Annotated in this window: 54 protein-coding genes and 1 riboswitch (1 of these 55 cut by a window edge); of the genes, 26 read left to right on the top strand and 28 right to left on the bottom strand. The window is 70.1% G+C overall.

Features of this window, described 5'->3' with window-relative positions; translation table 11 throughout:
• Positions 1 to 105: 105 nt before the first annotated feature.
• The gene (locus ACFHVL_RS12060) at positions 106 to 2,310 is read right to left on the bottom strand and encodes an ATP-dependent RecD-like DNA helicase (RefSeq protein WP_416627727.1); all 2,205 of its coding nucleotides are present in this window, start codon (positions 2,308 to 2,310) and stop codon (positions 106 to 108) included.
• Between the two features lie 244 nt (positions 2,311 to 2,554).
• On the opposite strand from ACFHVL_RS12060, the gene ACFHVL_RS12055 reads away from it, so the two are divergent.
• Both ACFHVL_RS12055 and ACFHVL_RS12050 read left to right on the top strand, forming a co-directional pair.
• Positions 2,555 to 3,133: a hypothetical protein gene (locus ACFHVL_RS12055; protein WP_416627715.1), complete on the top strand. Its 579-nt coding sequence runs from the start codon at positions 2,555 to 2,557 to the stop codon at positions 3,131 to 3,133.
• Between the two features lie 130 nt (positions 3,134 to 3,263).
• The gene (locus ACFHVL_RS12050; protein ID WP_416627714.1) at positions 3,264 to 5,300 is read left to right on the top strand and encodes an AAA family ATPase; all 2,037 of its coding nucleotides are present in this window, start codon (positions 3,264 to 3,266) and stop codon (positions 5,298 to 5,300) included.
• 94 nt (positions 5,301 to 5,394) lie between these two features.
• Here ACFHVL_RS12050 and ACFHVL_RS12045 read toward each other — a convergent pair whose 3' ends face one another.
• Together ACFHVL_RS12045 and ACFHVL_RS12040 are read right to left on the bottom strand one after the other, a co-directional pair.
• Positions 5,395 to 7,431 (bottom strand): AAA family ATPase, encoded by a 2,037-nt coding sequence (locus tag ACFHVL_RS12045; protein ID WP_416627713.1) that lies wholly within the window; start codon positions 7,429 to 7,431, stop codon positions 5,395 to 5,397.
• 224 nt (positions 7,432 to 7,655) lie between these two features.
• Entirely contained in the window at positions 7,656 to 8,126 is a 471-nt protein-coding gene (locus ACFHVL_RS12040; RefSeq protein ID WP_416627712.1) for a GNAT family N-acetyltransferase, read from the bottom strand.
• 279 nt (positions 8,127 to 8,405) lie between these two features.
• Here ACFHVL_RS12040 and ACFHVL_RS12035 point away from each other — a divergent pair, with 279 nt between their 5' ends.
• Positions 8,406 to 9,050 (top strand): class I SAM-dependent methyltransferase, encoded by a 645-nt coding sequence (locus ACFHVL_RS12035; protein ID WP_416627711.1) that lies wholly within the window; start codon positions 8,406 to 8,408, stop codon positions 9,048 to 9,050.
• 78 nt (positions 9,051 to 9,128) lie between these two features.
• On the opposite strand, the gene ACFHVL_RS12030 is transcribed toward ACFHVL_RS12035, so the two are convergent.
• The 4 genes from ACFHVL_RS12030 to ACFHVL_RS12015 all read right to left on the bottom strand — a co-directional run bounded on the left by ACFHVL_RS12030 (position 9,129) and on the right by ACFHVL_RS12015 (position 11,418).
• Complete coding sequence (locus tag ACFHVL_RS12030; protein WP_416627726.1) at positions 9,129 to 9,581, bottom strand: NADAR family protein; 453 nt, start codon at positions 9,579 to 9,581, stop codon at positions 9,129 to 9,131.
• Entirely contained in the window at positions 9,493 to 9,915 is a 423-nt protein-coding gene (locus ACFHVL_RS12025) for a hypothetical protein (RefSeq protein ID WP_416627725.1), read from the bottom strand. The genes ACFHVL_RS12030 and ACFHVL_RS12025 overlap by 89 nt, the downstream gene beginning before the upstream one ends.
• Positions 9,916 to 10,406: 491 nt before the next feature.
• On the bottom strand, positions 10,407 to 10,601 hold the full coding sequence (locus ACFHVL_RS12020) for a DUF397 domain-containing protein (protein WP_416627710.1): 195 nt from the start codon (positions 10,599 to 10,601) through the stop codon (positions 10,407 to 10,409).
• Complete coding sequence (locus ACFHVL_RS12015) at positions 10,558 to 11,418, bottom strand: helix-turn-helix domain-containing protein (RefSeq protein ID WP_416627709.1); 861 nt, start codon at positions 11,416 to 11,418, stop codon at positions 10,558 to 10,560. The genes ACFHVL_RS12020 and ACFHVL_RS12015 overlap by 44 nt, the downstream gene beginning before the upstream one ends.
• A 68-nt stretch (positions 11,419 to 11,486) precedes the next feature.
• Here ACFHVL_RS12015 and ACFHVL_RS12010 point away from each other — a divergent pair, with 68 nt between their 5' ends.
• The 5 genes from ACFHVL_RS12010 (at position 11,487) to ACFHVL_RS11990 (ending at position 13,134) form a co-directional block, all read left to right on the top strand.
• Complete coding sequence (locus ACFHVL_RS12010) at positions 11,487 to 11,819, top strand: hypothetical protein (RefSeq protein ID WP_416627708.1); 333 nt, start codon at positions 11,487 to 11,489, stop codon at positions 11,817 to 11,819.
• Complete coding sequence (locus ACFHVL_RS12005) at positions 11,809 to 12,078, top strand: hypothetical protein (protein WP_416627707.1); 270 nt, start codon at positions 11,809 to 11,811, stop codon at positions 12,076 to 12,078. Before ACFHVL_RS12010 ends, ACFHVL_RS12005 begins: the two co-directional genes overlap by 11 nt.
• A gap of 146 nt (positions 12,079 to 12,224) precedes the next feature.
• Complete coding sequence (locus tag ACFHVL_RS12000; RefSeq protein ID WP_416627724.1) at positions 12,225 to 12,488, top strand: hypothetical protein; 264 nt, start codon at positions 12,225 to 12,227, stop codon at positions 12,486 to 12,488.
• A complete protein-coding gene (locus ACFHVL_RS11995; protein WP_416627706.1) occupies positions 12,485 to 12,673 on the top strand; it encodes a hypothetical protein in 189 nt (62 codons plus the stop codon). The genes ACFHVL_RS12000 and ACFHVL_RS11995 overlap by 4 nt, the downstream gene beginning before the upstream one ends.
• 77 nt (positions 12,674 to 12,750) lie before the next feature.
• On the top strand, positions 12,751 to 13,134 hold the full coding sequence (locus ACFHVL_RS11990) for a helix-turn-helix domain-containing protein (RefSeq protein WP_416627705.1): 384 nt from the start codon (positions 12,751 to 12,753) through the stop codon (positions 13,132 to 13,134).
• 285 nt (positions 13,135 to 13,419) lie between these two features.
• Here the strand turns inward: ACFHVL_RS11990 and ACFHVL_RS11985 are convergent, their stop codons facing one another.
• Positions 13,420 to 13,713: a VapC toxin family PIN domain ribonuclease gene (locus ACFHVL_RS11985; RefSeq protein ID WP_416627704.1), complete on the bottom strand. Its 294-nt coding sequence runs from the start codon at positions 13,711 to 13,713 to the stop codon at positions 13,420 to 13,422.
• Between the two features lie 157 nt (positions 13,714 to 13,870).
• A complete protein-coding gene (locus ACFHVL_RS11980; protein WP_416627703.1) occupies positions 13,871 to 14,305 on the bottom strand; it encodes a VOC family protein in 435 nt (144 codons plus the stop codon).
• Positions 14,306 to 14,497: 192 nt separating this feature from the next.
• On the opposite strand from ACFHVL_RS11980, the gene ACFHVL_RS11975 reads away from it, so the two are divergent.
• Both ACFHVL_RS11975 and ACFHVL_RS11970 read left to right on the top strand, forming a co-directional pair.
• Positions 14,498 to 15,382 carry a LysR family transcriptional regulator gene (locus ACFHVL_RS11975; RefSeq protein ID WP_416627702.1) on the top strand — a complete coding sequence of 295 codons (885 nt, stop codon included), beginning with the start codon at positions 14,498 to 14,500 and terminating at the stop codon, positions 15,380 to 15,382.
• Between the two features lie 89 nt (positions 15,383 to 15,471).
• Positions 15,472 to 16,296 (top strand): SDR family NAD(P)-dependent oxidoreductase, encoded by an 825-nt coding sequence (locus ACFHVL_RS11970; RefSeq protein ID WP_416627701.1) that lies wholly within the window; start codon positions 15,472 to 15,474, stop codon positions 16,294 to 16,296.
• 66 nt (positions 16,297 to 16,362) lie between these two features.
• Here the strand turns inward: ACFHVL_RS11970 and ACFHVL_RS11965 are convergent, their stop codons facing one another.
• The 3 genes from ACFHVL_RS11965 to ACFHVL_RS11955 all read right to left on the bottom strand — a co-directional run bounded on the left by ACFHVL_RS11965 (position 16,363) and on the right by ACFHVL_RS11955 (position 17,479).
• Positions 16,363 to 16,620, bottom strand: a complete 258-nt coding sequence (locus tag ACFHVL_RS11965) for a hypothetical protein (RefSeq protein ID WP_416627700.1) — start codon at positions 16,618 to 16,620, stop codon at positions 16,363 to 16,365.
• 165 nt (positions 16,621 to 16,785) lie between these two features.
• Positions 16,786 to 17,250: a type II toxin-antitoxin system VapC family toxin gene (locus tag ACFHVL_RS11960; RefSeq protein ID WP_416627699.1), complete on the bottom strand. Its 465-nt coding sequence runs from the start codon at positions 17,248 to 17,250 to the stop codon at positions 16,786 to 16,788.
• Positions 17,240 to 17,479, bottom strand: coding sequence for an AbrB/MazE/SpoVT family DNA-binding domain-containing protein (locus ACFHVL_RS11955; protein WP_416627698.1), 240 nt, complete (start codon positions 17,477 to 17,479; stop codon positions 17,240 to 17,242). Before ACFHVL_RS11955 ends, ACFHVL_RS11960 begins: the two co-directional genes overlap by 11 nt.
• Positions 17,480 to 17,675: 196 nt before the next feature.
• Here ACFHVL_RS11955 and ACFHVL_RS11950 point away from each other — a divergent pair, with 196 nt between their 5' ends.
• The gene (locus ACFHVL_RS11950) at positions 17,676 to 18,455 is read left to right on the top strand and encodes a hypothetical protein (protein ID WP_416627697.1); all 780 of its coding nucleotides are present in this window, start codon (positions 17,676 to 17,678) and stop codon (positions 18,453 to 18,455) included.
• Positions 18,452 to 18,817 (top strand): GntR family transcriptional regulator, encoded by a 366-nt coding sequence (locus ACFHVL_RS11945; protein WP_416627696.1) that lies wholly within the window; start codon positions 18,452 to 18,454, stop codon positions 18,815 to 18,817. The genes ACFHVL_RS11950 and ACFHVL_RS11945 overlap by 4 nt, the downstream gene beginning before the upstream one ends.
• Positions 18,818 to 18,850: 33 nt before the next feature.
• Here ACFHVL_RS11945 and ACFHVL_RS11940 read toward each other — a convergent pair whose 3' ends face one another.
• Positions 18,851 to 19,111: a hypothetical protein gene (locus tag ACFHVL_RS11940; RefSeq protein WP_416627695.1), complete on the bottom strand. Its 261-nt coding sequence runs from the start codon at positions 19,109 to 19,111 to the stop codon at positions 18,851 to 18,853.
• Between the two features lie 135 nt (positions 19,112 to 19,246).
• On the bottom strand, positions 19,247 to 19,627 hold the full coding sequence (locus ACFHVL_RS11935) for a PPOX class F420-dependent oxidoreductase (protein ID WP_416627694.1): 381 nt from the start codon (positions 19,625 to 19,627) through the stop codon (positions 19,247 to 19,249).
• A 301-nt stretch (positions 19,628 to 19,928) separates the two neighbouring features.
• On the opposite strand from ACFHVL_RS11935, the gene ACFHVL_RS11930 reads away from it, so the two are divergent.
• The 4 genes from ACFHVL_RS11930 to ACFHVL_RS11915 all read left to right on the top strand — a co-directional run bounded on the left by ACFHVL_RS11930 (position 19,929) and on the right by ACFHVL_RS11915 (position 25,178).
• Positions 19,929 to 21,827, top strand: a complete 1,899-nt coding sequence (locus ACFHVL_RS11930; protein ID WP_416627693.1) for a M14 family zinc carboxypeptidase — start codon at positions 19,929 to 19,931, stop codon at positions 21,825 to 21,827.
• A gap of 144 nt (positions 21,828 to 21,971) precedes the next feature.
• Positions 21,972 to 22,040: riboswitch (cobalamin riboswitch) on the top strand.
• Between the two features lie 132 nt (positions 22,041 to 22,172).
• Complete coding sequence (locus ACFHVL_RS11925; protein ID WP_416627692.1) at positions 22,173 to 23,135, top strand: ABC transporter substrate-binding protein; 963 nt, start codon at positions 22,173 to 22,175, stop codon at positions 23,133 to 23,135.
• Between the two features lies 1 nt (position 23,136).
• Entirely contained in the window at positions 23,137 to 24,270 is a 1,134-nt protein-coding gene (locus ACFHVL_RS11920) for a FecCD family ABC transporter permease (RefSeq protein ID WP_416627691.1), read from the top strand.
• Between the two features lie 50 nt (positions 24,271 to 24,320).
• A complete protein-coding gene (locus tag ACFHVL_RS11915) occupies positions 24,321 to 25,178 on the top strand; it encodes an ABC transporter ATP-binding protein (protein WP_416627723.1) in 858 nt (285 codons plus the stop codon).
• Here the strand turns inward: ACFHVL_RS11915 and ACFHVL_RS11910 are convergent.
• Positions 25,083 to 25,850, bottom strand: a complete 768-nt coding sequence (locus ACFHVL_RS11910; RefSeq protein WP_416627690.1) for a VOC family protein — start codon at positions 25,848 to 25,850, stop codon at positions 25,083 to 25,085. The genes ACFHVL_RS11915 and ACFHVL_RS11910 overlap by 96 nt on opposite strands.
• Before the next feature lie 240 nt (positions 25,851 to 26,090).
• Between ACFHVL_RS11910 and ACFHVL_RS11905 the strand changes: the two genes are divergently transcribed.
• Positions 26,091 to 27,719 (top strand): alpha/beta hydrolase fold domain-containing protein, encoded by a 1,629-nt coding sequence (locus ACFHVL_RS11905; RefSeq protein ID WP_416627689.1) that lies wholly within the window; start codon positions 26,091 to 26,093, stop codon positions 27,717 to 27,719.
• 42 nt (positions 27,720 to 27,761) lie between these two features.
• Here the strand turns inward: ACFHVL_RS11905 and ACFHVL_RS11900 are convergent, their stop codons facing one another.
• The 7 genes from ACFHVL_RS11900 to ACFHVL_RS11870 form a co-directional block, all read right to left on the bottom strand.
• Positions 27,762 to 28,754 carry a hypothetical protein gene (locus ACFHVL_RS11900; RefSeq protein WP_416627688.1) on the bottom strand — a complete coding sequence of 331 codons (993 nt, stop codon included), beginning with the start codon at positions 28,752 to 28,754 and terminating at the stop codon, positions 27,762 to 27,764.
• 59 nt (positions 28,755 to 28,813) lie between these two features.
• Positions 28,814 to 30,091 carry a hypothetical protein gene (locus ACFHVL_RS11895; protein ID WP_416627687.1) on the bottom strand — a complete coding sequence of 426 codons (1,278 nt, stop codon included), beginning with the start codon at positions 30,089 to 30,091 and terminating at the stop codon, positions 28,814 to 28,816.
• Positions 30,092 to 30,146: 55 nt separating this feature from the next.
• Entirely contained in the window at positions 30,147 to 31,595 is a 1,449-nt protein-coding gene (locus ACFHVL_RS11890; protein WP_416627686.1) for an MBOAT family O-acyltransferase, read from the bottom strand.
• A 210-nt stretch (positions 31,596 to 31,805) separates the two neighbouring features.
• Positions 31,806 to 33,881 carry a HelD family protein gene (locus ACFHVL_RS11885; RefSeq protein WP_416627685.1) on the bottom strand — a complete coding sequence of 692 codons (2,076 nt, stop codon included), beginning with the start codon at positions 33,879 to 33,881 and terminating at the stop codon, positions 31,806 to 31,808.
• Positions 33,882 to 34,102: 221 nt separating this feature from the next.
• On the bottom strand, positions 34,103 to 36,304 hold the full coding sequence (locus tag ACFHVL_RS11880) for a DEAD/DEAH box helicase (protein WP_416627684.1): 2,202 nt from the start codon (positions 36,302 to 36,304) through the stop codon (positions 34,103 to 34,105).
• Between the two features lie 46 nt (positions 36,305 to 36,350).
• Positions 36,351 to 37,706 carry an ATP-binding protein gene (locus ACFHVL_RS11875; RefSeq protein ID WP_416627683.1) on the bottom strand — a complete coding sequence of 452 codons (1,356 nt, stop codon included), beginning with the start codon at positions 37,704 to 37,706 and terminating at the stop codon, positions 36,351 to 36,353.
• A complete protein-coding gene (locus ACFHVL_RS11870) occupies positions 37,657 to 40,077 on the bottom strand; it encodes a TerB N-terminal domain-containing protein (protein WP_416627682.1) in 2,421 nt (806 codons plus the stop codon). Before ACFHVL_RS11870 ends, ACFHVL_RS11875 begins: the two co-directional genes overlap by 50 nt.
• A gap of 74 nt (positions 40,078 to 40,151) precedes the next feature.
• Here ACFHVL_RS11870 and ACFHVL_RS11865 point away from each other — a divergent pair, with 74 nt between their 5' ends.
• From ACFHVL_RS11865 to ACFHVL_RS11850, 4 genes are all read left to right on the top strand, one after another.
• Positions 40,152 to 41,009, top strand: a complete 858-nt coding sequence (locus tag ACFHVL_RS11865) for a hypothetical protein (protein ID WP_416627681.1) — start codon at positions 40,152 to 40,154, stop codon at positions 41,007 to 41,009.
• Complete coding sequence (locus ACFHVL_RS11860; protein WP_416627680.1) at positions 41,006 to 41,983, top strand: BREX system ATP-binding domain-containing protein; 978 nt, start codon at positions 41,006 to 41,008, stop codon at positions 41,981 to 41,983. The genes ACFHVL_RS11865 and ACFHVL_RS11860 overlap by 4 nt, the downstream gene beginning before the upstream one ends.
• Complete coding sequence (locus ACFHVL_RS11855) at positions 41,980 to 43,227, top strand: BREX system ATP-binding domain-containing protein (protein WP_416627679.1); 1,248 nt, start codon at positions 41,980 to 41,982, stop codon at positions 43,225 to 43,227. The genes ACFHVL_RS11860 and ACFHVL_RS11855 overlap by 4 nt, the downstream gene beginning before the upstream one ends.
• 87 nt (positions 43,228 to 43,314) lie before the next feature.
• Positions 43,315 to 44,181, top strand: coding sequence for a menaquinone biosynthetic enzyme MqnA/MqnD family protein (locus tag ACFHVL_RS11850; RefSeq protein ID WP_416627678.1), 867 nt, complete (start codon positions 43,315 to 43,317; stop codon positions 44,179 to 44,181).
• Positions 44,182 to 44,222: 41 nt separating this feature from the next.
• Here ACFHVL_RS11850 and ACFHVL_RS11845 read toward each other — a convergent pair whose 3' ends face one another.
• Positions 44,223 to 45,311 (bottom strand): hypothetical protein, encoded by a 1,089-nt coding sequence (locus tag ACFHVL_RS11845; protein ID WP_416627677.1) that lies wholly within the window; start codon positions 45,309 to 45,311, stop codon positions 44,223 to 44,225.
• Between the two features lies 1 nt (position 45,312).
• Entirely contained in the window at positions 45,313 to 46,290 is a 978-nt protein-coding gene (locus ACFHVL_RS11840) for a hypothetical protein (protein ID WP_416627722.1), read from the bottom strand.
• A gap of 313 nt (positions 46,291 to 46,603) precedes the next feature.
• Here ACFHVL_RS11840 and paaA point away from each other — a divergent pair, with 313 nt between their 5' ends.
• The 5 genes from paaA to paaE are packed head-to-tail and all read left to right on the top strand — an operon-like array spanning position 46,604 to position 50,405.
• Positions 46,604 to 47,710: a 1,2-phenylacetyl-CoA epoxidase subunit PaaA gene (gene paaA / locus ACFHVL_RS11835; protein WP_416627676.1), complete on the top strand. Its 1,107-nt coding sequence runs from the start codon at positions 46,604 to 46,606 to the stop codon at positions 47,708 to 47,710.
• Positions 47,707 to 48,003, top strand: coding sequence for a 1,2-phenylacetyl-CoA epoxidase subunit PaaB (paaB, locus tag ACFHVL_RS11830; RefSeq protein WP_416627675.1), 297 nt, complete (start codon positions 47,707 to 47,709; stop codon positions 48,001 to 48,003). Before paaA ends, paaB begins: the two co-directional genes overlap by 4 nt.
• Positions 48,000 to 48,764, top strand: a complete 765-nt coding sequence (paaC, locus tag ACFHVL_RS11825) for a 1,2-phenylacetyl-CoA epoxidase subunit PaaC (protein WP_416627674.1) — start codon at positions 48,000 to 48,002, stop codon at positions 48,762 to 48,764. Before paaB ends, paaC begins: the two co-directional genes overlap by 4 nt.
• Positions 48,761 to 49,246 (top strand): 1,2-phenylacetyl-CoA epoxidase subunit PaaD, encoded by a 486-nt coding sequence (paaD, locus tag ACFHVL_RS11820; protein ID WP_416627673.1) that lies wholly within the window; start codon positions 48,761 to 48,763, stop codon positions 49,244 to 49,246. Before paaC ends, paaD begins: the two co-directional genes overlap by 4 nt.
• 25 nt (positions 49,247 to 49,271) lie before the next feature.
• Positions 49,272 to 50,405 carry a 1,2-phenylacetyl-CoA epoxidase subunit PaaE gene (gene paaE / locus ACFHVL_RS11815; protein ID WP_416627672.1) on the top strand — a complete coding sequence of 378 codons (1,134 nt, stop codon included), beginning with the start codon at positions 49,272 to 49,274 and terminating at the stop codon, positions 50,403 to 50,405.
• 21 nt (positions 50,406 to 50,426) lie between these two features.
• Here the strand turns inward: paaE and ACFHVL_RS11810 are convergent, their stop codons facing one another.
• From ACFHVL_RS11810 to ACFHVL_RS11795, 4 genes are all read right to left on the bottom strand, one after another.
• Complete coding sequence (locus tag ACFHVL_RS11810; RefSeq protein ID WP_416627671.1) at positions 50,427 to 50,960, bottom strand: adenylate kinase; 534 nt, start codon at positions 50,958 to 50,960, stop codon at positions 50,427 to 50,429.
• A gap of 11 nt (positions 50,961 to 50,971) precedes the next feature.
• Complete coding sequence (locus ACFHVL_RS11805; protein WP_416627670.1) at positions 50,972 to 52,399, bottom strand: glycosyltransferase; 1,428 nt, start codon at positions 52,397 to 52,399, stop codon at positions 50,972 to 50,974.
• Entirely contained in the window at positions 52,396 to 52,584 is a 189-nt protein-coding gene (locus ACFHVL_RS11800; protein WP_416627669.1) for a hypothetical protein, read from the bottom strand. The genes ACFHVL_RS11805 and ACFHVL_RS11800 overlap by 4 nt, the downstream gene beginning before the upstream one ends.
• 241 nt (positions 52,585 to 52,825) lie before the next feature.
• A protein-coding gene (locus tag ACFHVL_RS11795; RefSeq protein ID WP_416627668.1) for a hypothetical protein crosses the window boundary here: on the bottom strand, positions 52,826 to 54,090 show its 3' portion. It continues 202 nt past the right edge of the window; 1,265 of the gene's 1,467 nt are visible here — the last part of the coding sequence; its start codon lies off the right edge, out of view — the gene reads right to left on this strand; it ends in the stop codon at positions 52,826 to 52,828.

Below are 54,090 nucleotides of genomic sequence, written 5' to 3'. Positions count from 1 at the left end.
ACCGAGGCAGCAATTTAGCCATCGCAACTCCTTGATCAACTCAGGTGTTGCGACGACCCCCTGAACCCAAGGAGGTTTTAGGGTATCTGGCGCTCACATTGATCTTTAGAGCGTCAGCCGGTGGGTGAGTGCGGTGTGCCGGCGGCCGGCTCCGGCGGTGCGGACCGCGATCGCGATCGCCTTGCGGGAGCCGACCAGGACCACGAGCTTCTTCGCCCGGGTCACCGCCGTGTAGAGCAGATTGCGCTGTAGCAGCGTGTACGAACTCATGGTGACCGGGATGACCACCGCCGGGTACTCGCTGCCCTGCGAGCGGTGCACGGTGATCGCGTACGCGTGCTGCAGCTCGTCGAGTTCGTCGAACTCGTAGTCGATGTCCTCGTCCTCGTCGGTGCGTACCGTCAGTTTGCGGTCCTCGGTGCTGACCGCGGTGACCACGCCGATGGTGCCGTTGAAGACCCCGGCGGTGCCCTTGTCGTAGTTGTTGCGGATCTGGATGACCTTGTCGTTGATCCGGAACACCCGGGCGCCGTGCCGCCGCTCCGGCCGGTCGTCGCGGGGCGGGGCGAGCGCCTCCTGCAGGGCGACGTTGAGGTTGCCGGCCCCGGCCGGCCCCCGGTGCATCGGCGAGAGCACCTGGATGTCGCGGGCCGGCACCCGGAACTTGCGCGGGATTCGGCGGGCGACGATGTCGACCACCAGGTCGGCGACCGCTTCCGGCTCGTCGGCGGCGAACAGGAAGAAGTCGGCCATCCCGTCGGTACGGGGCTGTTCGCCGGAGTTGATCCGGTGCGCGTTGACCACCACCCCGGACTCCTGGGCCTGCCGGAAGATCCGGGTCAACCGCACCTGCGGTACGGCCGGTGCGGCGAGTACGTCGCGCAGCACCTCGCCGGCACCCACCGACGGCAGCTGGTCGACGTCGCCGACCAGCAGCAGATGGGTGCCGGGTGCCACCGCCTTGACCAGCTTGTTCGCCAGGATCAGGTCGAGCATCGAGGCCTCGTCGACGACGATCAGGTCCGCGTCGATCGGGTTGTCCCGGTCGTACGTCGGGTCGCCGCCGGGTCGCAGTTGCAGCAGCCGGTGCACGGTGGCGGCCGGATGGCCGGTCAGCTCGGTCATCCGCTTCGCGGCCCGGCCGGTCGGCGCCGCGAGGACGATCTTGGCACCCTTGGCCGCCGCCAGCGTGATGATCGACTTTACGGTGAACGACTTGCCGCAGCCCGGCCCGCCGGTGAGCACGGCGACCTTCGAGGTCAACGCCAGCCGTACCGCCTGCTCCTGCTCGGGGGCGAGGTCGGCGCCGGTGCCGGTGCGCAGCCAGGCCAACGCCCGGGCCCAGTCGACGTCGGCGAACGCCGACAGCCGGTCGGCGCGGTGGTGCAGCAGCCGCAGCAGGCTGCCGGCCAGCGAGCATTCGGCGCGGTGGAACGGCACCAGGTAGACCGCCGGAATGGTGCTGCCGTCGCTGGTCGGGTTCGGCACCGCCTCGCGTACCACGCCTTCCTCGGCGACCAGCGCGGTGAGCGCGTCGCGGACCAGCTCGACGCCGACGCCGAGGATGGTGGCCGCGTCCGTGCCCAGGTTGGGTTCCGGCAGGTAGCAGTGGCCGTTGTCGGCGGCCTCGGAGAGGGTGTACTGGATGCCGGCCTTGATCCGCTGCGGGCTGTCGTGCGGGATGCCGACCGCCTGGGCGATGGTGTCGGCGGTCTTGAACCCGATGCCCCAGACGTCGGCGGCCAGCCGGTACGGCTCGTTGCGGACGATCGAGATCGACGCGTCGCCGTACTTCTTGTAGATCCGGACGGCGAGTGAGGTGGTGACGCCGACGCCCTGCAGGAAGATCATCACTTCCTTGATCGCCTGCTGCTCTATCCAGGCCTTGGCGATCAGCGAGGTCCGCTTCGGCCCCAGGCCGGGCACCTCGATCAGCCGGGCCGACTCCTCCTCGATGACCCGCAGCGTGTCGGCGCCGAAGTGGGCGACGATCCGGCCGGCCATCTTCGGGCCGATACCTTTGATCAGACCGGAACCGAGGTAGCGCTCGATGCCCTGAATGGTGGCCGGCAGCACGGTCGTGTACGAGTGGACCTCGAACTGTCGACCGTACTTCGGGTGCGACCCCCAGCGGCCGACCAGCCGGATGCTTTCCCCCGGCTGTACGCCGAGCAGTGAGCCGACCACGGTCAGCAGGTCGGTGCCGGAACGGTCGGTGGCGACCCGGGCGATCGTGTAGCCGGTCTCCTCGTTGGCGTAGGTGATCCGTTCGAGGACTGCTTCCAGCACCGCCCCGCCGCCGGGACGCACCGCCGGCTCGCCCGGCCGGCCGGTGGCCGGCCGGGGTGACTGGCCGGTGGTCGGCCCGGGTGACTGGCCGGTGGCGGCTGCCGGGGCGGTCGCGGGTGGTCCGGTGGTCGCGGTCACCGGACGATTATCCGACGTGCGCGATCCGTCCGAGCTTGCCGGTACGTGGCAGACTGCCGATCGACGGCCACCGGGCTTTGTCGCCCGCGCCACCCACTCACCCCTTCGCAGAAGAGGCCCGCGAGCCATGGACCAGCAGTACCTGCAAGCACAGCAGCAGTTGCACGTCCGGCAACGTATCCGGTTGATGGTCAACCAGTACGAGGTTTGCGCGGTCGGGCCGGACGGCTCGGTCGGGCAGTTGCTCGCCTTCGCCCAGCAGAAGCGGCTGGCGTTCCGGGAACAGGTGACCATCTACGCCGATGACCAGCGGCAGCAACCGCTGCTCGGGTTCAAGGCCCGGCAGATCATCGACCTCGGTGCCACCTACGACATCACGGACGCCGCCGGTGCGCCGATCGGGCTGTTCCGCAAGGACTTCGCCCGGTCCCTGCTGCGCTCGACGTGGCACGTGGAGCAGCCCGGCCTCGGCACGGCCACCGGCGCCGAACGCAACCAGGTGGTGGCCATTCTGCGCCGCTTCACCGACCTGCTCTCCTGGCTGCCGTACCACTTCGACTTCGTCCTCGGCGACCAGCCGGCCTTCTCCGTGGTGCGCAAGTGGGGGCTGCGGGACAGCTACCTGGTCGACATCCACAACCCGCACCTGGACCGGCGGGTGGTGATCGCCATGGCCGTGGCGCTCGACGCCCTGCAGTCGCGGTGACCGTCACGTCGAGCCGAAATGGACGCTGAGCGGTCTGCCCGATGAACAGTCGCCAGTGGAGTGTGTCCCGGTCCGGCCGCGCCGGGCCGGGGCAGCTGGAGATGAGTGGGCCTCACTAAGATATCGATTTGTGACGGCCGGATGTGGCGAAGCCACCACTAGTCTGGGCCAGCGGCTGAGACAGACCCGGGAGCACCACTTCGTCGGCCGGGCGGCCGAGCTGGCCCTGCTACGGCAGGCCCTGGCCCACGCACCGGAGCCGTTCAGCGTGCTCTACCTGCACGGACCCGGTGGGATCGGCAAGTCGACCCTGCTGCGTCACTTCGGTGAAGAGGCGGCGTCGGCCGGTCGGCGGGTGGTGCAGGTCGACGGTCGGCTGGTGAGCCCCTCGCCGGCCCGGTTCGAGAACGCCGCCGCTGCCGCCCTGTCCGACGAATCGGCGGTGCTGCTGGTCGACTCCTTCGAGTACTGCCAGGAGCTGGAAGACTGGCTGCGGAACAGGTTCCTGCCCCGGCTGCCGGAGTCCGTGCCGGTGATCCTGGCCGGACGCGGAGTCCCCGGTCCGCAGTGGCGCGCCGATCCGGCCTGGCGGGACCTGCTCAAGGTCGTCCCGCTGCGGAACCTGCCACCGGACCACGCGGTGGCGCTGCTCAACCGCCGTGGCGTACCGCCGGAGCTGCACGAATCGGTGCTGTCGTTCGCCGGCGGTCATCCGCTGGCGTTACGGCTCGCCGCCGAGGTCGCCGTCACCCATGACGTCGACGCCACCACCTCCTGGCGGCCCAGTCTCAACGTGGTGGAGACGCTGCTGACCCAGCTGATCGGGGAAACCCCGTCGGCGCAGCACCGGCACGCGCTGGAGATCTGCGCGCACGCCCGGACGACCACCGAAGGGCTGCTGCGGGCGGCGCTCGACGGCGACCCGGGGCCGATCTTCGCCTGGCTCCGGGAGTTGCCGTTCATCGAATCCGACGCCCGGGGTCTCTACCCGCACGACGTCGTGCGCGACGCCCTCGACGACGACCTGCGCTGGCGTGACCCGCAGGGCTACGAGAAGATGCACCGGCGGCTGCACAGCTACCTGCTGGAGCAGGCACTTGCCGCCACCGGGTCGGCCGTGCTCCCCGCCGTGGGCGCGATGGTATACCTGCAACGGCATGCCCAGGTGGTCCGCCGCTACTTCACCTTCGGCGGCGAGGGCACGGTCTACGAGGATCCGTACCGTGCGGCGGACCGGTCAGCGGTGCTCAAGCTGGCGGTCGAGGCGGAAGGAGCGGACTCGGCCGCGATCGTCGACTTCTGGCTGAGCCGCCGACCCGACGGCTGCCACGTCTACCGTAGCTCGGACACCGACGAGGTGGTGGCCTTCCTGACCTGGCTGCGGCTGACCGACCCGGACCCGGCCGAGTTGGACGTCGATCCGGTCGTCGCCGCGGCCTGGCACCACTGCCGATCCGCCGCACCACTGCGCGGCGGCGAGCACATCGGACTGGCCAGGTTCATGGTGTATCCACCGGCGTACCAACGGCCGTCCCCGGTCAGCGACCTGATGCAGATGCGGATGCTCGCGCACTTCCTGCACGACAAGGGGCTGGCGACGCACTACCTGGTGCTGCGGGACGTCGAGTTCTGGGCGCAGCATCTGGCCTACTTCGACCATCACCCGGCCGGCACGCCACCGCAGGTCGGTGGTCGTCCGTACCACGTGTTCTTCCACGACTGGCGGGTCACCCCGGTCATGCAGTGGCTTGCCCACAATCAACAGCAACTGTTGTACGGGCTGCAGCCGCGTCCGCCGCTGGCCGGCGCGGACCTGCTGGTGTTGTCCCGACCGGAGTTCGACGCCGCGGTCCGCTCCGCGATGCGCGCCTGGCGGCGCCCGGACGAGTTGGCGGCCAATCCGCTCACCCGTAGCCGGCTGGTGGCCGACCACGGTGGGGACGACCGCGTCGCGGCGCTGCGCGACGTCCTCGGTTCGGCGATCGACAGAATACGCGACGACACCCGGCTGCACCGGGTGCTGGTCACCACCTATGTGCACGGCACTCCCACCCAGGAGGCCGCGGCGGACCGGCTCGGCCTGCCGTACAGCACCTACCGGCGGCATCTGACCCGGGGGATGGAGCGGCTCAGCGACGCCCTGTGGGACCGGGAGTTGCGCGGCTGAGCGGGCCATCAGCGGGGTCGACGCGTTGATGGTGAAGGTCCGCGGCCGACGCCTCAACGCGCCGACACCTCAGCGTGCCGACACCTTGCCTTGTCTACACCTCACGCAGCCACAGCAGTTCGCATATCCGGTCGACCGCGCCGCGCAGGTGCCGCTTGTACGTGGTGGTGGCCAACCCGAGCCGAGCGGCCGCGGCATCCTGGGTGGTCGTCCCGGACAGGTAGGTGGCGACCAGCACGCGGTGCAGTTTCGCGTCGCGCGGATCGGCGTTCATCGACCGTGCGACCTCGACCAGCACCGCCCGCAGCGCCTCGGCGGGATCGACCAGGGACCCGTGGGCGGCGTCGGCCACCAACTTGCTGTTGACGAGCGGGTTGCCGCGCAACTGCGCCGGATGGCCCAGCTGTCGTAGCGCGGAGCGGACCGCCGCGTCGAACGCCGGCCGAGGTAGGACCGTCCGGGCCGACGCCGGCAGGGCCCCGCCGCTGGTGCGGGCCGAGGTGGCCGCTTCCGTGGTGGCCGACCCGCTCAGCGGCCAAGCGGTGACCCGACCCGCCCACATGTCCAGTGGGACCGCCCGCCAGTCGTGCGCGTACAGGTCGTACGGCCGGCCGGCGACGGTCGGGCGGGACCGGATCGGCAGGTGGTCGATGAACTCGGCGACCCCGACCGCCTCGTCCGCCAGCGTCAGGAACGACCAGGCCAGCCGCTGCGAGCGGATCCACCACTGCAGGGTACGGACGTGCATGAGGTCACGGACCGCGGCACGCAGCTGCTCCGGCAACGGATAACTGAACCGGGTGAGCAGGATGTGCTCGCCGGACCGGGGCGGAGCGGACGCGACGTGTGCCCACACCGCGGCGACGACCGGGTCGGCCGCGATCTCGTCCGGGTCGGCGGCGGTGAGTCGCAGTGTCACCTGGAAACCGGCGATGACGCCGTCGCGGGAGTGCCGGTACACGTCGAACGCCTCCGGCTGGCGGCGCAGCCAGTAGCCGACCAGGCCGTCGTCGTCGCCGGCTTCCCGGGCGATCCGCAGCAGCGTGTCACGGTCGGCGGGCAGCATCTCGTCCGGGAACACCGAGCCGCCGCCGTGGCGCAGCGCGACCGGTGCCATGACCGGGCTGTCCTGCAGGATGTGGTAGAGCGAGCGGACCGCCGGCAGCACCGCGTCACCGTTGGCGGCGCGGGCCCGCTGCAGCAGGTGCGCCGCCACCCGGGCGTGCATCACCTGGTAACCGTGCGGATCCCGCCACCGTAGATCCGTGTCGAGCACGCTGCGTACCACGTCGTGCGGCAGGACGCCGTCCTGGTCGCTTTCGACGAACGGCAGCCGGCGCAGCCAGGTGAACAGGTCGGCGGCCGGCTCGCCGACCACCGCCCGCAGTAGATCCTCGGTGGTGGTCAACGCGTGTGAGCAGGTTTCCAGGGCGAGTCTGTGCTGCGTCGACGGCACATCGCCGACGAGGTGGTGCAGCAGTGTGGCGACGACGTCCGGGGTCGGCGCCCAAGCGGTGACCGCGTCGTGGTCGCCGACGGCGACCGCCGCCGACAGGTTGAGGGCGAGCGGGTGGCCGCCAGCGAACCGCAGCACGGCGTCCCACAACTCAGGTGCGACGCCGCGGCGGTCGAGCAGCTCGGTTGCGGCGTCGCGCGGCAGCCCACCCAGCACGGCCACTCGCAGCACCCCGGACCAGCCAAGGTCGGCGTCCCACTCGCGGTCCGGTGCCTGCCGGCTGGCGATCACCACCACCACGCCCTCGGGGACGCGCGGCAGGAACCGCTCGCGCAGCCAACTCTCCAGGCCTTGGCAGCGTTCGAAGGTGTCCACCAGCAGCACCGCCGGGGCGCCGTTGAGGGCCGCGTACGTCGCCGCCGTGAAGCCGGCCGGTGACGGATCGATGCCGGTGCAGTCGACCTGGACCACGATCCGTCCGGTGTCGCGGGCCAGCACCGCGAAGCGACGCAGCAGCATCGACTTGCCGATGCCGCCCGGCCCGTACAGGTACCAGACCGGGTGGCTGCCGGGCGCGCCGGCGAGCGCGGCCCGGAAGGCGGCAAGTTCGGCGGTACGGCCGACGAACGCCTCGTCGCGGGCCGCACCCAGCCTGTCTGCCAGTCGAGCAGCCAACGCACCCCCCCAGTGAACCGGACTGAGGGAATACTACGGTGGGTCACCACCGGCGGCGCGTGCCTCCCTGGTCGCAGCGCTCAGCGGTAGCATTTCCTCGGTGGACGGCGAGATGATCGTTGCGCTGCGTACCCGGCCGCCACCAGCCCTCGGATGATCGTCGCGTCCACTGTGATCGCCACCGCCACGCGGGGGCTGAACATCTTCACCCCCGGGTGCGGGGGTCAAGACCGCTGGAGGGTCCTGGTCAAGAAGGCGCTGTTCGGGTCGTCCCGGTACGCGCCGAACGGGGCGCACGGGACGAAGCCGGCTTTCGCGTACAGCGATCGGGCGGGAGCGAAGAACTCCATGCTGCCGGTCTCCAACGAGATCCGCCGGATGCCGCGTGAGCGGGCGTCGCGGAGCAGATGGTCCAGGATTCGGCTGGCGATTCCCCGCCCGCGCAGGTGCGGCGCGGTACGCATGCTCTTGAGCTCTTCGTGGCCCGGCTCCACCGCCGCGAGTGCGCCGGTGCCGACGATCTCGCCCGCGTCGAGCGCGACCCAGAGTCGGACGCCCGGCTTGCGCAGCCCGTCCAGATCGAGCGCGTGCCGGCTCTCGGTGGGAGCGGTGGGCGCGATGTCGTCCAGGTGGGCCTGCAGAAACGCGTGCAGGCCAGGGTCGGTGAAGTCGGCGGGCTCGATACTCACTGGCATTGCCACATGTTGTCCTGACTGGGTGGTACGCCGAACTAGCGGACGAGTGTACCCGGTCTGCCGATCAGACCACGCGAGCACGGGAGTCGGATGAGAATCGGTGCAGCGCCACTGGCAGATCCAGGATCGCAAGTCGCTCGCCGCGTCCGCCGAACTCATCGGTCACCCGGTCATCCACGTGGTCGCCGCACTCGTCACGATCGCCGCGGTACCGCTCGCCCGCTCCCGCGAACTTCCTGGTGAGTGCAGTCGTCGGCGGCATCGCGTACCGTGCCGTGGGTGTCTGACACCGGATTCCTGCAGACCACCAGCGACTCGTACGACGCGATCGTCGACGAGTACGTCGAGTGGACGAAGTCCAGCTTGGATGATGCGCCGCTGGACCGCGCCATGCTGAGTCTGTTCGTCGAGCTGGTGCAGTCGACGGGCACCCGGGTGGTCGCCGATGTCGGCTGCGGGCCGGGCCGGGTCACTGTGCTGCTGGCCGAGCACGGTTTGGACGCGTTCGGCGTCGATCTGTCACCGGGCATGATCGGGTACGCCCGACAGGCGTACCCGAAGTTGCGTTTCGAGGTCGGCTCGATGCTCGACCTGGACCTGCCGGATGGCGGGCTCGGCGGGCTGCTCGCCTACTTCTCGATCATCCACCTGCCGTGGGAGCGGCGACCGGAGGCGTTCGCCGAGTTCCACCGCACGCTCGTCCAGGGTGGCTATCTGATGCTGGTCTTCCAGATCGGCGACGAGATCCGGCACCGGGACGAGTTCGAGGGCAAGCAGATCGACCTGAACTTCCACCGGCAGCGACCGGCCGAGGTGAAGCGGCTGCTGACCGAGGCGGGATTCATGGTCCTGGTGACCGTCGAGCAGACCCCACCGACCCCGGACGTTCAGCCGCTCGGCATCCTGATCGCCCGCAAGCCCTGATCGCACCTCTGCATCCCGGCACCCATGATCAATGTGAGCACTAGATACCCCAAAACCGCCGCGTAGCGTATCTGGCGCTCACATGATCTTGCGCGAGCCGGCGCACGCCGGGCTACCCGCAGGTCTGCTCCCGCGCTGCCCAGTCCCGAGCAGGTACGCGCGCAGCTGAGGGTGCTGGCCGAACTTTGCCAGGTTGCCGGCCACCACGATCGGGGAGCGGTGCTCGTTCCACACCTGCTGATCGAACCCGGCGACGCGACCGCCGAGCACCTTGGCGGCGTGGGGATGGGATGCGGCAAGGATCTGCTCGGCGACAGCCTGGTCGTCGAACAGGATCGCCTTTCGCCACATCATGTAGTGCTCGGCGGTGGCGAACGTGAGTCCGTCCGCAGTGAACTCCGCCGGCCACCACTGGCTCAGGCAGCCCGCGCCGACGCTGCCGTCACGTTCTGGCTGGTGCTTCCAGAAGAACAGGAACTTGACCCGGTCGCCGGACGCCACCAGGTCGGCGACGCTTCGAACCGGTGCCATCATGATCGCGAGTGTCTCCTGCCAGACCTCGACGACGCCAACCATTTGAACGGCGTACGGGCAGTTTGTCGCCTTCTGGTCGTCCGGAAGCCCAGATTGCCTGACCCGCTGTCCTGCGCGACCCCGCAATGGCCCCTACGCCGATGAGCCGGTCGATCTGCGCGGGCCGGATTCGAAGCTCCCGACGCGGAATCAGGATGGTGACGTGCGTCGCGGCGGTGCTGTCGAACCGGAGAATACGTGTGGGATCGAGCAGCACCAGATCGGCGGGCCCGAGTTCGGCATCGCCGCGTCCCTGCTCGATCCGCGTCCGGCCCCGGGTCATCACCTTGATCGCCAGGTTCTCGCCGTCGGAGGCGTCGCGCTCCCGCCCGATTCAGGCGCTCTCGGGTGTGTCGAGGGAGACCAGCCGCAGCGGCCCGCTCTGGTGCACGCGGTGGACGGATAGCGGTGCTGGTCGCCAGCTTCCGGACGGGCCGAGAAGCGCGCACCTCGGTCCGCCAGGTCTCGGTACGCCGTCGAGTGGAGTGCTCAGGCACGTTGTACGCGCGAATAACGTCCCTGAGCCCTCCACTCGAAGCGGCGTCGCCGAATCACGGCGTCGGTATCTGAACCTGCCGCCACGCGCCGCATCAGCGGTTGGAGGGGTCGAAGCCGTTCAGTGAGCATCCGCTCATGCTTGACCGGGCATCATGCACGTGACTGCGCGTCCGGGTGTCCGGCCAGCAGCTCGGCGCGACCCCCCCCGGACCTGCCCGGGTTGGCGAGGACAGGCCCGAGGGTGCACTCGTGGTCTGCGCCGGGAGTGGCCAGCGCCAGCGGTGGTCAGCGGTGGGTGCCGACCTGGGTGACGAAGGTCGACCAGGCGGTCGGGCCGAAGGTGAGGGTGCCGCCGGTGCGGTCCTTGCTGTCGCGGACCAGCACCCGGCCCGGCAGGTTGTCGGCGACCTCGACGCAGTCGCCACCATTGCTGCCGCTACGGGTGCTCTTGTGCCATTTTGGTGCGTCGCTCATGTTCATGGATCACCCTCAGGATCAGGTCGCGGGACAGATCACAGGGTAGCGCTCGCGCACAGATGGCCTCCCAGACAGTTGCCGCGTAGTGCACGTCCTTCATCCTGGTGCCGACCTCACCCTCAACCAGGGTATCGAGATATACCACCGGCGATCCGTCCGGAAGAGTGGCGATGGCAAAAGCGCCGGTGAGCCCAGCGTGGACGCCTGCAGAGAACGGGATCACCCGGACGTGTACGTTTGGCCTCCGGCCTACGTCAATCAGGTGCCTCAGTTGATCTTGCATCATCCGCATGCCGCCGTGATGTAGGGCCGCTTCTCCGAGGACTGCGGTCATCGTTACCGGGTCCGGGCGCTCCAGCGTCTTGACCTGCCTCTCCATGCGTTCCCTGGTCATCTCCTCGATCTGGAGAGGGCTGTGCGGACCGGCTGCGATCACCGTGCGGGCGTACTCCTCCGTCTGAAGCAGGCCAGGAATCAGGTTGGGCTGGAACGTGCGAAGGATGACCGCCCGCTCCTCGTTCTCCTTCCAGGACCGGAGCCATGGGGCCACGGCTTCGCCTCGGGCCTTGTCTGCGAGCTCCTGCAGCTCCTTTCCTGTGTCAAGAGATGCATCCAGGCCCTGCACAACTTCCGACGGTGGGACTGACCTTCCAGCCTCGTAGTTGCCGATCTGAGAGCCACTCACGAACACCTGGGCTCCAAGTGCATCCTGCGACAAGCCGTGAGCCAGTCGTTCACGGCGCAGAGCGTGTCGAAAGTCGTTTGTGTCGGACAACTTGGCGTTCCCCTCAGGTCTGTGGTCGGCAAGTGCTGTGCCCACATCTTCCGCCAAGTGAGGGTGCGCGTCCAGGGTGGATTTGCTAGCAGCAGAAAGTGGAGGTGGATTCGATGATCAAAAGGGTGGGGCCCGCTGGCGTCGATACCGACGTCGATGCCGGGCGGGTGTTGCGGCATGCGCAGGAGACCGCCGAAAAGCATCTGCCGCTGCGGATCGGCGAGTGCCCAGTGTGCGGGTCGGTGGCGTTCTGCGCGCCGTTCACCATGGCGTTGGCGATCCTCGACCGGCGCGACGTGTCGCGAGCCCGCCGAATCCGGACCGTGCTCACCGTCGCCGGGCTGTCGCCACCGGAGTTCCCGCACCAGCAGGCCGACGGTGACGGCAGCGGCGTCAACGGCAGCAGTTTCGGCGGAGATGAGGGGTGGTGCGAAATTGTCCGATGAACCGTTGATCAAGATCGGTGATGTGCTGCACCTGCTGGCCGACGACTGGGCGTACGGCGACAGTGCGGTCGTCATCAGGGTGTCGCATCTGCGGCACGGTCACGACATTCCACACGTGACCATGATTGCGATCATGGGCACCTTCGTCAGCGGCCCCCGCGCCGGCCAGATGATGCTGCTGTCGGTGCACAAACACGCCCTGCGGCGACCAGGAGTCGTCGAACGCGACGGCCGACCTGTGATCACCGCGTACCCGTGAATTTTCGAAAGGATGAATTGATCATGCGCAGACTTCTCTACCTTGTGCTGTTTCCCCGGCGTACCCGGCGGCAGTCCCGGCTGCTCGCCAGCCTCGCCGACCAGACCCGGCCGCCGACCCGGTCCGTCGCCGCGTCGCGTCCGCCGGTGCGCCGCAGCCCGAACGCCGTCGGCCACTACTACGGCCGTCCGGCGCGGCCGTCGATCAGCCCCGGCCTGGTTCGCGACCGCTGGTTCGCCCAGCGCACCCGGCGCGGTTGCGACCCGACGGAGGTACGCGACTTCCTGCACGTCGTCGCCGACGAGTTGACCGCCCTGCGGGCCGAGTTGGCGGCCACCCGGGACGAGAACATCCGGATCAAGCAGGCGTTGCGGGACTGGCAGTCGCGGCAGTTCCAGGCAGTGTCGTGATGGTCGCCGTGGTGCTCGCCGCGGTGGTCGCGTTGCTGGTCGGCGCGGCGGCCGGGTTCAGCCTGTGTCGGCACCGGCACCGGTGCCCCGGCTGCGGACGTACCCTGACCTGCCCAGCCTGCCCGACCGGTCGGCCGCTGCGGGGCACGGCCAGCCGTCGTATCGGCCTGAGCGCAGACGGGTAGCGGAAAGTACGGCGGGCCGGGTCTGGGCCGCTGCACTTGCTGCAGTTGGAACAGTTAGATCAGTTGAGGAGGCTGTCGTGACGGATCTGCTGATGCGTGACGCCGAGGCTCTTCATCGTGCCCTTGCCGAGCCGGGCAGCGAGGTGAACGTGGCGTTGTCGAGGGAGACGGCCGAGTTGGTGTCGAGGCTGGTCGACGCCCGGGCGCGTGGCGAGGAGATCGTCGTTTCGCCGGCGAACTCCGAAGTGAGCCCGACCGAGGCCGCGGTCCTGTTGGCGATGTCACGCCCACAGGTTCGGAAGTTGATGGACCGAGGACTACTGGAATCCCGCAGGGTCGGCACCCACCACCGCATCAGGGTCTCCTCGATCAGGGCGTTCCTTGAGGCAGAGCGTGAGCGGCGGCGCGAGGCGATGGTCGAGCGGGCCGCCGTGCAGAACGAACTCGGTCTGACCGGATGAGCAGCACCGCTGGCGAGGCCGATCTGATCCGGGTCGTCCTCGCCGACGCGAACGTGCTCTACTCCCGGGTCCTGCGTGACTATCTGCTCTACGCGGCCGATCAGGAGATCATCGCCATCGCCGGGGTTGACCCGGTCGTGAGTACGGGCGACCTCGTCGGCGACCGGGAGAGTCTGGCCTTCGCCTCGGACAGCGCCAACGTTGTCATAGACCAGAATTCTAGCCGCGCCCAGCGCGACCAGCCGGGGTCAGGGAATCAGCACTTGTACGTGTGGGACGACCTGTTCAGCAGTAAGCCGACACGTTGTGGCGTAGACCCCAGGCATTCTGTAACAGGGTATCGGTTGCCCCGGTATAGGTGATCTCGGCTGCCATCAGGGCAGCGAACGCCGCGTGTGCGTCCGGCACTGCAAGCTGACCGCCGACGACTGCCTTGCGTAGGGTACGGATCACCTCAAATGGCATGTGCGCCGGAGCGAACCAGAGATCGTCAGATGTCAGGGCGGCGCGCGCCGCAGCGCCCTGACCGGTCGGGCTTGCCAGGGCGAGCACCATCACGTTGGCATCGACAACGATCACGAATCGTCCCGGCGATCACCCTCACGTCCGGCGCGGATGAGGTCTACCACGTCGTCCACGTCGAGGCTGAGACCCCGGTGGGTTGCCAGGTTGTCGAAGAGATGCTTGTTCCGCTCAGCGCGGAACTCACGTTCGAGGATGTCCCGGAGGTATGTGGTCAGTCGAGGCAGAACTCGTTGCCCTCGACGTCGCGCATCACGAGACAGGACTCGTTGAAGCCGTCGGCGGTCAGCAGTCGCACGCGTGCCGCGCCCAGCGCGACCAGTCGGGTGCATTCGGCCTCAAGCGCGGCCAGGCGCTCGTCGCCCACGAGCCCGGTGCCGACCCGTACGTCGAGGTGCACCCGGTTCTTGGTGGTCTTGCCTTCGGGGACCCGCTGGAAGAACAGTCGCGGGCCGACCCCGGACGGGTCGATACAGGCGAACGCCGAGCCCTGCCGATCGGGCGGCAGCGCCCGGCTGAACTCGTCCCAGCTGGCGAAGCCCGGTGGCGGCGGCGGTACGACGTACCCCAGCACCTCGCACCAGAACCGGGCGACGCGCTCCGGATCCGCGCAGTCGAAGGTGACCTGGAACTGTTTGACCGACGCCATCGGCTCACGATAGTCACGGTGTCGGCCGCCCGCCGCCCGGCCCGCCGTACCAGACGCGCAGCGTCCGGACTGCACGCCCAGCCGTGTCCCGGTGTTTGCGCCATTCGTCGAAGTGGCCGCCGATGTCGATGGTTCCAGCGGACCGTTTCACACGTCGTCATGCAGGAAACGCATGACGGGTAGGCTGGTGGCGTGCTCCCGAATCTGGATCTGCGGCTGGTCCGATACTTCACGGTGGTCGCCGAGCAGCTGAACTTCGCGCGCGCCGCCGAGCAGCTCCGAGTCGCGCAGCCCTCGCTGAGCCGGCAGATCCAGCGGTTGGAGGACGCCCTCGGCGTACGCCTGCTGGAGCGCACCACCCAGGGCAGCCGGCTCACCGCCGCCGGTGCAGCGTTCCTGCCGCGCGCCCAGCAGCTCCTGCACGGCGCTCAGCAGGCGGTGCTCACCGCGCGGGCGGCGGCGCCGGAGCACACCATCACCATCGGGTACGTCGACGATCTGGTCGTCACACCCGCCGTACGCGACCTGCGCCACCGGTTTCCCGACGCCCACGTCCGTACCCGCCACCTCGACACCCGGGACGCCGACGCACTGCTCAACCGGCAGGTCGACGCCCTGATCATCCGTACGCCGCTGCCGGTCCCGGCCGACGACCTCGACGTGACCGTCCTCTACGACGAACCCCGGGTCCTGGTCGTGCCCGCCGCGCACCGGCTGGCCGGAAAGGAGTCGGTGACCGTCGCGGACATCGCCGCGGAACCGCTGGTCGGCTGCACCGGCATGGGCGCCGACTGGACCGGCTTCTGGCGGCTCGAACCCCGCCCGGACGGCAGTCCCGCCCAGCTCGGTCCGTCGCTTGCCGACACCTACGACGACAAGCTCGAAGCCATCGCCGACGGCAGTGCCATCGCCGTCGTCCCGGCCGGTGACCGGCGGTTCAGCCTACGTCCAGACCTGGTCACCGTTCCGATCGACGAGGTCGAACCCTGCCGGGTCGTCATCGCCAACCGCGCCGGGGACACCAACCCGCTCGTCGCTGAGTTCGCCCGCTCCGCTGAGCGGCTCCTCGTTGGCTGACCCCGGGTCCCGATCGTCATGCGCCTGCCGCATGACGGGGTGCGAAACGGGTCTTGGACACGGCCGCCGGCAGGACGTTGGCTGGTCGTATGCCTGTCGACTACCGCTCACAGACCGTTCTGCTCACCGGGGCGAGCTCCGGGATCGGTGCCGCCTTCGCCAGGGCGCTGGCCGTACGCGGCGCGAACCTCGTGCTGGTCGCGCGGCGCGCCGACCGGTTGGCGTCGATCGCGGACGAGCTGCGCCGCACTGCTGATGTACGAATCGAGGTCGTCCCCACGGACCTGTCCAGTCCCGCTGCGCCGACCGAGATCCGCCGAGTGGTCGCCGAGCGGGGCGTCGAGGTGACAAGCCTGATCAACAATGCCGCGATCGGCTCCTTCGCCCTGTTTGCCGATGTGGACCCAACTCAGTCGACCGCCGAGGTCGCCGTTGACGTGATGGCACCGGTCGCGCTGACAGCGGCCTTCATGCCGCAGCTGACGGGTGCCGGCAACGGCTTCATCATCAACCTTGCCAGCGTGTCCGCGTACTTCCCGACTCCCCGGATGGCCGTCTACAGCGCTGCCAAGGCGTTCATGCTCAGCTTCACCGAATCACTATGGACGGAGCTGCGTGGCACCGGCTTGACGGTGTTCGCTGTCGCCCCCGGAGCCACCGGCACCGATTTCACGGCCGGGATGGGTCCGGACGCGGCGGTGCTGACCGCAGGGAAGGTGCGGGCCGCAGAGGACGTCGTCGCGACCGCGCTGCGCCACCTTGAGCTCCGGGATCCGGGCCCGATCGTCGTTGACGGCGGTGGCAACCGGCTCGGCGTGCTCGTGAGCCGATTCGTGAGTCGGCGCCGGGCCGCCCTGATGATGGCCCGCGTCTTCGACCCCGCTCGCCGCCCCCCGTCTCGCACGCCCGGTTGACGTGGGTGGGGGCGTTGCTGGGGGCAGACCGTAGCCCCACGGTGGAGCCTCCCCAGGAGCCACCTGCTACTCGAACGTCCAGAAGAAGTAGTAGACGTTGGGCGGGTTGCCGTACGCGCGGTACTGGCAGAGGTACGAACTCCACAGGTCGTTCTGGATCCCGTAGTTGCCGTACCAGTGGCAGAAGCTCAGATCACTGTAGACGTTGCGGAGCGTGCCACCCGGCGGGTCCGGGTAGTCCGCCGAGGCTGGGGCGGCGGTGGTCGCGAACAGGCCGGCCATGGCGATCATGAACGCCACCAGCAGGGTGGTCAGTCTTCGCATGCATCCTCCCATAGGGTCGGGGCACTCGCCGATCATCCGCCTGTCTCCAGGCATCACGAGATCGACGTATGACAATTTCATGATGCCATCGTGGCTGGCCCAGGGGAAGGCTTGGGCGCCGCAGACACATCACCAGCTCGCGGACGGCGAGCGGCATGACCTCGGTTATGCCTGCGACGAGTCGGGGGCGACCACGGCCAGCCTGGGGAAGTAGCTGCGGTACCGGGCGGAGTCCCGGGTGAGGAGCTGATAGCCGCATACTGCCGCATGGGCGCCGATGTAGAAGTCGGCGATCGGCGAGCTCTTGGTGCCACCCTGCCTGCGGTACTTGACATATGCCTTCCCTGCCAGGAAACCCGCAGGGTAGGGCAGTTGTTCACGGAGAAAATCCGATGCCGGGATGACCTCGTCCAGATCCTCGATGCGGTCGAACCGTACCGAGATCTCGGCGTACACGATCGGGTTGATCACGAGCATGCCTGCGTCGCGGGCGGCGGCGAGCGCTGCACCGGACCACTGTGACCACGTCGGATCCTCGGTGAGGATGTCGAGCAGGACGTTGGAGTCGACCAGGGTGGCGGTCCCGTTCGAATGCCTCTCGGGCACCGCCCGGAGCCGTTCATTCGCCACGCAGCAACTCCATGAGCTGGTCCGTGGTCATGCCCTGCGTCTCGCGTGCGGTGCCCTGCCCGCGTAGATGCCGCACAAGCCGTTGTCCTCTGGAGAGGGCGCCGTCGACCCGCACGATTCGCAGCGCGCCGCCCTCCTCGACGACCTCGATCTCGTCGCCTTCATGCAGGCCGTGTTTGGCGCGCAGCGGCGCAGGGATGGTCACCTGACCCTTGCTGTTCAGCTTCACCGTGCCTCCATGTGTCACGTATTACTTGTACTACGTAATACTAGCGGTTGGGTTCAGGGCTGCGAGGGGCTTCCTCCCCTCCCCTGGGTTCCAGTCGCAGGGCGGGGGTCGAGGTCAACCCCTGACTGACTTGACTTTGTCGCATGTTATGACTCATGGTTGTAAGACAAAGCTTGCGACTATGGAGGTGGTGGCGATGCGCCAGGCAGAGCACAGCGAGACCAGGCAGTGGCTGGACCGGCACGGTCTGACCGGGGCCGAGCCGACGCCGCTGCTGGCGAGGCGGCTAGCCGTGCGACGGCGGGCCAGGCTCGTCGGCGACATCCTGCTGGCCGCGTTCCTGATCGGCGCGGCACTCACCCACGCGACGGGCCGGGCCACCGACACGGCGTACTCCTGGCTGCCGTTGCTGGTGCTCACCGCGCTGGTGGTCGGCATGCTGGTGGTGCAGTGGCTGCTCCGCGAATGGGTCCGCCGCGTCGACCGGCGAGCCGGCGCGCAACTGCCCCGGCGGGTGGCCCACCCGGTCGGGTTCGGCTGGCCGGCGGTGCTCGGCCGACCGTACGCCGTCTTCACGGTCGCCGCCTACACCGGTGCGCTGGCGCTCGCGGTGAGCGTACTGCCGGTTTCCGACCCGGTGCTGCGGGCCGGGGCCGCTGTCGTGTTGATCGGCCTCGTCGGTGCCGGCGCCGGCATGATCATGCAGCTGCGTCAGGTGCTGACCAGCCCGGCCGTCGCCGAGGACGAGGCTTCGCTCACGGCAGACGTCGTCATGCGGGTCGAGGACGCGCGCGCCCTCGTCACCCCCAGCCTGGTCTGGTCGCTGCCGGCCATCTTCCTGTACGGCGAGTCGCTGGGCTGGTGGAACGCGGTCGCTGTCGGACTCGTCGTGGCCGGTGCCGTCGCGTTCGGTCTGGTCCAGACCCGGACCATGGCTGTCGGGGTGACCGCACGGCAGGCCATGATCGTCCGATGATCGTCATCGACGCCGCCTCGCCGACGCCGCCGTACGAGCAGCTCCGGGCCCAGCTCGCCCGGCAGATTCAGGAGCGGTCGCTCGCCGTCGGCACCCGGCTGCCGACGGTCCGCCGGCTCGCTGCCGACCTCGGTCTCGCCGTGAACACCGTCGGTCGGGCGTACCGGGAATTGGAGGAGGCCGGGTTGATCGAGACCCGTGGGCGGGCCGGTTCGTTCGTCTCGGCCGGTGGCGAACAGGCATTGGAGCAGGCCCGCCGGGCCGCCCACGACTACGCGACGGTTGTCGCCAGGGCCGGCATCGACCCCGCCGAGGCGGTCCGGATCGTCCGAGCGGCCCTGGGTCATCCATCGACACCGTGAATCGTGGAGCTCCCCAGGACCCTGGACCATCCGCTAGTCGAACGTCCAGAAGAAGTAGAGGACGGAGTTCGGGCCGCTGCCGTACTGGCGGTACTGGCAGAGGTAGGAACTCCAGGTGCCGTTCTGTACCCCGGAGGAACCGACCCAGTGGCAGAACTGCAGGTCACTGTAGACGTTGCGAAGCGTGCCGCCCGAAGGATCCGGGTAGTCCGCCGACGCCGGGACGGCGGTGGTCGCGAACAGGCCGCCCATGGCGATCAGGAACGCCACCAGCAGTGTGGTCAGTCTTCGCATAGGTACTCCCATCGGGTCGGGGCACTCGTCGAGGTTCTCCGGGTGCCTCATGTATCGACGTGTGGCGATGGGATCATCTCACAGGGGTTGGTGCGAGGGAAGATCAGAGTGGCGCGTGACCGGGGCCCGGGGCGATCAGAACGACACGATGATGCCGACCAACGGCGGGCGGCGGAGCCGCAGCAGGCGAGCGAACCAGTTCCCCGCCCGTGACATGACGTACCGCCGGGCCAACAGCTTGCGGGCCAGTGCCGTCCCGGTGTCGTCGAGCAACCGGGCCGTTCCCGTCACGCTCGGCGCGTCCGGTGCCACCGCCCCGCGGAAGGAGCACGGCTGCACCCGCACCTGCGGGTCGTTCCGGATCCGCTTGACCTTGCCCGAGCCCGCTTCGGTCACGATCCAGAGTTCGCCACCGTGCGGTACGTGCCAGACCGGAGTGGGCACCGGGGTGCCGTCCTTGCGGTAGGTGGTCAGACTGACGTACCGGCTTCGGGTGATCTCATCGGCCACAGTCACCGGGCGAGCGTAGCGACTCGCGCCCGCCAGCGTCCGCAAGGTCGAGTCTGTGGTCCGGGGCGTTTGTGGGCTCTGGCGGGCCGCCCGCTCCAGGTGGCCCTTGGTTCGGCAGGTGGCGACCATGGCCGGGGTGAGCTCGGCCTGCGGTTTCTCCCCGCGATCTGTCCCTTACGCGAAGTATTCCGACCACATGATGATCAGCTTGGCATGGAACTGAGCGTAATGGATATTGATATGACCATGTGACAGGTGGTGCAGTTGTGCACACTAGCGAAGTCCTCCCCACCCCCAGGAGGTCCATATGCGATTCCGCCCACCAACTGCGAACAGCCCCGGCTCGTGGCGCAGGACCACCGTCCTGCTCGTCGCCACTGTCGTCGGGCTCTTCGCCATCGTGACCGGCCCGGTATCCGCCGATCCCAAGCCGGCCGGTGTCGACCGCGACTCGATCGCCGGCCCGTACCGGGTCCTCGGGCCGCGTACCTTCGCCGACCGCGACGCGGTGGCGAAGACCGGTGCCGCCATCGACTACATCGAACACGGCGTCCTCAACATCACCGCGACCCGCAACGAGGTCAAGGCGATCCAGACGCTCGGCTTCGACGTCGAGGCGGTACGCGCCCCGGTCACCGAGCCCGGCGACGTGGGCGCCCTAGACTTCCCGCCGTCGGACTCGGCGTACCACAACTACGCGGAGATGACCGCCGCGGTGAACAAGGTGGTCGCGGACCACCCGACCATCGCCCGCAAGGTCAGCATCGGTACGTCGTACGAGGGCCGGGACCTGATGGCGGTGAAGATCTCCGACAACGTCGCCACCGACGAGAACGAGCCGGAGATCGTGTTCAACTCGCAGCAGCACGCCCGCGAGCACCTGACCGTCGAAATGGCGATCTACCTGCTGAACCTGTTCACCGACAGCTACGGCAGCGACTCGCGAATCACCAACATCGTGAACAACCGCGAGTTGTGGATCATCCCGAGCGTCAACCCGGACGGCAGCGAGTACGACATCGCCACCGGCTCCTACCGGTCCTGGCGTAAGAACCGGCAGCCGAACAGCGGTTCGTCGTTCGTCGGCACCGACCTCAACCGTAACTGGGGCTACCTGTGGGGCTGCTGCGGCGGATCCTCCGGCTCCCCGTCGTCGGACACCTACCGCGGCCCGTCGGCGTTCTCCGCGCCGGAGACCCAGGCGCTGCGCAACTTCGTCAACAGCCGGGTCGTCGGCGGCACGCAGCAGATCAAGGCCAACATCGACTTCCACACCTACTCGGAGCTGGTGCTCTGGCCGTTCGGGCACACCACGGCCAACACCACCACCGGGATGACCGCCGACCAGTACAACACCTTCGCCACGATCGGTGGTCAGATGGCGGCCACCAACGGATACACCCCCGAGCAGTCGTCGGACCTGTACATCACCGACGGCAGCAGCATCGACTGGATGTGGGCGCAGCACGGAATCTGGGCGTACACCTTCGAGTTGTACCCCAGCGGTGCCGCCGGCGGCGGCTTCTACCCGCCGGCCTCGGTGATCACCCGGGAGACCACCCGCAACCGGGACGCGGTGCTGATGCTCAGCGAGTACGCAGACTGCCCGTACCGGGCGATCGGCAAGGAGTCCCAGTACTGCGGTGGCGGCCCTGTCGACCCGCCGGGCACCACCGTCTGGTCGGACACCTTCGAGACGGCGACCGGCTGGACCACCGACCCGAGCGGCTCGGACAGCGCCAGCACCGGGCAGTGGGAGCGGGGCGTGGCCCAGGCGACCAGCTCCGGCGGTGCCTTGCAGCTGACCGCGTACCAGGGCAGCAACAGCCTGGTGACCGGCCGGCTGGCCGGCAGCTCCGCTGGAACGTACGACATCGACGGCGGCGTCACCAGCGCCCAGTCGCCGGCGGTCTCGCTGCCGTCGAGCGGCACACTCACCCTGTCGCTCGCCTGGTATCTCGCCCATCTGAACAACTCGTCGTCGGCCGACTACTTCCGGGTCAGCGTCGTGCACAGCGGCGGCACCACCACGCTGTTCAACCAGGCCGGCGCGGCGAGCAACCGCTACGGCTCCTGGTCGACCGGCAGCTACAACCTGACCCCGTACGCGGGTCAGTCGGTGCGCATCCTGGTCCAGGCGGCGGACGAGTCCACCGCCAGCCTGGTCGAGGCGGCCATCGACAACGTGACGATCACCAGGTCCTGACACGCCAGCTCTGACACACCAGCTCCGGACCACCGGCCCAGGGCCGTCGTGCGGCGAACATCACCGTACGGCGGCCCTGAGCTGTCGGGATGTCCGCGATGCGGCCCCGGTGGGTTACCGTGCTACCGACCGCCCCGTAGCGAAGCCGGTGCGAACCCGGCGCTGTCCCGCAACTGTGATGCCCCGGTCGACTCACGACCGCGGCGAGCCAGGTCGCCTACGGCGTTGTCGCGAGAACCGCGCTCTCGAGGAAGGGCGCCTCGTCACCTGGCCGGGGCCGGCCCAGCACCACCACCCCGACCTGTCGGCGAAGCAGCACCCCTCGACCGACAGGAGGACCAGACCATGAGGACACCCCACCCGTTGCGGCCGGCGATGCTGCGTACCGCAGCGGTCGCGACCGCCGTCACCCTCGCCCTCGCCGGCTGCGGCCAGGCCGGATCCGACGGGTCCGACGACGCGCAGCCCGGCCTCAGCCCGGAGGCTGCGGCCAGCTTCCCGGTCACCGTCGGCGAACTGACCCTCGACGTACGCCCGGAGCGGATCGTCTCGCTGTCGCCGACCGCGACCGAGATGCTCTTCGCGATCGAGGCCGGTGACCAGGTCACCGCCGTCGACGACAACTCCAACTATCCGGCCGAGGCACCGACCACCGACTTGTCCGGGTTCACCCCGAACGCGGAGGCGATCGCCACCTACGAGCCCGACCTGGTGGTGCTCTCCGGTGACACCAACGGGGTCGTCGCCGGGCTGACCCGCCTGTCGATCCCGGTGTACCTGGCCGACGCGGCGGTCACCCTGGACGACACGTACCGCCAGCTCACCGAACTTGGTGCGCTGACCGGGCACCCCGACGCGGCGGCCGACCTGGTCGGGACGATGCGGTCGGAGATCGACAAGCTGGTCGCCGACGCGCCGGAGCTGGCCGAGCCGCTGAGCTACTACTACGAGCTGGACCCGACGTTCTACACGGTCACCAGCCAGACCTTCGTCGGCTCGCTGTTCGCCATGGTCGGCCTGACCAACGTCGCCGACCCGGCCGACCCGCAGGGGGAGGCCGGCGGTTACCCGCAGTTGTCCGCCGAGGCGCTGATCGACGCCGACCCGGACCTGATCTTCCTGGCCGACACGTTGTGCTGCCAGCAGAACGCCCAGACGGTGGCGCAGCGGGCCGGCTGGTCCACCATCACCGCCGTGCAGGCCGGTCAGGTCGTCGAGCTCAACGACGACATCGCCTCCCGCTGGGGGCCCCGGGTGGTCGACCTGATCCGGGCGATCGTCGACGCGGTCGACGCCGCAGTGTCCTGATATGTCAGACACGGCGGGCCCGCTGGCCGGTGCGGCCCGTCGGCGGCCCGGCAGGCCAGGGCCGGCGCCGTCGCCGTCGTCGGCGGCCCGTCGACGGCCCGGCCTGACCGTCGGCTGGTTCGCCGGCGCCGTCGTCGCCGTGGTGCTGGCGGTCGTCGCCGGGCTGGCGTTCGGCCCGGCCAGCCTGCCACCGCTGGCGGTCGCCGTCGAACTGCTCGACCTGCTTCCCGGCATGAAGCTCGACAGTGGACTCACCGAGCGGCAGGCGGCGATCGTCACCCAGCTGCGGCTGCCCCGGGTGGTGCTGGCGCTGCTGGTCGGCGGCATGCTGGCGCTCGCCGGCGGCTGCTACCAGGGAGTCTTCCGCAACCCGTTGGCCGACCCGCACCTGCTCGGCGTGGCGGCCGGTGCCGGCCTGGCGGTGACCGCGGTGATCGCGCTGCGTCCGGGCACCGGCGTGCTGACCGGGCTGCCGGTCACCGTGCCGCTGGCCGCCTTCGTCGGCGCGATCGGCGCCGTCGGGCTGACCTACCTGCTCGGTGCCGCCGGCGGCCGGGACCGCTCCACCGCGACGCTGATCCTGGCCGGGGTCGCCGTGTCGGCGTTCCTCGCCGCCGGCCAGACCTACCTGCTGCAACGCAACGTGGACACCATCCGGGAGGTCTACTCCTGGCTGCTGGGCCGGCTCGCCGCCGACGGGTGGCACGAGGTCCGGCTGATCGGCCCGTACGCGCTGATCACCGCCGTCGTGGTGCTGGCCCACCGCCGCGAGCTCGACGTGCTCTCGGTCGGCGACGAGGAGGCGGCCAGCCTCGGACTGCACCCGCAGCGGTCCCGCTACCTGCTGCTCGGCGCCGCGTCGTTGGGCACGGCGGCGGCGGTGTCGGTGTCCGGGCTGATCGGCTTCATCGGGCTGATCGTGCCGCACCTGGTCCGGCTGGTCGCCGGCAGCAGCTACCGGGTCATCCTGCCGCTGTCGATGCTGCTCGGCGGCGCCTTCCTCACCGTCACCGACGTGGTGGCCCGCACGGTCGCCGCGCCGGCGGAGATCCCGATCGGCGTGGTCACCGCCTTCTTCGGCGCCCCGTTCTTCGTGCTGGTGCTGCGTACCGCCCGCCGGGCGGTGGCGCTGTGACGCCACCATCGACCGGCACCGGTGCGCCGCCGGCCGGGGCACCCACGGTGATCGAGGCGCGTGACCTGCGGGTCCGCCTCGGCGGCACGCCGGTGCTCGACGGCGTCGACCTGACCGTGACCGCCGGCGAGTGGGTCGCGGCGATCGGCCCCAACGGTGCCGGCAAGTCGACCCTGCTGCGGGCGGTCGGCGGGCTGCTGCCGGCCACCGGCACGCTCGACCTGTTCGGTACGCCGATCGCCCGGCTCGGTCGCCGCGACCGGGCCCGGCTCGTCGCCACCGTCGTGCAGTCCCCGGTGGTGCCGGCCGGCATGGCGGTCGCCGACTACGTGCTGCTCGGCCGTACCCCGTACATCGCGCCGTTGGGCCGGGAGTCGGCGGCCGACCTGGCGGTGGTCGGCGACGTGCTGGACCGGCTGGATCTGACCGGGTTCGCGCACCGGCAACTGAGCACCCTCTCCGGCGGCGAGCGCCAGCGGGTGCTGCTGGCCCGGGCGTTGGCCCAGCACGCGCCGTTGCTGCTGCTCGACGAGCCGACCAGTGCGCTGGACATCGGTCACCAGCAGGAGGTGCTGGAGCTGGTCGACGAGCTGCGGTCCGACCGGGGCCTGACCGTGCTGGCCACCATGCACGACCTGTCGGTGGCCGGCGAATACGCCGACCGGCTGCTGATGCTGGCCGACGGCCGCGCCGTCGCCGACGGCACTCCCGCCGAGGTGCTCACCGAGGAGAACCTGGCCCGGTACTACCGGGCGCGGGTGCGGGTCCTCGCCGGGGAGCACGGCCCACTGGTCGTCCCGGTCCGCGACAGGTCAGTTCCCGGCGATCCGGATCACCGAGAAGAGCGCCCCCTGCGGGTCGTGGAGCACGGCGAACCGGCCGTGCGGCAGGTCGGTAGGAGCGACTGACACGGTGCCGCCGAGCGCGGTGGCGTGCTCGACGGTCGCGTCACAGTCGTTGACCGCGAAGTAGACCATCCAGTGCGCGGGCAGCTCGGCCGGCCAGTCCTCGCCGACCATCGGCATCATCCCGGCGACCGGCTGCTGCTCGACCAGCCATTCCGTGTACATGATCGGCGGGAACGGCGTGTCGCGGACCTCCCAGTCGAAGACCTCGCCGTAGAACTCCTTGGCACCTTCCGGGTCCCGGGTGGTGAGCTCGTTCCAGCACAGCGCCCCCGGCACGTTGGCCAGTTCGGCACCGGCCATGCCCAACGGCTGCCAGACGGCGAAGCTGGCCCCGGCCGGATCGGCGAAGACGGCGGCCCGGGCCCGATCGAGTACGTCGAACGGCGGCATCAGCACGGTGCCGCCGGCCGATTCGACGAGCTTCGCGGTGGCCTGCGCGTCCAGGGTGCCGATGTAGGTGGTCCAGGTCGGCGGCTGACCGCCGAGGGAGATCGCTCCGGCACCGGCGACGAGCTTGTCGTCCTTGCGGAACAGAGTGTATGCCTCGCCGTCCGGTTCGCCGGGCACGTCGGCGGTCCACCCGAACAGTTCACCGTAGAACCGGACCGTGCCGGCCAGGTCAGGAGTGCCGAGGTCCACCCAGGCGGGCACCCCGGCCGCGGCGACGGACATGGCTTCCTCCCTTTCCTGCTGGGATCGGCGGTGACCCCTGCTGACCGATCCTGGCACCCGGCCAGCGGCGGCCGGGCGACATTCGCCGAAGCGGCGGCGTCGCGACACCGCCGCAGCAACGGTACGGAGACATTCGCCGCACCGGCGGCGGGCCGGTCGGAATCATGTCGCCGGCACCGGGTAACGACTCAGTCGAGAGGGCACCGGAACGGGTGGTGAAACGAGTTACCAGGGGGAGCGATGGTGCGGGTGATCGAGATGCTGCCGGGCGACGTCGACCGCGCGATCAGCGACGACCACATCCTGCTGGACCGGCTCTTCCAACGTCTGGAAGCCCGCCACGGCGACCGACGGATCCTCGCCGACCAGGTGGTGTACCGGATCTCCATGCACCTGGCCGCCGAGGAGCAGACCCTGGACCCGGTGCTCGACGATCCAGCTGTCGCCGACCGGCTGGCCGCCGGTGGGCTGCCCGCAGAGGTGGCGGCCGACCTGGTCCGCCGGGGCCGGGACACCCGGCAACGGATCAAGGAGGCGGCGGCCGAGATCGACCGGTCCAAGCCCGGCAACCTGGATTTCGAAGAGGCGCTCGACCATCTGATCGCCGACGTGCGGCGGCAGGCCACCGAGCAGGAGGGCACGCTGCTGCCGGCGCTGCGTGACGCGGTCGGACCGCAGCGGATGGCCGAGATCGGCGCCCAGTTCACCGCCGCGAAGAACCGGGCCCCGACGCACCCGCATCCGCAGGTGCCGAACAACGCCCGCAGCGGGCGGATACTGGGTGGCCCGGCGGCGCTGCTGGACCGGCTCCGCGACCGGACCTCGGGCCGGCGGGGCTGGGTCGCCACCGACGCGTCCGGGCTGCTGGAGCCGCAGTCACAGGCGCTGCTGGACGCGTTCGCCGCTCTCGGTCCACGGCCCACCGAGGTCCTCGACCCGGGTGAGGCCCGACGACAGCCGACGTTGACCGATGCGGTGGCCCGCATCCGTACCGACCGTGGTGACCTGGACGAACGGGAGCCGGTCGACTCGGTCTTCGACTACGTCATCGACGGCCCCGGCGGTGGGCTGACCCTGCGGGTGTACCGGCCGACGTCGGCCTCACCCACCGCCGGACTGCCGGTGCTGATCTACCTGTACGCCGGTGGCTGGGTGGTCGGCAGTCTGGACACCTACGACGCCACGCCCCGGGCACTGTGCAACAAGGAACGGTGCCTGGTGGTGGCGGTGGACTACCGGCACGCGCCGGAGCACCCGTTCCCGGCCGCACACGACGACGTGCTCGCCGCCACCCGGTGGCTGCTGGCCAACGCCAGCGAGATCGGCGGCGATCCGGACCGGATCGCGATCGCCGGCGAAGCCGCCGGCGGCAACATGGCGGCCGCCACCTGCCTACAGCTGCGCGACGCCGGTGACCGGCTGCCGCTGCTGCAGGTGCTGATCTATCCGGTGACCCGGATCGGCATCGACGACACCTCCGGCGTGGACGCCGCCGACGCGGCACCGCTGAACCGGCCGATGCTCAGCTGGTTCGCCCGCCACGCCTTCCCTCGCCCGGAGATGCTGACCGATCCCCGGGTGGCGCTGCTGGACCTGCCGGTCGAGCGGCTCGCCGGGCTACCACCGGCGGTGGTGATCACCGTGGAGCGGGATCCGTTGCGCAGTCAGGGGCAGGCGTTCGCCGGGTGGCTACAGGCGGCCGGGGTGCCGGTCGAACACATCCACTACGACGGCGTACCGCACGAGTTTTTCGGGATGGGGGCGGTGCTCGACGTCGCGGTGGCGGCCCAGGACCGAGTGGCGGCGGAGCTGCACACCGCCTTCAACCCGTCCGGCCAGTCGTCGAGCGGTTGGCCGACCGGCGTCTGAGCCGACCGGCATCTGAGCCGACCAGCGTCTGAGCCGACCGGTTCAGCGGTCGGCGAGGTCGGCGACGGTGTTGACCAGGCCGGCCGCCGTACGCGGGTCCCTGGTGCTAGCGACGAAGTAACGCCCGTCGGAGAGCTCGACCCGGATGCCGGGGCCGGACCTGGTGATCAGGCCGCGTCCGCGCATGTCCGGACTCAGGCGGTAGCCCCAGCCGCCCCATTCGCCGACCCGCACCGTCGTCTCGACGGCGCCGGCGATCTCCCGCGCCGGTACCGTGATGCGCGGCCACCCCCACGGGCCGAATCCGATGTGAATTCCCTGCTGGTCGATGGTCAGTCGGTTGACCAGCAGCATGGCCAGCAGTGCCATCGCGAGCAGCACCGGGCTGGCGACCCAGACGTTCGTCCAGACCGCGAGCAGCCCGGCCAGCAGCAGCAGCGGGGCCAGCAGCCACAGCCCCTGCCGGGACACGGCGGCCCGCTCGGTCCAGCCGGCGTCACCTGGCCGCAGCGGGGTACGGGGCAGTTCGGCGGCGGGGCGCCCGGTGGCCGCCTGATGCCCCGGCGGTGACCCGCACACCAGGTACGCCAGCACCGTCCAGCCGGTCACCCCGACCAGCAGCGCGGGAATGTGCCAACTCGGCGCCGGTGCCTGCATCGGGTCCAGCACGTCGACCGAGAGCGCCACCATGGTGAGCCAGATTCCGGCGACGAAGCCGGCCGCCGCCGCGCCGACGGTGATCAGCCAGCGGCGTAGCCGCCAGCGCAGACCCAGTGGCAGCACCCCGACCGCCGCGAGCACCGCCCCGGCCGCAGCGCCGATCGTGTACCCGGTGACGCTGTTGGTGAGCGAACTCGTCGCGTCCACCATGTCGGCGGAGTTCCAGTGCATCGGCAGCCGGTGGGGCAGCCGGTGGCGCAGCAGCTCGGCGGTGGCCGGGACCAGCGCGACCGCCAGTACGGCGATCAGCAGGCCGAGCACCCGCCGGACACCGCCACCGGCGCGGTTGTCCCCGGTCGTCTCCGCGTCGCCCACCTGCCGATTGTTCCGCAGCTGGGGCGCTACGGCCCGGGTGGGGGCGGGCGATGTGACGCTCACCGTTCTGCTAGAGCCACGGACGGGCTGGCCGGCTTGGCCAACTCCGCGTTGAGCGCGGCGGTGACCACCGGATCCGGTAACTGGTCGACGGTCCGCTGCGGCCAGTTCCGTTGGACGCTCTGGAAGATGACCCGGTCGAATTCCGGCACCTGGCCGTTGCGGGCCATCGGCAGGAAATCGTCCCAGTGCAGCGTGTCGAGCTGCGCGAAGAACGGTGCCATCTGCATTTCGGCCACGTAGAAGAACGAGTCGTAGACCACCAGCGTCCGGCCGGGCACCATCGGCGTACCGGCCGGGGCGCTCGTGGTGTGGATGTGCTGCGTACGGCCCGAGTCCATCGTGATGGCCGAGGTCTCCACGGCGACGCCCGCGCGGCGTACCTCCCAGTTCGCCACGTTGTCCTCACGGGTGATGCCGAGCAGCGGGTACAGGTCGCCCACCACCTTCCGGTCGGCAAGCTGTCGCGCACCCGGTGCGTCGCGCAACTGCTCCGGGACACCGCCCCGGACGACCAGCCGGTCGAGCACCGCACGGGTGAACATCATCGCGCCCTGGTAGCTCCAGTGGCTGTCGCCGAACTGCCACACCCGGCCGGGCTCGGCCCGCTCCGCTTCGGCGAACTGCGACCACAGGGTCACCACCGGACCGGCGTGGTCGTCGCCCCAGCGGGCTTGGGACTGCTCCCGTACCGGATCCGCGCAGACCATCAGTGCGTCCGCCGGCCAGCCGAGCTTGTGGCGCAGCACGGAGGTCTTGTCCGGCGCGACGACGAAGAGCACGTCCTTGCCCGAGCGGTGCGCGATCTGCTCGAAGGCCCGTAGCCGCGTGTCCACCGTCGCGGCGTCGAACGGCGTACGGCAGGGCTTGGTGAAGTCCTCGGTGAAGAACGGTGTGCGGTCCTCGCCGACGTAGACGCTGCTGGTGAAGCTGGATCCGAGCCCGTCGTACCCGGCCCTGCCCACGGCCTTGACCACCTCGCGCCGCAGCGTCAGCCGGTCCCGCAGCGCCGCGTCGAACTGCCGGTAGGTCTCGGTTTCGGCGACCGTGGCGGAGTCCAGTTCCGGGAAGGGTACCGGGTTGCGGTTCTCCCCCGCGTTGTCGTCACCACGGACGCTCATCAGGGTCGGCGCGAGCAGCAGTGCCGCCAGCGCGGCGGTGAGCAGGCGGGCGGCCGCCAAGTTGTGTCGGCCGGATCGCGGTGTGGCACCGGCCGGGTCGGCCGGACTGTCGCGGTCGCGGTCGCGGTCGCGTTCGAGGTTCGGCGTCTGCGTCATGCGGTCCTCAGAACTGTAAGTAGCATCTGGCTCTCTGCAGAGCTGGAAGGAGCGGTCAGAACTGGAAGTAGAGGAACGGGCTGAAGTCGAGCCAGAGGGCACCCACGACGGCGACGGCGAGCAACACTGGCGCGGAGACCGTGGCCACCCGCATCCGGAAGCCCTGAAACTGGCCGTGGACGAGCTGGAACCCGGTGGTGGTACGGGGGGCGAAGAACGCGGCCACGCCCAGCACGAGCGCGGCGACGGTCAACGGCGTGAGCGTGATCAACACCATCGGCGGCGGTGCGGCCAGCCCGCCGGCCACCATCGCGTTCCAGATGTACCCCGTCTGGGTCAGCGTCTCGGACCGGAACGGCACCCAGACGACGATGATGAACATCGCCGTCACCGCCCGCCGCAGCCAGAGCAGGCGATCGCTGTCGCGGACTCCGGTGATCCGCTCGACGAGTAGGCCGAGGCTGTGCAGGCCGCCCCAGAGCAGGAACGGCCAGGTCGCGCCGTGCCACAGCGAGGTCAGCATGAAGGTGATCAGCAGGGCGGCGTACTCGCGCCGGATTCCGTGCCGGCTGCCGCCGAGCGGGATGTAGACGTAGTCCCGGAACCAGCGGGAGAGCGTCATGTGCCAACGCCGCCAGAAGTCCGCCGGTCCCAGCGCCGTGTACGGTGCCCGGAAGTTCTCCGGGAACTTGAATCCGAACAGCATGGCCAGGCCGATCGCCATGTCGGAGTAGCCGCTGAAGTCGAAGTAGATTTGCACCGTGTAGGCGATGGCGGCCAGCCAGGCGGTGGGCGCGGACATGTCGCCGCCGGTGACGCCGAAGGCGGCATCCGCGACGAGGCCGGCGGAGTCGGCGATGCACACCTTCTTGGCCAGCCCCCAGGCGAAGCGGGTGATCCCGTACGCCGCCATCTCCAGTCGGACGTCCCGGCGGCTCTTCAACTCCTCGACGATTTCCGCGTACCGGACGATCGGACCGGCGATCTGGTGCGGGAAGAGAAAGAGGTAGAGCAGGTAGTCGCGTATTGACCGTTCGGCGGGGATGGCACCCCGGGCGGTATCGACGACATAGGAGATGGCGTGGAACGTGAAGAACGAGATGCCCAGCGGTAGCGCCCAGGTGACCGGCCCGATGCCGAACTGATCGCTCCAGCCGATCGAATCGGCGAAGTCGGCGAGCGGCGGCAGGTATTTGAAGAGGAAGAGCGGTACGAGCAGCAGCGCGATCAGGGACACGATCGCCGCTCGTGGCATGGCGGGCCGGGTTCCTGCTTCCTGAGCCGCCTGCGCTCGTCGCCCGGCCCGCCACCCGATGAAAGCACCGAAGAAGCTGATCAGCCCCACGTAGAGCAGGACGCCGATTTCGCCGCCTGCGCCCCAGAAGTAGAAGAGCATGCTTGCCAGCAGCAGCCAGATGTTGCGTAACCGGACAGGTGCCGCCAGGTAGCCGAGCAGGGTCAGCGGTAGGAACAGAAACAGGAAGGTGGGCGACGAGAAGGCCATTCTCAGGCTTCCAGGTGAGTTGGGGGGCGGTCAGCGCGGTGCAGGGCGGATCCAGGGTCGAAAGTGTTCGGCACAAACCGCGTCATGGTAGCGACCACTTGTGGTCGCTGGGCATCTGCTTGGCGGCAGAGACGAGGCGTGACAACGTGGTTGCGGAAGGCGACTGAGGGGTCGGTCAGTCGTCGGACAGTCGGTGGGCGGTGGGTCAGTTCAGTCCTCGGTGAGGGCGGCCGGCAACGGTTCGGTGTGCAGCACCGTCAGCCGGGACACCGCCCGGGTCAACACGACGTACAGCCGGTGCAGCCCGCGTGGTTCGGCGGCGACGACGTGGGCCGGCTCGACCACCACCACGTGGTCGTACTCAAGGCCCTTCACCTCGGTCGCGGCGACCACCGTGACCCGGACGCCGCCGTCGCCGCTGTCACGGGCACCCTCGGCGACGGCGATGCCAGCTGCGGTCAGTGCGTCGCCCAGCCCGACCACGGCCGCCCCGGCGGCGATCACCCCGACCGAGCCGTCGTGCTCCAGCGCCGCACGTACCTCGGCCACCGTGGCACCCACCAGATCCTCGACGCTACGCAAGGTGAGTGACCCGTCGCGGCGCAGCGATACGGCCGGCGGCACGTCAACACCGAGGTGCGGCAGTAGCCGGTTGGCCAACTCCACCACCACCGCCGGGACCCGGAAGCCGACCGTCAGCGGCACCACCGGCGTGTCCGGCCGGCCGAGGTGGGTCAGCGTCGCGCGCCAGTCGGTGGCCGCCCACGGTGCGGTGCTCTGGGCCAGGTCACCGAGCAGGGTGATCGAGCCGTGTTCGCTGCGCCGGGCGATCGCCCGGCACTGCATGGCGGACAGGTCCTGCGCCTCGTCGATGACGACGTGGCCGAAGCCGGCCGGCCGGTCCAGCAGCCCGGCGACCTCGTCGATCAGCACCAGATCGGCCTCGGTCCACCGTACGGCGCGCAACGATCGGGCCGCCGGGCGCAGCAGTGCCGCCTGCTCCGACTCGTCGAGCAGCCCGTCGGCCGCCGCCGCCAGCCGCTGCGGGTCGGTCAGCAGCGCGGAAACCACCTCGGGCGCGGTGAGCGCCGGCCAGACCCGGTCCATGAAGGCGCGGACCGGGGCCACCCGGGCCATCCGCCGCAGCCAGGCGTCGTCCGGCGACTCGGCGCGGCGGGTCTCGGCCTGGCGTTGCAGCAGTGCGACCACCCGGGCCAGCACCCGTTCCCGGCCGACCCGGTACGGCGGGTTCTCCTCACGGACCGTGCGCACGATCCGGTGCAGGGCCTCGGTGCCGATCCGCCAGCGGTAGGAGCCGTCCGGCACCGTGATCGGCTCGTCCGGCACGCCGAGGTACGCCGCCACGGCGCGGCGCAGCATCTGCGCCATCGCGGGACCGTGCTTGATCATCGCAGTCGCCGGGTCGTCCTCGGCGCGCACCGGCACCGCGTCGATCAGCTCCGCCAGCGTGCACTGGGCCACCTCGACCTCGCCGAGGGCCGGCAGCACGTTCGCGATGTACGCGAGGAACGCGCGGTTCGGCCCGACGATCAGCACGCCGGCCCGTCGCAGCCGCTCGCGGTGCGCGTACAACAGGTATGCGGCTCGATGCAGGCCGACAGCGGTCTTGCCGGTGCCGGGGGCACCCTGAACGCAGATCGAGGCGCCCAGCTCGGCGCGGACCAGTTCGTCCTGCTCGGGTTGGATGGTGGCGACGATGTCGCGCATCGGCCCGACCCGGGGTCGCTCGATCTCGGTGGTGAGGATCCGACTGGTGGCGCCGAGCTCCTCGCCCCGGTCGAGGTGTTCGTCTTCGAAGCTGGTCAGCTCACCGCCGGCGTAGCCGAACCGTCGGCGTACCCGTACCTGTTGCGGATCGCGGGCGCTGGCCTGGTAGAAGGTACGACTGATCGGAGCCCGCCAGTCGAGCACCATCGGCTCGCCGGCGTCGTCGCTGACGTGCCGCCGACCGATGTGGTAACGCCCGCCAGCGTCGTCGGAGGCATCACCGGTGCCGGTGCTCGCGCTCGCGTTCGTGCTGGTGCTGGTGCTGGTGAAGTCGAGTCGGCCGAAGAACAGCGGCGTGTCGGGGTCGTCAGCCAGCTCGGCGACCCGCCGGGCCAGGTGCCGGCCGAGTGTCTCGGCGGTGTACGCGTCACCGGCCACCCGGTCCCCGGCGGCGAAGAGCGACTCGGCCCGCTGGCGCATCCGGTGCAACGCGGCGCGGGATGCGACCAGGTGTGCGCGTTCGGTGATCAGCTCGGTGTCGAGGTCGGTCGGGGGCACGCCTACTCCCTACGGGAACGCTGGTCGCTCGCGTGTCCGATCCGCCCGTCGGGCGTCGGCGCGGTGACGTCCGTCAGCGGTGCCTGCTCACCCTGGCCGTCAAGCGGGCAGTGACGATACGCGCCGATCCGGCGGCTCCACCACCCATTTTCGCGTCGCCACCCGTGCTGGTCTGCGATTCATCGTCGCGGGTGACAAATGAGCGGTGGAGCGGATCGACCTCAGCTCAGCCGGGGTCGTGCGGTTGTCGGCGAGGTAGGCAACTCGGCGAGTTCGGCGAGGCACGCCCAGGCACCCGGCACATCGAGCGCCCGGGCGGCGTACGCGACGTTCTGCAACTCCGCACCGAGGTACCGGTCGTACTTCTCGTGCATCTTGTTGCGGACCGTGCTGGCCAGCGCCACCGGATCCGGCCGTGGGCCGGTGGCGAGCATCTTGACCAGGGCGAGAAGCTCGGCGGGGGCGCAGTTGCCGACGGTGATGGCAAGGCCGTCCTGCCCTACTTCCAGGCCGTGGGTGGCGAGAGCCACGGCGAGGGTGTTCATGATCCGGTCCCCGCGCCACGGAAACAGGACAGTCTCCGTGCCCCAGCTGAAGATCCGGTGGGTGGCGTGTCCGGACGCGTGGAAGGCGGCCCGCCCCTCGGCCAGCAGGGTCCCCGCTGCCGTATCGAGATAGCGGGGCACCTCGCTCGACCGGTACAACTGACGCATCGCGCGCCGTACCTCGTCGGCGATCTCACCGCCGGTGCCGGGGAAGACCGGCGGCCGGCCCGCTTCGGCGGCGGTCAACTCGATCACTCGCTGCGTCGTGTCCACGGCGAGTACCCGCCAGCGTGCACCGCTGAAGATGAGCGACGCCCCGGGCAGGATCGGGCGGTCCACGGGCAGCGAGCCGAGGGTGTAGCCATCCGCGACCAGCCGATAGTCCATCGAGGTGCGGAACGAGGCGTAGAAGCTGTAGTGGCTCAGGAGCCGTTCGCCCGCGTCACCCGGCAGCAGCAGCCCGTCGGTGTGCTGCGCGACCAGATCGTGCCGACCGAGGTCGCGCAGCAGACGCACGAAGGTGCTCCGGTCGACGCGGCGGAACGGGCCGTCCTGGCACAACATCTCGAACAGCCGGGCAGCCGTCACGCCGCCGTGCTGCGCGGCAACGGACAAGATCTGTTGGACGAGCGTCGACAGGTGCAGCCCGCCGGCGCTCGGGGGTTCGTACCAGGCCGACATGAGCAGGGTGATCATCGCGACGCATTGGAACAGTTCGGGCCGCAGGGCGTCGGTCGGGCTGATGCCGGCGGTGAGTTCCGGCTCGGCGACGTAGACGCGCAGCACAGCTGGCCGCCCCGGCCGTCGTCCGGACCGGCCCAGTCGCTGGCGCAGGCCCGTGACCGTCGGCGGGGCGCCGATCTGGGCCACCGAGTCCACCGAGCCGACGTCGATGCCGAGTTCGAGGGTCGAGGTGCAGATGGCCGTCACCGGGCAGGCCGGGTCCTTCAACCGCTCCTCGACGTGCTCCCGGACCTCCTTGGACAGGCTGCCGTGATGGGCGAGGAAGCTGGCCTGCGCGGCGGCGCGCACGGCGCGCCGGGCGAGCATGTCGGCGTAGACCTCGACAGCGGCGCGGGAGTTCGCGAAGACCAGGTTGTCGCTCGCGCGCAGGGTGCGGAACAGGTGGTCGGCGATCGCGCTCCGGTCGGCGGGCTCCTGATCCGGTGGTGTCGGGGCGGCCGGGGTGAGGTAGCCCCGGACCTGGAGCCGGATCTCGCCGCCGGGCTCGCTGGAGGTCACCACCGCGACCTGGTGACCCGCACCTGGGCGAACGAAGTCCGCCGCCGCGGCGAAGTCACCGAGCGTCGCGGAGAGCGCGATTCTGGGCACCCGGCGTCGACCAGCCAGTTCGATCCGGTGCAACAGGGCCTGCAGCTGAGCACCCCGCTCGGTACCGAGAAAGGAATGCAGCTCGTCGACCACCACGTAGCGCAGTCCACTAAAGATCCGCCGGACCCGGTCGGCGTGCCGGACGAACAACGCCTCCAGCGACTCCGGGGTGATCAGTACCAGCCCCGCCGGCGCGCGGAGGACCCGGGACTTGCCGGCCGCCGGGGCGTCGCCGTGCCAGCGGTGCACCCGCAGGTCCAACTGCTCGGCGAGATCGCTGATCCGGTCGAACTGATCGTTGATCAGTGCCTTCAGTGGGCTGACGTAGAGTGCCGCGACTCCGCTACCGGCACCGACCTCCTGCTGACGGGCCAGGACGGAACAGATGGGCAGCAGCGCGGCCTCGGTCTTGCCGCTCGCGGTCGCCGAGGCGATGATCACGTCGTGCTCCCCGCTGATGATCAGCTCAGCGGCTCGCTCCTGCGCGTCGCGGAGCCGGTCCCAGCCACGGTGGTAGATCCATCGCTGGACCGTCGGGTGATACATCGCGAAGGCCTGCGACGGTCCCGCCGAGGGCGGCGGAGCAGGCAGGTCAGAGGCGGAAGGAAGCGAGTTCGTCATCATCGACGGGGGCAGGCTGGGCACCCGGCGACGGGTCGGTCGGCGTACCTGCGGTGCCGGCACCGACGGCCGGGCCGATGTCGACGTTGTCCAGCATGGCGGACCAGGAAAGCTCCGGATGCTGTTCGAGCAGCGCGAGCAGGTCGAGAAAGCCGCGGATGGTCTCGCGGGGGGTGCGGAAGTACGCATCCCCGATCCGTTGCGCGCAGTGCGCCATGTACGCGGTGAGCGCTTCGTCGGGCACGAGGTACCGCGTCGGGTCTCCGGCCGCGTACACGTGCCGGAGCTTGGTCAGCAGGACGAAGACGTCCTCCGGGGTGAGATTGCCCAGGCGCAGGACCGGGCCGGAATGGTCCACCAGATCGCGGCCGGCGAACCTGTTCGGCGCCAGGCGGGAGGCGAGCGCCGGGTACGAGAACAGCCCACGCCGTGGATCGAGAAGGAACTCCGGCGTACCACCGAACAGGAATCCGAGGTGCTCGGCGTTGCCCTGGGTGGTGTCGTTGACCATCCGCAGCACCTGCTCGTAGTTGGCGTTGCGGGCCGCCGAACCGGTGATCTTGTACAGGTTGACCATCTCGTCCAGGCAGACCAACAGCCCGTCGAAGCCGGCCAGCCGCACGAAACGTGCCATCAACTTGAGATGGTCGTAGAAGGTCGAGTCGTCGACGATGGTCCGGACACCGAGCGCGGACCGGGCATCGACCCGGCTGGTGAACTCGCCCCGTAGCCAGCGCACCGCGTCGGCCCGGAGCCGCTCGTCGCCGTTGTCGTAGCCGCGCCAGTAGGCGCCGATCACGGTGGCGAAGTCGTATCCCCCGGTCAGTTCGGCCAGCGCTGCCAGCCGAAGCTTGATCGTGGCGGCCGGGTCGTCGCCGGTCGCGTTGGCCTCGTTGAGCGCGCCGGTCACGAAACGTTCAACGAGGCTGGCCAGCGCCCCACCCTCGGGCCGCGCCCGGGTGGCGAGGTTTCGCATCAACTCCGCGTAGAGGCTGCGGGCCTGCCCGGAGGCGGCGTGCAACCGTCGGTCCGGGGACAGATCGGCATGGACGGTGACGAGCCGTTTCTCCAGGGCGACCGAGCGGACCAGATGGAGGAAGAAGGTCTTTCCCGAGCCGTACTCGCCGATGACGAATCGGCAACCGGCGCCGCCGTCGGCGATCCGGTCGATGTCCCGGACGGTAGCCGCGATCTCCTCGGCCCGTCCGACCTGGATGTGCTGCTGGCCGGATCGCGGAACCATGCCTGCCCGCAACGATGCGACGATCGCGTCCCGTTCACGCTGCCTGATCCGGCTGGTCTGGCCCGGTGTGCTCAGGTAGGTCATCCAGCCAGTCTAGGAGTACGTCGTTGTCCACCAGGAGCGGAGCGTCACCGTCGATGATGGGCGCGCCGACGGCGTCGATCGCAGCCTCGTTCAACACGTCGAGCGCGCCGTCCGGCAACACCCGGTGCGCCACCGCGAGTGACGTGAACTCCTCCCGTGTCCAGTGCGGTCGGTCGGCGAGCGCGCGCATCAGCGCGCTGTGCGCCGGGTCGAGACCGGGGATCGGCACTGCTTCGACCTCGGGTGGAGCTGCGGAGCCCCGGTCGACCGGGGCCGGCCCGGCGTCTTGGCCGGCAGCAGGCCCGGAGTCTTGGCCGGCAGCAGGCCCGGCGTCGAAGATCGCGGTGAGCAGGGTCGAGACCCTGCTGCTTTCCGCGATCTTGCGCTGCACCGCAGCCCGGTCGAGCGGTACGCCCCCGGCTGGCCGCGCCCGGCCGCCCGGTGCTGTCGCCGTCACCGGACTCGCCGGTGGCGGGCCGGACGAAGCCCAGGGGAGCGCGTACCCGCTGGGGACGGCCTCGGCGGCCTGTACGACGACGGGCCCGTCCGGCTCATCGCATCGGCGAACCGCCGCCGGGCCGGCATCGCCGGTCGGCGACGAAGGTCCCGCTGGTGTCGAACCAGCCGCAGCGGTCACCGGGGCGGCGGTGAGCTGCGCCGTGGCGGCCTGGGCCGCGATGACGAAGCCGGGTGCGCCGCCGACGCTGCGTTCGTGCAGCCGACGGAAGACCAGATCCGGATCCAGGTCGAGGATCCGGTAGATCCGGGTCAGCGCGGCGACGACGCCCGGCCCGACCACAGGATCCGCCGCCACCGCCACCAGGACCAGGTACCGGCCGGCGATCTCCCGCTCGGCCATCGTCAACCGGGCTGTCTGCCGGCCCAGCCGGTCGACATCGACACCGGTGGCGAGGTGCCAGCCCAGCCGGGCTGCCAACCGTTGGTCCTCGCCAGGGTCCAGCCGCAGCACGGCCGCGAGGTCGCCGACCGTGGCCAGCGTCGCTGCCGCAGGGGCGCTGCGCGGGTCGATCGGCCCGGTGGCCGAGACAACCGCGGCCGCGCAACGGGCCACCGCCGCCGCTGCGGGAAAGCGTGCGCTCGGGCGATCGGACATCGGCCGGCCCAGCCGGAACAGCATTGCCGGCCCCGGCCTCAGGGCGGGCGCGCCGAAACGGACGTCCGGCTCCACACCGAAACCGAGCAGCCCCAGCACCGCGAGCAGGGCGGCCGCCTCGTCGCGTGCCATCCGGTCCGGTGCCGCCGTCGACCAGAAGGTCCAGAACTCGGCGGCGTCGACGATTACCCGCGGACCGCCATCGAGCTGCCGCTCGCCCCACACCCGCAGTGCACCGAGCCGACCGTGGCCGGCGTCGACGAGCGCGGGCGGCAGCAGCGTCGCGGCGGCGAGCGAGCCACGGCCCTGGGGGAATCTGGCCAACCACCGCCGGTACGGATCGAGATCGGCGGCCACGCTGTCGACCAGGGCGCCGAGCGCCCGGGTGGTGCGCGGTTCCGCCAGTACGTCGGGCAGGTCCTCCCGGCAGACCAGGGTCGTGGCGAGCCCAGGGTTGGCCGGTTGATACCGCAGTCGGACTCCGGGCAGGTCGTTCGGCGCGACGATGCCGGGCCCATGCTGGTCGCGGTACCGCAGGGCGAACAGCCGGTCGAACTCCGTCGAGCAGGTGAGTTGCGCGCTGCGCTTCGGTAGCGACGGGTGGTGCCTGACCCAGGCGAGTGCCCAGTCTGCGGGGACCGGGGTGGCCTCGGCCGCGAAACGGGCCAGCGCCACCCGTACCGCCATCGTGGTGCTGCCGTGACCATCGGGGTCGCGGCCGGCCACCGCCGGCCGGGACGCGGGCGGTAGCTCACCGGCGGCGGGCACTGTCGTCAGAAGTTCCAGCAGCTGGAGCAGACCGTCTAGCGTCCCGCGCAGGGCCGGCCCGCCAGCGCCGTACCGGCCGCGCAGCCTGCGCACCTCGGCAGTGATCGCCGGCAACTCGCGGCGTACCGCCGAGGGGTGCTCGTCGGCGTCGACGAGCACCCGGCGCTCCAACCCGAAACAGAACAGTTGGATCAGCGCCGCGGCGACGTCCGTGTGCCGGCCGCCTGCCAACCAGGCCAGGTATTCGGCGCGGGTGGCGGGTGCGAGCAGGTGGTAGGCCAGCGCCGGGCCGGAGCCGGGGTCGGCGGCTGAGCGGGCCGAGGCCGCGGCCGGCAGGTCCGGGTTGATCAATGCGGGCTCGACGCCAGCGGCGGAACCAAGGTGTCGTCCGACGTAGATCAAACCGCCGGGGATAACATGGCCGCCGACCGCAACCGGCTCCCCCGGCGGGGACCACCGTCCAGCTGCGAGTTCGGTTCTGCTTGCCACAGTCCCGACTCTATCCACCGGGCGGTGTCACGGCGGGAGGCGACCGGTACGCTCCGAGACAAGGGTCCAGCAAATTGTCACAAGTAGCTGTCGACGAATCGAACAACGATGTGGTGACGCCGGCTGGCGCGGAAGCTCCCGGGACGCTGGAAGCGGCGCTCGGCGAAGCGGAACGCGAGGTCGAGGCCGCACTCCGCAGTGCGACCACCACCGCGCGGGAGTTGAAAAGAGCGCTGGGTGCCGCGCGCACCGGCCAGGTCCGGGATCTTCGCAAGGCGCTGTCGGCCGCGCGTAGCGCCGCCGCCGGGCTCGCCGAGAACACCACTGCCGTCGCCGATGGCTTCCACTTCGATGAACACGAATACCTCACCTCGGGTGGCTACGTCAAAGAGCTGTTGGCGGAGGCGGAGGCGCGTGGTCTGGTCATTGTGGAAGACGACGACCAGTTGCTCTGCTACCCGTCGTTGCTGCGGGTCCTGCCGAGCGATACCGCGATCGAGATCGACAAGGTGCGGGACCGGCGGCTGCGGCCGTCTGTGCTCGTCTCCGTACTCGCCAGGGCACAGGAGCGGGGTCCCCGATTCAAGGCCGAGGCGTTCCTCGACAGTCTGCGCTCGGCGTACGAACTGTTGACCTCTGGCGCTGACAAGCGCGCCGACGCGGTGGTCCGGCTGGTCGATATCTGGTCGGTGCTGACGATGCTGCCCGGCCAGCGTGCCCAGTACTCCAAGCAGGAGTTCGCCCGGGACCTCTACCTGCTGGATCAGAGCGGCCTGACCCGGTCCGCGCGCAGCCCTCGGGTGCTGCGGTGGGCGGCGAGCACCGGCACCAAGGGCTCCGGAACACTGGTCACGGTCGCTCGTAGCGGTCAGCAGCAGCGGTACTGGGGAGTGTCGTTCGCCCCGGACCCGGCAGCGCAGGAGCAGCAGTGAGCAGCGGAGCGATCGACGTTGCGACGTATCTCGAATTCGTCGATCGGGAGTATCTGACCGGGTACGTCGGGCACGGCGGGGCGGCGATCAAACTGCTGTGCGTCGGCGACGACGAGGTGCGGGACCGGCTGGCCGCCGGGTTCGCCGCGTTGGGCCAGGGGTTCGACCGGGTGGCGGTGGACGCCGCGACCACCCGCGTACACCTGATCGACCAGGTGTTCACCGCGGTCGCCCGCCAGTTGGACTGGGCCGGACTGGCCTCGGCGGTGGTGCGCTCCGCGTTGGAGCGCGCGGCCTTCCCGGTGCCGGACGAGCACCCGGCGATCGACCTTGCCGCAGTCGCCCGACATCACCAGGTCGACGCCGCCGAGCTGTACCGCAGCGTCCGCCGGGCCCTCGAGCAGATCGTGCTGCGTGACACCGAGCTGAGTCACGAGTTCCGGGTGGCGATGCTGCGGCTGTGTCAGGAACGTCTGGGACGCGGTGACGTCAGCGCCACCGAGCGGGAGACCGTCATCGGCTGGCTGTGCGGCGAACGGCTGCCCGCTGCCGACCTGCGCCGAGTGGGGCTGCACGCCAAGGTGAACCGGTACAACGCCCGGCCGCTACTGCTGTCGCTGACTCGCTGGCTGCGCATCGCCGGGCGGTCCGGGTTGGTGCTGCACCTGGACCTCGACCGCCTCGCGGTGGTGCGTCGACCGCCGGTCGGCCTGCGCGACGGCTTCTACTACTCGAAGGCGGCGACGCTCGACGCGTACGAGTTGGTGCGTCAACTGATCGACGCGACCGACGAGCTCGAAGGTCTGTTCGTGGCGGTCCAACTGCCGCCGGCCCTGGTCAACGACGAGGCGCGTGGCCTGCCGGCGTACACCGCCCTGCAACTGCGGGTCGCCGACGAGGTCCGGGACCGGCAGCGGGCCAATCCGTACGCGGCGTTGGTGCGGATCGACGACCATCAGATGGAGGCAGCGTGACCAGTGGAATCCGCAGCATGGACCCGACTCTGGTGGCCCGCCGGGCGATCGAGGCGCTGCGGGCGGGCGTGCCCAGCCGCGACGCGGTGGCATCGCTGGGCAGCGGACAGACGGCGATCGAGGACCGCTTCCAGGCGATGTGCGGCAACGCTGCCGATGGTGGTGCCGGTGGCCTGCTGCTCGGGGGTGGGTTCGGGGCAGGTAAGAGCCATCTTCTGGAGCATCTGAACCGGCTTGCGCTCGAGGCGGGCTGGACGGTCAGCCGGGTGGTGATCAGCAAGGAGACGCCGCTACACGACCCGGCCAAGGTGTTCCGGGCCGCTGCGGAGTCTGCGGTGCGGGCCGGTCAGGTGCGGCCGGCGATCATCGAGGCGGCGGCCGCGCTGGATCTTGACGGCCGAGCCTTCGCCGAGCTGCTGCGGTGGACGACGTCGAGCGGTGCCGAGCTCAACGAACGGTTTCCCGCGACGCTGGCGCTGTTCGCGCAGGTCCGCGACCGTGACGCCGCCTACGCGGAAACGATCCTACGGTTCTGGTCAGGCGATCCGATCGCTGTTGCGGAGCTGCGGAAACGGCTGCGGGACATCGGCGAGCAGCGGGCTGTCCTTCCGCCGGTGGCCGCGCCGGAGCTGGCCCGTCAGCGGATGCGATTCGCCGCCCGGCTACTCGCCGCCGCCGGCTCGACCGGCTGGCTGGTGCTCTTCGACGAGGTCGAACTCATCGGGCGGTACTCGCTGCTGCAACGGGCGAAGTCCTACGCGGAGCTGGCCCGGTGGATGCGGGGCGAGCATGGTGGGCGCGGCGTGGCGCTCACCGCGGTGTTCGCGATGACCGACGATTTCGAGGCGGCGGTCGTCACCGGACGAAACGACCGGGTCGTGGTGCCGGCGAAGCTACAGGCCAAGGGCACCCCGGAAGCGACCGAGCTGGCCGCCGCAGCCGAGTTGGGAATGCGGATCATCGAACGGGAGACCCACCTGCTCGCCCCGCCGGACGACGTCGAACTCAAACAGGCGTACGACCGGCTGCGGGAGTTGCACGGACGGGCGTTCAACTGGCAGCCGCCGGACGTGACGGGCCTGGAGCGGCTGGGGGCCACCCGGATGAGGCAGTACGTGCGGGCCTGGATCAACGAGTGGGACATGGTCCGGCTCTACCCCGGGTACCGGCCACAGATCGAGGCGGTCGACGTGCCGAGCGACTACCGGGAGGACCCGGACCTGGAGCGTGAAGAAGGCGAGTGAACTGTCGGGCAGGGCAGGGTGCGTGGTTCGCCACTCGCCGGTGCCAGCGCTGCGCGTGGCGGCGGACCGCCCGTTACGGTAGGGATCATGAGTGACGGGGGCGAGGCCGGCGAGCTGCGCCGGCCACGGGTCGGCCACATCCAGTTCCTGAACTGCCTGCCCATCTACTGGGGGCTGATGCGCTCCGGCGCGCTGCTCGACGTCGACCTGCACAAGGACTCGCCGGAGCAGCTCGGTGCCGCGCTGGTCGCCGGTGATCTGGACATCGGCCCGATCTCGCTGGTCGAGTATCTGCGGCACGCCGACGATTTCCTGTTGTTGCCGGACATCGCGGTCGGCAGCGACGGGCCGGTGCTGTCGGTGAACGTCGTCGCCACCCGGCCACTAGCCGAGTTGTCGGGTCGTCCGGTGGCGCTCGGCTCCACCTCGCGGACCGGGGTGCTGCTGGCCCGGATGCTGCTCGCCGAGCGGTACGCCGCGACCCCGGAGTACTTCACCTGCCCGCCGGACGTCACCCAGATGCTGCTGGAGGCCGACGCCGCCGTGCTGATCGGCGACGTCGCGCTACGGGCCCGTCACGAGGCACCGGGCCGAGGGCTGACGGTCACCGACCTGGGGCAGGCCTGGCGGGACTGGACCGGGCTGCCGATGGTGTTCGCCGTCTGGGCGGTCCGGCGGGACTTCGCCGCCGCCCATCCGGGCCAGGTCAAGGAGGTCCATCAGGCGTTCCTGCGCTCCCGTGACCTCTGCCTCGCCGAGCTCGACGAGGTGGCGCAGTCGGCGGCCCGGTGGGAGCCGTTCGACGCGGCCACGCTGGCGTCGTACTTCCGGGCGTTGGACTTTTCCCTCGGTGACCGGCAGGTGGCGGGGTTGCGGGAATTCGCCGCCCGCGCGGCCCGTCTCGGCGAGGCCCCGGCCCTGCCGGCCGGCGGCCCGGAGTTCTTCCTGCCCTGAGCGCGCGGGCGGGCCGGATGGTTGCGCGCGCGGGCCGGCCGTCAGGCGCGGGCTGCGGCGTCGCGTAGCTGCTGGGCGACGCCCCGGCACATGTCGGCACCGTAGCTGTAGGGGTGGCTGGTCGGAAAGCGGGCCATCACGCCGAGGGTCCAGCCGTCGCCGATCGCGAGGCAGTTGACGTGCCACTGCTGCTCGTCGTCGCGGATCACCCAGCCGTTCTTGATGGCGATACCGGCGGTCTCGTCGTCGGGAAACGCCTGGACAACGCCGAAATCACCGGGGCTGCGGACGCTGCGCATCTGCTCCAGCAGCCAGTCGGTCCACCGGTCGCCGGCTGCCCGGCCATCGGCGACGCAGGCACCGAGCCGGGTGATGTCGCGTGGCGAGAGCCTCGTGAGGCTCCACCGGTTCTCGACGGAGCTGCTGTCGGTGAGCTCACAGATGTCGATCATCCGCTCGATGGCCGCCGATCGTCCGATCTCCTGCCAGAGGTCCTCGGCTGCCCAGTTGTCGCTGTCCCGGATCATGATTTCGAGCTGCTGCATCCGGTACTCGTTCGGGGTCCGTCCCGCTTCGTCGGCCCGACGCAGGTAGTCCGCGGCGATCCACGTCTTGATCAGTGAGGCGGTGGTGCTGGTCTCGTCGAGGTTGTCGGATCCGGTGATCTTCCCGGTGCGTTGGTCCAACATCGCCCACGACCACCAGCCGTCCATGTCGAGCTCCACCTCGGTCGGCGCGACAGCCAGCGGCGGCAGGGTCGGCGTCGGGTCGGCGGTCGGGCCGGTGCCGGGTCGCGCTGGTCCGACGAGTTGCGGTGCCGGGGCGATGACCTGCCGTCCGGCGGCCTGCTGGTCGGTCTCGGGCGCCAGCGGTGCGCCCGGAACGAAGCGCAACCCGGCGAGTGCCGCGGCGACCAACAGGAACGCACCGGACAGCAGCAGTGGTGACCGCCGGCGTGATCCGTGGTGCCGGGCGACCGCTCCCGGCTGACTGGTCGACGTCGGACGTTCCGGAGCCAGCGGCAGTGAGCCGGATCGTTCGCCGACGCGCTGATCGGGGATCGGCGAGGTGGCGCCGGTGCGGCCGTGCCGGGGGTGGCCGGTCGGTGGCGACGAGGGTTGGTCAGGCATGTCAGCTTTCGGCCGCGACGCCGGCCGGGGCGTCACCAGCGGGTAGTTTGATCGACGCACCGGCATGCGGGGTCACCAGTTGACTGGCCACGTCACGACACAGGCCGGCACCATGATCGAGGCCGTAGTCGCCGGGATAGCGGGTCATGACGGAGAGCACCCAGTCGTCGCTGACCGCGAGACAGTTGAGATGCCAGGACATGTCGGACCAGAGCATGGTCCAGCCGTTCTTCAGGCCGATGTCCTGATCGTCGCGCATGCTCTGCGGCAGCCCGTCGATGATGCCCCAGCGGCCGCCGCCGGACCGGAGCTGCTGATCCGACTCGGCGGTGGTCCCACGGACCTGGGTCATCTCGTTGAGCAGCCAGTCGGTCCACCTGGGACCGGCGGCGGTGCCGTTCTTGACGCATTCGCCCAGCAGCACGGCGTCGCGGGCGGACATCTGCGTGTAGCTCCACCAGATGCTGCGCTCGCCGGGTGGGATGACCGCCCGGGTCTGCTGCAGCCCGCACATCCTGATCATCCGGTCGAGGACGACGTCGCCGCCGGCCGCGTAGTACAGCCGGTTGGCGGCGTCGTCGTCGCTGTCCCGGATGGCCAGGCTGGCCTGCTGCTGCTCCGCGGCGCTGGGGCCCTGATCGCCCATTTCGCGTAGGTAGTCCCCGACGATCCAGATCTTGATCATCGACTCGGTGGAACTGGTCTCGGTGATGTTCTCCGAGCCGTCGATCTCACCGGTGGTCCGGTCCAGCAGCGCCCAGGAGAGAAAACCGTCGGTGGAGACCGACACGGGTGCGGCACGCAACGTCGCAGTGGCGGGGGGTGCGGGCGACTCGGCGGCCGTCGCCGCGGTCGTGGCGGGTGCGGCGGCCGACAGGCCGTCATTCGTCACCGTCTCGCCGACGAGGCGGGCGGAGGCGGTGGGGACCACCAGGACTCCAGCGACCACCAGGGCCGCCAGTACGACGGTCGGTGCCACGCGTGAAGTCATCGGGGCTGCTCCGGGGGGAGGAGTCGGCTCGCACCTGGTTGCCGGACGCAACCATTGGGCAGTTTACGGCGGCAACCCTGATCGACCAGGACGGCGAGCCTCAGAGTTCGCTGTGAGTCGGGACAAATTGAAGATATATGTCCGATTTGATTAAGAATAATGGCACAATAAGTGGATTGGAGTCACGTCTACGCGTGGCCAATGTCACCGAAGGTGCTGTCATCGTTGCGCCTGGGCATCTTGTGGGCAAGTTCTGTTACAGGACTTGGCTGCGGCTGGTGGTTCTTGTAACACTGGACGTGTGTACAGCGATGGCTCCCGGTCGACAAGCGGATCTCCACGCGAAATTCTCGACGAGGTCGAGGCCGCCGAAGCGGAGCTGCGCGCCTCGGCTGCCCGCAGCCGCGTGCCGCAGCCGCGGACGAGCGACGGGTCGGCCGGTCCGGGGGAGCCGCTCGACCCCGAGCGGGAGTTCACCGCGACGATCGAGGCGGACCAGCGGATCGAGCCCCGAGACTGGATGCCGGACGGCTACCGGCGCGGCCTGATCCGACAGATCGCCCAACACGCGCATTCAGAGATCATCGGGATGCAACCCGAGGGCAACTGGCTCACCCGGGCGCCCAGCCTGCACCGCAAGGCGATCCTGCTGGCGAAGGTCCAGGACGAGGCAGGTCACGGTCTCTACCTGTACGCGGCCGCGGAAACCCTCGGCGTCACCCGCGAAGAACTCGTCGACCTGCTGCTGAGCGGCCGGCAGAAGTACAGCTCGATCTTCAACTATCCAACCCTGACCTGGGCGGACGTCGGGGCCATCGGCTGGCTGGTCGACGGTGCCGCGATCATCAACCAGGTGCCGCTGTGCCGCTGCTCGTACGGCCCGTACGCCAGAGCGATGATCCGGGTCTGCAAGGAGGAGTCCTTTCACCAGCGGCAGGGCTACGAGATGCTGCACACCCTGGCGCACGGCACCCCGGCACAGCGGCAGATGGCCCAGGACGCCGTCGACCGCTGGTGGTACCCGTCGCTGGCGATGTTCGGTCCGCCCGACGCCGACTCCACCCACTCGGCCCAGTCCATGCGGTGGAAGATCAAGCGGTTCTCCAACGACGAACTGCGGCAACGCTTCGTCGACATGTGCGTCCAGCAGATCGGTGCGCTCGGGCTGGCCCTGCCGGACCCGGCGCTGCGCTGGAACGAACAGCGTCAGGCGTACGACTTCACCGAACCCGACTACGCGGAGCTGCACCAGGTCATCCGCGGGAACGGTCCGTGCAACCGGCAGCGACTGGCCCACCGCCGGGCCGCGCACGCCGACGGCACCTGGGTCCGGCAGGCGGCCCGGGCGTACGCGGCGAAACAGGCAGCGAGAACAGCAGCAGCAGCGGTGGGGGCAGGTGCCGGGTGAGCGACGAACCGACTCCGCCGACCCCGCTGTGGGAGGTCTTCGTCCGGTCCCGGCGCGGGCTGTCCCACACCCATGTCGGCAGCCTGCACGCCTCCGACGCGACCCTCGCCCTGCGGCACGCCCGTGACCTCTACACCCGCCGGCAGGAAGGGGTCTCCATCTGGGTGGTGCCGGCAGAGTCGATCACCGCCTCCAGCCCGGACGAGAAGGAGGCCTTCTTCGATCCGGCCGCCGACAAGATCTACCGGCATCCGACCTTCTACCCGGTGCCCGACGGGGTGCGTCACCTGTGACCACGACCACCCCCGCCGACCAGCTGCTCTGCTGGGCAGACGACGCGTTGGTCGCCGCCCAACGGTTGACCTACTGGTGCGCCCGCGCCCCCGAGCTCGAAGAGGACGTCGCGCTCGCCAACATCGCGCTTGATCAACTCGGCGTCGCCCGGCTGCTGCTGACCTACGCCGCCGAACAGCTCCCACCGGGTGCGGTGCCAGCCGCACCGCCCGCCGATGCGGTGACCGAGGACACCCTGGCGTACCTGCGCGCCGACCGGGAGTTCCGCAACTGCCTGCTCGTCGAGCTGCCCGACGACGATTTCGCGGCCACCATCGGCAAACTGCTGTTCCTCTCCGCGCACCAGTTGTTGCTCTACGCCGTGCTGCGCGACGGGCCGGACCAGCGGCTCGCCGCGATCGCCGGCAAGGCCCGCAAGGAGTCCGCCTACCACTTCGACCACGCCCGGCTCTGGACGCTGCGGCTCGGCGACGGCACCGACGAGTCGCACCGACGGATGCAGCACGCGGTCGACGAGCTGTGGCCGTACACCCATGAACTGGTCGGCCCACTGCCCGGCGGCGGACCGGCCGGCCGGCGCGACGACTGGCTCGCCGCTGTCACGCCGGTCCTCGCCGAAGCGACCCTGCGGCCACCTGCGGCCGACGACGACCGCTGGCGGCCCGGCGGCGGCCGGTCCGGCCAGCACACCGAGCACCTGTCCTACCTGCTCGCCGAGATGCAGGTGGTGCACCGGGCCCACCCGGGAGCGCGGTGGTGAGCCGCCGGGCGGTCGCGGCCCGGACGGCCGTCGCGGCCGTCGTCGACCCGGAGATCCGGGTGCTCACCATCGACGACCTCGGGGTGCTGCGCGGTGTCGACGTTGACGAGTCCAGCGGAGCGGTGCGGGTCACCGTCACCCCCACCTACACCGGTTGCCCGGCGATGGAGCTGATTCGAAGCGAGATCCGGGCAGCGCTGGCCCGCGCCGGTTTCACCGAGGTGACGGTCAGCACCGAGCTGGCACCGGCCTGGAGCACCGACTGGATCTCGCCGGCCGGCCGGGCCAAGCTCACCGCCGCCGGCATCGCCCCACCGGCACCGGCCGCCGACGGTCCGGTGCCGGTCCAGTTGACCGTGCGCTGCCCGGCGTGCGGCTCGCCGCGCACCGAACAGCTCAGCCGGTTCGGCGCCACCGCCTGCAAGGCGCTGTGGCGGTGCCAGGACTGTGTCGAACCCTTCGAGCAGATGAAGGCCCTGTGATGATCGTCGACGACGAGGTGATCCGGTGGCGGTGACGATCAGCCGGCCGGCGCGGCGGCGTCCGGTCTTCCACCAGCTGCCGGTCGACGACGTCGACCCGCTCACCGACGACGCGGTCGCGGTCACCTTCGCGGTGCCACCACACCTGCGCGAGGCGTACCGGTTCCAGGCCGGGCAGCATCTGACCGTACGGCTGATCGACCCGGCCGGCGGCCCGCAGGTGCGCCGCTCGTACTCGATCTGCTCGACCCCGGCGGAGCTGGCCGATCATGGACGGTTGCGGATCGGCGTGCGGCACGTCGTGGGCGGCGTCTTCTCCGGGTACGCGGTGCGCCGGCTGAGCGCCGGGTCCACCGTCGACGTGATGCCCCCGCTCGGGCACTTCACCACCGCCTTCGCGCCGGACCGGTTCCGGCACTACGGGGCGTTGGCGGCCGGTTCGGGCGTCACCCCCGTGTTGTCCCTGCTCGCCACCGGGCTGGCCACCGAACCCGGCAGCCGGTTCACCCTGATCCTCGGCAACCGGTCGGCGCACACCGTGATGTTCGCCGACGAGATCGCCGACCTGAAGGACCGCCATCCGACCCGGCTGCAGGTGGTGCACGTGCTATCCCGCGAGGTCCAGGAGGCGGAGCTGCTCACCGGGCGGATCGACGCCGCCCGCTTCGGCCAGCTGCTGGAAACCGTGGTGCCGGGCGACCGGGTCGACGAGTGGTTCCTCTGCGGTCCGTACGGGCTGGTGACGGCGGCCCAGCAGGTGCTTGCCGAGCGTGGCCTCGCGCCGGACGCGGTGCACACCGAGCTGTTCCACGCCGGCGACGCACCCACTGCCGCCGGGTCGACCGGCAGCGAGCCGGCCGCCGGTGTGTCGACTGAGGCCACCGGCGCCGAGGTGACCGTACTGCTCGATGGGCGGGCCTCCACGGTGCGGGCGCTGCCGGGGGAGCGGGTACTCGACGCGGCGCTGCGGGTCCGGGCCGAGTTGCCGTACGCCTGCAAGGGCGGGGTCTGCTCCACCTGCCGGGCGAAGGTGGTCGACGGCGCGGTCACGATGGCCAGCAACTACGCCCTGGAGCCCGACGAGCTGGCCGACGGGTACGTGCTGACCTGCCAGTCCAGCCCGACCACCGACCGGCTCACCGTCGACTACGACGCCTGACGGAGCGGCTCGGTCCGCACCTCACCGGTCCAGGTCCTGCAGCAGCCGTCGGGCCTGGGCGTGTGAGGTGACCCGGACGAACTGCAACCGACTCCATCGGGGGTCGACCATCGCGGCCTGGTAACGGCGGCGGTAGTAGGGGTGTTTCTGCCAGGCCCAGACGATGATCGAGTTTTCCGGGTTGCGGCTGAACAGGTTGGACCAGCGTTCCCGGTTGCCGTTCCACAGCTTCACCCGGTACGCAATCCGGTGCAGGGTGCGCCAGATGATCTGGCGCATCACCCGGTGGCGCGGCAGGTCGTACCAGATCACCGTGTCGGCGTGCTGCCAGATCGTCTCCTGCACCGCCGCGTAGTTGCCGTCGGTCACCCAGCCGTCGCCGGCGATGGCGTCCGCGACCGAGGCCTGGAAATCGTCGGCCGACGCCGGCTGCCAGCCGGGCTGCTGGAACAGCCCGTCCAACTCGACGTGTGGCACGCCGAGCCGGCCCGCCAGCTCGGCGGCCATGGTGGACTTGCCGGACCCTGGCCCGCCGACCACCGATACCCGTCGCACGAGTGTGCAGGCTAGCGCGGCGCAGCGATCTCGGCATCCGGTTTGACCGACTGCTCGGCGGTGGCGGTCCGCTGACCGGGGATCGGTGTCGGGCGCAGGGCCACCTCGACGGTCTTGCGGGTGCCCCAGCCGGTCTTCCAGCAGGTGGCCACGCCGAACCAGCGGGTCGCGCGCAGGACCAACATCGCCCAGGCCACCGCGACCGGGGCGAGCGCCCAGGTGCCCCACTGGTACGCCGTCGACTGGTCCGAGCGGCGGATCGTCAGGTACCGCAGACACTGCGCGTATCCGATGACGATCGGGACGCTCACCAGCCAGGGCAGCGCGGCGAGCGACGGTTCCTGGATCGGGATCACGATCGCCACCGTCACGAACAGGGTGGTGGACAGCAGCGTCGTCGCCCATCGGATCAGGTGCAGCCAGTAGGCCCACGAACGCAGTGGGAGGTACCGCATCCGCCACAGCGACCGGATGAACGAGCCACGCATCCAGCGGACGAACATCCGGAGGAAGTGGCTGGTCCTCTCCGGCATCAGCGCGAAGGCGAACGCGGACGGCTGTTGGACGGTCCGGCCGTCCAGCATGGCGAACAGGGTCAGCATCGAGTCGTCGCTGAACGGCACCCGCCGCCCGGCGAACGTCTCGTTCAGGTAGCTGTCCAGGTTGTCGCGGAGGATCTGGCCGCGGTAGACCGCGATCGGGCCGGAGTTGACCCAGACCGCGCCGAGGACGGACAGGGCGGATCGGTCGGTCAGCTGCCCGGCGACGAACCACAGGTCGGTGAAGCGGGTGAGGAACGACGACCGGACGTTGGCCGCCATCACGATTCCCGCCACCGACCGCACCGTCGGGTCAGCCAGCGGCTTGAGTAGTTCACCGAGGGCGTGCGGGTCGCTGATCGTGTCCGAGTCGACCGTCCAGTACACGTCCGCATCGAATGCCTGGGCGATACCTGCGGCCTGCGCGTGCCGTTTGCCCGCGTTGTCCTGGCGCAGCCACACCGGTCGGATGCCGGCACGCGCGGCGGCCTGCTCGAACCAGGCCCGGATCTCGGCGTAGGCGGCCTCGCCGGTGGTCGATCCGTCGTCGACGACGACGATCGTCCGAGGCCGGCGGTGCTGTCCGATCATCGACTCCAGACAGGCGCGCAGCGCCGCCGGGTCCTCGTTGTACGCCGGGACGAGGGCCGCCACGTCGAGTGCGTCGAGGGCCTGTTGCCGGGCGCGGCCGACCAGGTACGGCTGGTTGAGGTAGGCGAATCCCAGTTGCCACACCAGTAGGCCGTACATGAGGACGTAGACCGCGGTGAAGCGGTGCCCGGTGCCGTGGCTGAGCAGGCCGACGGCGGCCAGCGCGTGGTGGGCGGCCCACACCGCCACCGCCGCCAGCAGGGCAGCGGCGGCGGCGTAGGTGCGCCCCGGGACGAGGGTCGCGGTCACCGATCTGAGGCGGGGCGACCCGGGCGGAAGGACAGACGGACGAGTAGCGCGCCGATGACGATCATCATGGCGGCGGCGGTGACCAGGGCGGCCGGCAGTGAGAGGCTCAGCTGCCCGATACCGCCGATTCCGCCGATGGTGATGGCGGCCTGTGTGCCGGTTCGTGGCAGGGAAGCGGCTGACATGAAATTGTCTCCTTGAACGATCGAGTGGGGGATTTGGGCAGCGTGAGTCGTGGCATGCGCCGATATTCGGCGATGCGTATCGAACGACTTTAGGTGCTTCGTCGAACCTGTGACAGTTCCGTGGGTATCGGCGGGCGAGCCGATCCGGGAGTCGCGGCCCAGCGTAGTTGCGGTGTGCCGGCAACGCCAGAGGTAGCCACGGCAAAGCGCAAAATATGTCGTACGTGAATGACACTACGATTTACTGCTGCTCTTTCTCGGCTTGGTCCTCCGTCAGTTGAATGCTTGCCGAATCACGATGGATCAGGCCCTGCGTGGCCAGGGCGGCGGCGGCCGCCGCCAGCGGCAGGGCGGGGAGCGCGTAGCGCGGTTCGTACATGCCGATCGCCACGGTGAACACGGCCAGGCCGGGGCCGGCCAGCACCAGCAGCACGGTGTCGAGTCGGATCCAGCCCGCGACCCGGCGGCCGGCGACCAGCGCCGCGATGGTCAGCAGTACGGCCAGCGAGAGCACGACCGGGATGCCGCGGGTCCAGGTGCCGTACCGGTGCAGGGCCCGGGTCAGCCCGGTGGCCGGCGGGGCGACCTGCGGATCGTTCACCTCCGGCCGGTAGCCGGTGGAGGCCTGGGCGGGTGGGCAGTTGTCCTGCACCGGAATCCGTACCGAGCGGAACCGCTCCGGCGGCACCAGTCGCTCCCGCAGGCATTCGTTCATCGGCCCGAGGTAGCGGCCGGGTACGAAGTGGGCGGCGCTCTCCCTGGCGACGATCGCCAGGTAGTCGCCGGGCTGCTGGACGATGACCTTCCTGGAGAAGCTGGTCAGCAACTGGACGCCCTCCGGCGTGTAGACCCAGTCCTCGAGGCGGTCCGGCCGGCGCCAGAAGAACGCGTCGGCGCGGTCCCAGCGTTCCCCGAGCGCCTGGTCGGGGCAGGCGATCCGCTCCTCGTCGGTCAGTTCGAGCCGATCGCAGTCGGCGATCATCGCGGCCCGGCCGTACAGCGCGGTGCCGCTCTGCGCCCCGTAGACGCTCTCCCGGTCGCCGACCCAGACCAGCACCATGGCGTACGGCACGGCGAAGGCCACCAGGTAGCCGACCACCGGCCGCCAACCCACCCGGCGCACGACCAGGTAGAGGGCCAGCAGCAGGACGACCGGCAGGGCGGTCGGCTTGGTCACCCAGGCGGCGGCGATCAGGGCACCGGAGACGATCGCGGCCACCAGGCCTGGTCGGGGCGACCAGAGCAGCGCTCCGACGGCGGTGGCGAACAACACCATGAACAGCAGATCGGGCAACAGGTAGTGACCGACGGTGAGGACCAGCGAGTCGAAGATCAGTGGTACGACGGCCACGGTGGCCAGCCAGCGGACGACGCCCCGGTGCATCAGCAGGGCGTACAGGCCTACGGCGAGCAGCAGGCTGAGCAGATGCTGGGCGATCGCGACGGCGGTGAGAGTGCCGGTCGGCGCGAGCGCGGCCAGCAGCAGCACGTAGCCGAGCGGCCGGT

Origin of the sequence: Micromonospora sp. LOL_023 (genome assembly GCF_048060115.1) — a bacterium.
Lineage (GTDB): Bacteria > Actinomycetota > Actinomycetes > Mycobacteriales > Micromonosporaceae > Micromonospora_E.
The sequence above is the reverse complement of the archived record's forward strand: the minus strand, read 5'-3'. Positions and strand labels throughout refer to the sequence as shown.

What these genes read in the sequence shown, in the direction of transcription:
- ACFHVL_RS11970 (WP_416627701.1), top strand. Translation starts at nt 15,472, where the DNA reads ATGCCTGTCGACTACCGCTCACAGACCGTTCTGCTCACCGGGGCGAGC.
- ACFHVL_RS12020 (WP_416627710.1), bottom strand. Translation starts at nt 10,601, where the DNA reads ATGAACATGAGCGACGCACCAAAATGGCACAAGAGCACCCGTAGCGGC.
- ACFHVL_RS11965 (WP_416627700.1), bottom strand. Translation starts at nt 16,620, where the DNA reads ATGCGAAGACTGACCACCCTGCTGGTGGCGTTCATGATCGCCATGGCC.
- ACFHVL_RS11940 (WP_416627695.1), bottom strand. Translation starts at nt 19,111, where the DNA reads ATGCGAAGACTGACCACACTGCTGGTGGCGTTCCTGATCGCCATGGGC.
- ACFHVL_RS11930 (WP_416627693.1), top strand. Translation starts at nt 19,929, where the DNA reads ATGCGATTCCGCCCACCAACTGCGAACAGCCCCGGCTCGTGGCGCAGG.
- ACFHVL_RS11950 (WP_416627697.1), top strand. Translation starts at nt 17,676, where the DNA reads ATGCGCCAGGCAGAGCACAGCGAGACCAGGCAGTGGCTGGACCGGCAC.
- ACFHVL_RS11895 (WP_416627687.1), bottom strand. Translation starts at nt 30,091, where the DNA reads ATGACGCAGACGCCGAACCTCGAACGCGACCGCGACCGCGACCGCGAC.
- ACFHVL_RS12010 (WP_416627708.1), top strand. Translation starts at nt 11,487, where the DNA reads ATGATCAAAAGGGTGGGGCCCGCTGGCGTCGATACCGACGTCGATGCC.
- ACFHVL_RS12030 (WP_416627726.1), bottom strand. Translation starts at nt 9,581, where the DNA reads ATGGCACCGGTTCGAAGCGTCGCCGACCTGGTGGCGTCCGGCGACCGG.
- ACFHVL_RS11920 (WP_416627691.1), top strand. Translation starts at nt 23,137, where the DNA reads ATGTCAGACACGGCGGGCCCGCTGGCCGGTGCGGCCCGTCGGCGGCCC.
- ACFHVL_RS11945 (WP_416627696.1), top strand. Translation starts at nt 18,452, where the DNA reads ATGATCGTCATCGACGCCGCCTCGCCGACGCCGCCGTACGAGCAGCTC.
- ACFHVL_RS11800 (WP_416627669.1), bottom strand. Translation starts at nt 52,584, where the DNA reads ATGTCAGCCGCTTCCCTGCCACGAACCGGCACACAGGCCGCCATCACC.
- ACFHVL_RS12040 (WP_416627712.1), bottom strand. Translation starts at nt 8,126, where the DNA reads ATGCCAGTGAGTATCGAGCCCGCCGACTTCACCGACCCTGGCCTGCAC.
- ACFHVL_RS11980 (WP_416627703.1), bottom strand. Translation starts at nt 14,305, where the DNA reads ATGGCGTCGGTCAAACAGTTCCAGGTCACCTTCGACTGCGCGGATCCG.
- ACFHVL_RS11845 (WP_416627677.1), bottom strand. Translation starts at nt 45,311, where the DNA reads ATGCCTGACCAACCCTCGTCGCCACCGACCGGCCACCCCCGGCACGGC.
- ACFHVL_RS11850 (WP_416627678.1), top strand. Translation starts at nt 43,315, where the DNA reads ATGAGTGACGGGGGCGAGGCCGGCGAGCTGCGCCGGCCACGGGTCGGC.
- ACFHVL_RS11880 (WP_416627684.1), bottom strand. Translation starts at nt 36,304, where the DNA reads ATGTATCACCCGACGGTCCAGCGATGGATCTACCACCGTGGCTGGGAC.
- ACFHVL_RS11890 (WP_416627686.1), bottom strand. Translation starts at nt 31,595, where the DNA reads ATGGCCTTCTCGTCGCCCACCTTCCTGTTTCTGTTCCTACCGCTGACC.
- ACFHVL_RS12055 (WP_416627715.1), top strand. Translation starts at nt 2,555, where the DNA reads ATGGACCAGCAGTACCTGCAAGCACAGCAGCAGTTGCACGTCCGGCAA.
- ACFHVL_RS11925 (WP_416627692.1), top strand. Translation starts at nt 22,173, where the DNA reads ATGAGGACACCCCACCCGTTGCGGCCGGCGATGCTGCGTACCGCAGCG.
- ACFHVL_RS11905 (WP_416627689.1), top strand. Translation starts at nt 26,091, where the DNA reads ATGGTGCGGGTGATCGAGATGCTGCCGGGCGACGTCGACCGCGCGATC.
- ACFHVL_RS11875 (WP_416627683.1), bottom strand. Translation starts at nt 37,706, where the DNA reads ATGACCTACCTGAGCACACCGGGCCAGACCAGCCGGATCAGGCAGCGT.
- ACFHVL_RS11910 (WP_416627690.1), bottom strand. Translation starts at nt 25,850, where the DNA reads ATGTCCGTCGCCGCGGCCGGGGTGCCCGCCTGGGTGGACCTCGGCACT.